The sequence below is a fragment of the Herbaspirillum sp. alder98 genome, from assembly GCF_020179755.1.
Lineage (GTDB): Bacteria > Pseudomonadota > Gammaproteobacteria > Burkholderiales > Burkholderiaceae_D > Herbaspirillum.
Genome location: NZ_JAIUCY010000001.1, coordinates 800,701 through 858,371, shown reverse-complemented (window position 1 = coordinate 858,371; position 57,671 = coordinate 800,701). Strand labels below are relative to the sequence as shown.

Sequence of the window (57,671 nt, the reverse complement as noted above, 5' to 3'; positions counted from 1 at the left end):
ACTAGGTTGTCCATTTCATTTTGATGCAAGAAGAACAACGTCAAGCCGCATCGAAATCACCCCGTTGGGCGCTGTGCTGGCGGATCGCGCGAGGCAGCTACTTCAAGCTCAACCGGGCTTCGCACCATGTGCTGGGCTTCACCCTCAAATTCCTGCTGGTCGCGTACTTCGTCTTCTGCGCCCTGTTTCTGGGGCTGCGCTACGCGGTGCTGCCCGAGATCAGTCACTACAAGCCGCAGATCGAACGCATGGCCTCCAGGGCCGTCGGTCGCGCCGTCACCATCGAGCAGGTCCAGGCATCCTGGAGCGGCCTGCGGCCGCAACTGGCGCTGGCCAACATCACGGTGCATGACGCCCAGGGCCAGCCGGCCCTGACCCTGCCGCGGGTCAATGCCACGCTGTCATGGAGCAGCGTACTGGTCGCCGGGCTGCGGCTGGAGAACCTGTCCATCGAGCAGGCCGACCTGGCGATCCGGCGCGATAGCGCCGGCCGGCTGGACGTGGGCGGCATTCCGGTGCCGGCGGGTGGCGACGGCAGCACCCTCGACTGGCTGCTGTCGCAACGCGAGATCGTCATCCGCGCCAGCCGTGTGCGCTGGCACGACGAGCTGCGCAATGCGCCCGAACTGACGCTGGACGACGTCAACCTGGTCTTGCACAACAGCTGGCTGCGTCATCGCCTGTCCCTGCGCGCCGTGCCGCCGGGCAACATCGCCGCACCGCTGGACGTGCGCGCCGACTTCACCCACCCCGCCTTTTCCCGCCGCATTTCCGACGTCAGTCGCTGGAAAGGCACCCTGTATGCCGACCTGCGCCAGACCGACCTGTCGGTGTGGCGCGCGTATGTTGACTATCCGTTCGAGATCCTGCGCGGCACCGGCTCGGTGCGCGCCTGGCTGGCATTGGACCAGGCCAAGGTGGCCAATTTCACCGCCGACCTGGGCTTGAGCGATTTCAGCGCGCGCCTGTCGCGCCAGCTCGAGCCGCTTACCCTCAAGCGCGTCAACGGCCGGATTTCGGCCAGCGAAATCCTGGGCGCCTCGCCGGTGGAGGGCGTGCCGACCTTCGGCGCCAACGGCCACAAGGTCAGCCTGACCGACTTTTCGATCGAGATGCCGGATGGTTTCGTGTTGCCCGCCACTTCGCTGGACGAAAGCTATGAAGCGGCCACCCCGCTCAAGCCCGAGCGCACCAGCGTCAAGGCCAGCCACCTGAACCTGGAAGCGTTGTCGCAACTGGCCGCACGCCTGCCGCTGGCGCCGTCGCAACGCAAGTTGCTGGATGACCTGGCGCCGCGTGGCGACTTGCACGACTTCACCGTGCAATGGCAGGGGACCTATCCCGAGCTGAGCTCGTACCGGATCCAGGGACGCTTTTCGCAACTGGGCCTGAAGGCGCAGTCGAGCCATGTCAGCAGCAGCGTGGCGCGCGAGCGCAAGTTGACGGCGCAGCAGAGCGCACCGGCGCAATGGGCTGCCTTGCCGGGCTTCGACAACCTCTCGGGCAGCATCGATGCCACCGAGAAGGGCGGCACCCTGCGGCTGGACGCGAGGGACTTCGGCGTGCAACTGCCAGCGCAGATGTTTGCCGAGTCGCGCATGCCATTCGATCGCCTGACCATGGATGCGCACTGGCAGTACCAGAAAGACCAGACCCTGCTGTTCGAAGTGGATGACCTCGATTTCGCCCAGCCGGGCGTGGCCGGACGCTTGCGCGGCAAGCACATCAAGCCGCTGCAGGGCACGGCGCCGGGGACGGTCGACGTGACCGGCGAATTCTCGACGTTCGATATCAAGACCCTGCGTCGCTATCTGCCGCAACACATGAACGAGGGCGCCCGTCACTGGCTCACCGAAGGCCTGGTCGATGGCACCGCCCGCAATGTGCAGTTGCGCATCAAGGGTGATCTGGCGGACTTGCCTTTCCAGCCGCTGAAGGAAGGCGACAAGCCGCGCGGTGAACTGACCGTCAACGGCGACTTCGACGGGCTCAAGGTCAACTACACCCCGGGGCATCTTGACCGTGACGGCAGCAGCCCCGAGTGGCCGCTGCTTGAAGAGGGGCGCGGCAAGTTCAGCCTCGACCGCGCGCGCCTTGAAATCAAGGCCGACTCGGCGCGCAGCCTGGGCGCCCGGCTGGGACCGGTGACCGCGCGGGTGGCCGAGCTGGTGTCGCACGATGCCGCGCTCGAGATCGACGGCGTGGCCAATGCGCCGATGCCGGTTTTCCTGCAATACGTCAACCATAGCCCGGTAGCCCGCTGGACCGGCGACGTCATGCAACAGAGCAGCGCCAGCGGTGATGGCCGGCTTGAGCTGCGTTTCCGGATGCCGCTCAACCATGCGATCGATACCACGGTGCAGGGCGCGTTTCACTTTGCCGGCAACGATGTCGATCTGTTGCCGACCTTGCCGGTGTTCTACCGCACCGGCGGCAAGGTCGAGTTCAACGAGCATGGTTTCACGCTCAATGGCGTGCGCGGCCAGTTCCTGGGCGACAACGTGGCGCTGAGCGGCGGCACCCAGCGCGACGGCAGCAGCCTGGTGCGGTTGGACGGCGCGATCAATATCGAGATGCTGCGTCGCCAGTACAGCGAACCATCGATGCAGCGCCTGCTGGCACGCATGGAGGGCGGAGCGCGTTATAGCGCCACGGTGCAGGTGCGCGGGCATCGTCCGGAACTGGTGGTCGAATCGAACCTGGCCGGCCTGGCGGTCAACCTGCCTGCGCCCTTGAACAAGGCCGCGGGCGACAATCTGCCCATGCGCTTCGACCTGCAGCCGGTGGCGTCGAGCGACCCGCTGGTGGAGCGCGAAGAAATACGCGTGGCACTCGGTTCGGCCATTGCCTCGCGCTACCTGCGTGAACGGGTGGTGGCGCGGGCCGGCGACTGGCGCGTCACCAGCGGCGGTATCGGCTACGGCCAGCCGGTGCCGACGCCGGCAGCCGGGCTCAAGCTGGCGCTGGCCACCGAACGCCTTGATCTCGATGCCTGGCGCGACTTCAAGAGCGAGATCGAGGGCCAGGATGCCGGCGCGGGCGGCAACGGCAATCGCCTGGCCAGCAGCGATATCACCCAGTACCTGCAGCCCGACGCGGTATCGGCGCGGGTGGGCGCACTGACGCTGATGGGCAAGCAGCTGGATGGCCTGATCCTCAATGCGACACATCAGAAGAATGCGTGGCAGATCAATCTCGAATCGCAGCAGGCCAGCGGCACCATTACCTGGGAAGAGCCGGGCGGCAGGCGGGGGCCGGGCAAGGTCAGCGCGCAACTGTCGTCGCTGGTGATTCCGAAGGGACACGAACCGGCTGCAGCGTCTACCGCCACCGCGACCGGCGGTGCCACGGCCGATAACAATGCCCAGATGCCGGCGCTCGACATCCGCGCCGAGCGTTTCGAGCTGGCCGGCAAGAAACTGGGACGACTCGAACTGGCGGCCAACAACATGGTTACGGCGGTCGGCCGCGAATGGCGCATCGAGCGCCTGCTGTTGTCCAGCGCCGATGCCGAACTGCGCGCAGCCGGCAACTGGATGGCATTCGGCCGCAACAACACGACCAATGTCACCTATGCACTCGATATCCATGATGCCGGCAAGCTGCTGGAGCGATTCGGGTATTCGGGCACGATCCGTGGCGGCCAGGGCAAGCTGGATGGCGACCTCAGCTGGAAGGGCCTGCCCTATGCGCTGGATATCCCCAGCCTGTCCGGCCAGGTGCACCTGGATGTGCACGCCGGCCAGTTCCTGAAGGTCGATCCGGGGGCGGCCAAGCTGCTGGGCGTGCTGAATCTGCAGGCGCTGCCGCGCCGCCTGACGCTGGATTTCCGCGATGTGTTCTCCGAGGGCTTTGCCTTCGACAATGTGTTGGGCACGGCCGCCATCAAGGGCGGCATCGCCACCACCGATAATCTCAAGATGACCGGCGTGACCGCCTCGGTACTGATGAACGGCTCGGCCGACATCAATCGCGAGACGCAAGACCTGCACGTGGTGGTGATCCCCGAGATCAACCTGGGCACCGCTTCGGTGGTGGCCATGGCCGTCAATCCGGTGATTGGTGTCAGCACCTTGCTGGCGCAGCTGTTCCTGCGCAGCCCGGTGATGAAGTCGCTCACTTTCGAATACAAGGTCAGTGGCGCCTGGAGCGATCCGGTGGTGGTCAAGCAGGGGCAGGTGGCGCCGGTGGACGGTGAGCGCGCCCGCGAGCTGCTCGACGGCAAGCGATCAGGCCCGGCCGCGCCAGCCAAGACCGTACCGGCCGCGCCGCGCCGCGAGATCGGTCCGATTCCCAATGCCGGGGCCTGAACTGCGCTTGCGGTCGCTTTGCGCGATACTGGCTGCCACTCCGTTTTTACGAGACACGACATGACCCAGCCCTTCAAGATAGCCGCGATCCAGATGGTCTCGACCCCGGAGGTCGAGCAGAACCTAGAGAGCGCCGCACGGCTGGTGGGCCAGGCGGCAGCGCAGGGCGCCCAATTGGTCTTGTTGCCCGAATACTGGCCCATCCTGGGGCGGCACGAACGCGACAAGCTGGGCCACGCCGAAACCGATGCGCCTGGTCCGATCCAGTCATGCATGGCGCAGCTGGCGCGCCAGCACGGCGTGTGGCTGATCGGCGGCACCCTGCCGATGGTCGCCAGCAGTGCCGACAAGGTGCTCAACACCTCGCTGGTCTTTGACCCCCAGGGCCAGCGCGTGGCGCGCTACGACAAGATCCACCTGTTCAATTTTTCGCGCGGCGAAGACAACTTCGACGAGGCCCGCACCATCGAGCATGGCAGCCAGGTCGCCACCTTCGAGGCGCCGTTCGGCCGGGTCGGGTTGTCGGTCTGTTATGACCTGCGCTTTCCCGAGCTGTACCGCGCCATGGGCGATTGCGCCCTGATCGTGATGCCGGCCGCCTTCACTTACACCACCGGCCAGGCGCACTGGGAATTGCTGCTGCGCGCCCGTGCCATCGAAAACCAGTGCTACGTGCTGGCCTCGGCCCAGGGCGGCTTGCATGTCAATGGACGGCGCACCTGGGGCCACAGCATGCTGGTCGATCCGTGGGGCGAGGTGGTGGCGGTATTGCCCGAAGGCGAGGGACTTGTGATCGGCGACATTGACCCCCATCGTCTACAATACGTCCGGGAGAGTTTGCCGGCATTGCGCCACCGCAAGCTTTGAGGGCGATTTGCCCAATGCCAACGTTTTTATCGGCGCCGGTTCCGGCCGACGCCATTGCCAGAAGACACCATGAAATTATTTGAACCGAATATGGGCGCGTTGCAAGTCGCGCGCGACGTGCTGCTGACGCCTTTCGGGTTGGACGAGTCGGCCCTGCTCAAGGCGCTGGGCAGCATGTTCAGCCATAAGGTCGACTATGCCGACCTGTACTTCCAATTTACCAAGAGCGAAGGCTGGAGCCTGGAAGAAGGCATCGTCAAGACTGGCAGCTTCTCGATCGATCAAGGGGTGGGCGTGCGTGCGGTGTCGGGCGACAAGACCGCATTTTCCTATTCCGACGAAATCTCCGAGCGTGCCCTGATGGAAGCGGCCGCCGCCACGCGCAGCATTGCGCGCCAGGGCGCTGGCCGGGTCAAGGTGGCCGGCTCGATGATCCCGGCAGGCAGCCGCGCGCTGTATCTGCCGCACGATCCGCTCAATTCGCTCGATGCCACCGCCAAGGTCAAGCTGCTGGAGCGCGTCGAGCGCATCGCCCGCGCCAAGGATCCGCGCGTGGTGCAGGTCATGGCCAGCCTTTCCGGCGAGTACGACGTGGTGCTGGTGGCGCGTGCCGATGGCGTGCTGGCCGCCGACATCCGCCCGCTGGTGCGGGTATCGGTCACCGTCATCGCCGAACAGAATGGCCGTCGCGAGATCGGCAGCAGCGGTGGCGGCGGTCGTTACAACTATGCCTATTTCACCGATGACCTGCTGGAGCAATACGCCTCCGAAGCAGTGTCCGTGGCGCTGGTCAACCTCGATTCGCGCCCGGCCCCGGCCGGCCCGATGACGGTCGTGCTCGGCCCCGGCTGGCCCGGCGTGCTGTTGCATGAAGCGATCGGCCACGGCCTGGAAGGCGATTTCAACCGCAAGGGATCGAGCACCTTCTCGGGCCGCATCGGCGAGCGCGTCGCGGCCAAGGGCGTGACCGTGGTGGACGACGGCACCATCGCCGACCGCCGTGGTTCGCTCAACGTCGACGACGAGGGCAACGCCACACAATGCACGACCCTGATCGAGGACGGCATCCTCAAGGGCTACATGCAGGACACCATGAATGCGCGCCTGATGAAGATGCCGGTGACCGGCAATGCGCGTCGCGAGTCGTTTGCGCACCTGCCGATGCCGCGCATGACCAACACCTACATGCTGGCCGGCGATCGTCACCCGGAAGAGATCCTGGCGTCGGTCAAGAACGGTCTGTATGCGGTCAACTTCGGCGGCGGCCAGGTCGATATCACCAACGGCAAGTTCGTGTTCTCGGCCAGCGAGGCCTACATGATCGAAGACGGCAAGATCACTTACCCGGTCAAGGGCGCCACCTTGATCGGCAACGGTCCCGACGTGCTCAACCGGGTGTCGATGATCGGCAATGACATGCGTCTCGATTCCGGCGTGGGCGTGTGTGGCAAGGAAGGCCAGAGCGTGCCGGTGGGGGTGGGCCAGCCTACCTTGCGTATCGATGGCGTCACCGTAGGTGGCACCGGCTGATCGATTGCCGCAGATGCACGTTGAGCAGAAACCGTCGGTTGTCCCGGCGGTTTTTGCTTTTCAGGGGCACTATTTGTAGCTGCGCCACAATTGATTTCACCGGTATGCACCAACAATGGATGCATGTGCCATGGTTTTTTATTGTGTTTATGACGTTTAGATTATCGTATTAAGAGTAATTTATTCATTTTCAATTTGGTTAATGAATAATTTGTGTGAAAACGTCCCATTTAAGCAATTCGGCTTGTCGCTTGCCAAATGTGGAGATTTGTAGCACTATCACCGAATACCGTTTTAACCATAACGATAGCCATGTCTTTGTTCCGCGCTTATTTCTTTTACTTTTACTTTAGCTATTCCAGCCCCACGGCGGTGAAAAGCGGTAAGCGTTCGTAAAAAGACAAAACCGAATTTCTAAAAAAACCGCCCGTGATGGCGGTTTTTTTTTGGTCGATTCCAAGAGAGCAAACTGGAGAAAAAATGCCGCGCACTGACGATCTTCGTATCCGAGAAATGAAAGAACTGCTTCCTCCTTCGCATTTGATCCGCGAGTTTGCCTGCTCCGAAAAAGTGGAAAACACCACTGCCGAGGCACGCACCGCATTGCATCGCATACTGCACGGCCAGGATGACCGCCTGATGGTGGTGATCGGGCCCTGCTCGATCCACGACACCAAGGCCGCCATGGAATATGCGCGTCGCCTGGTGGTCGAGCGTGAACGCCACAAGGGCGAGCTCGAGATCGTCATGCGCGTCTATTTCGAAAAGCCCCGCACCACGGTGGGCTGGAAGGGCCTGATCAACGATCCGTACATGGATAACAGTTTCCGCATCAACGATGGCCTGCGCGCGGCCCGCGAATTGCTGCTCAACATCAACGAGCTGGGTCTGCCGGCCGGCACCGAGTTCCTCGACGTGATCAGCCCGCAGTACATCGCCGACCTGATCAGCTGGGGCGCGATCGGCGCCCGTACCACCGAGTCGCAGGTGCACCGCGAACTGGCGTCGGGACTGTCGTGCCCGGTCGGTTTCAAGAACGGCACCGATGGCAACGTCAAGATCGCGGTTGACGCCATCAAGGCCGCATCGCAGCCGCACCATTTCCTGTCGGTGACCAAGGGCGGCCATTCGGCCATCGTCTCCACCGCCGGCAACGAGGATTGCCACATCATCCTGCGCGGCGGCAAGGTGCCCAACTATGACGCCGCCAGCGTCGATGCCGCCTGCCAGGATATCGCCAAGAGCGGCCTGGCAGCGCGCCTGATGATCGATGCCTCGCACGCCAACAGCTCGAAGAAGCCGGAGAACCAGATTCCGGTGTGCGCCGACATTGGCGTCCAGGTCGCCGCCGGCGATACCCGCATCGTCGGTGTCATGGTCGAATCGCACCTGGTGGCGGGGCGCCAGGATCTGGTGCCGGGCAAGGAACTGGTCTATGGCCAATCGGTGACGGACGGTTGCATCAACTGGGAAGAAAGCCTGCAAGTGCTCAAGGGCCTGGCTGACTCGGTCAAGCAGCGCCGTCTGGTCGGTGAACGCAACGCGGCCTGATTGCGCGATGCATGAAAAAAGCGCCGGCAGATCTGAAATCTGCCGGCGCTTTTTTTTAACGGGCGACCAGATCAGTCGCGGAAGTTGTTGAATTCCAGCGGCAGGTCCTTGATCTCCTTGCGCAGCAGCGCCATGGCCGCCTGCAGGTCGTCGCGCTTGGCGCCGGTGATGCGCACGGCATCGCCCTGGATGCTGGCCTGCACCTTCATCTTGCTGTCCTTGACGACGCGCACGATCTTCTTGGCATCATCGCTCTCGATGCCGTTCTTGACCTTGATCACCTGCTTGACCTTGTCGCCGCCGATCTTCTCGATCTTGCCTTCATCGAGGAAGCGCACGTCGACGTTGCGCTTGGTCATCTTGTTGGTCAGTACATCGCGCACCTGGCTGAGCTGGAAGTCGGAATCGGCGAAGGCGGTCAACTCACGCTCTTTCTGCTCGACGCGGGCATCGGTGCCCTTGAAGTCGAAGCGGGTGGTGATTTCCTTGTTGGCCTGTTCGACGGCATTCTTGACCTCGACCAGGTTGGCTTCGCAGACGGTATCGAAAGAGGGCATGGCTTTATCCTTATATTGTTGCGGCTGGCCGGAAGGGCCTGCGTACCAGCGAGATTTTAACGGACTGTGTCGCGTCCCGCCATCGTCGACTGGCGCTTGGCGCCAGCGGCTATAATCGCGGGCTTATGTTTCCGATCCCTCTGCAGCGCGACTTTTCGTTGCGCACCCTCAATACGTTCGGCATCGATGCCCGCGCGCAGGTCTACGTCGCCGTCGATGGCGTCGATACCCTGCGTGCCGTGCGCGCCAATCCTGAACTGGCGGGCCTGCCGCGCCTGGTGCTGGGCGGCGGCAGCAATCTCCTGTTTGTGCGCGATCATCCGGGCCTGGTGCTGCACATGCGCAGTCGCGGCATCGAAGTGGTCGGCCAGGACGACGACTTCACCTATGTGCGCGCCGCCGCCGGCGAGAGCTGGCACGGGCTGGTGCAATGGACGCTGGCGCAGGGCCTGGGCGGGCTGGAAAACCTGTCGCTCATTCCCGGCAGCGTGGGCGCCGCGCCGATCCAGAACATCGGCGCCTACGGTATCGAGATCAAGGACCGATTCCATTCGCTGAGCGCATTCGATTTCGTCAGCGGCGAATCGATTCAGCTCGATGGCGCCGCCTGCCGCTTCGGCTACCGCGACAGCGTCTTCAAGCACGCGCTGCGTGACCGTGCAGTGGTGCTCGACGTGACCTTTGCGTTGCCCCGGCGCTGGCAGGCCAACGCCGCCTACGCCGACGTGGCGCAGGCGCTGGCCGGCATCGCAGAACCGGGCCCGGCCGATATCGCCGCGGCCGTCATCGCCATTCGACAGCGCAAGCTGCCCGACCCGGCGCAGATCGGCAATGCCGGCAGTTTCTTCAAGAACCCTATTGTCGAGGCCGCATTGCGCGATGGCCTGGCGGCACAGCACGCAACGCTGGTCAGTTATCGCCAGCCCGACGGCAGCTACAAGCTGGCAGCCGGCTGGCTGATCGATCAATGCGGCTGGAAGGGCAGGTCGCTGGGCGCGGCCGGCGTGTACGAGAAGCAGGCGCTGGTGCTGGTCAATCGCGGCGGCGCCAGCGGCGCCGAGATCGCCGCGCTGGCCGAGGCGATCCGGCAGGATGTGCATGGCAGGTTCGGCGTCTGGCTGGAGCCGGAACCGGTGTTTGTTTAATCTGATAAAACAGACGAGCATGAAAAACGCCGGCATCTGCCGGCGTTTTTCATTGCATGACCGCGCCAGCGGTCAGCCGTAGTGGCATACGTAATCCACCGTTTCGGTGACTTCGATATCGAAGCTCGAATTGGCGGGAACGCTGAACTGGGTGCCGGCGCCATAGGTGTTCCATGCTTCTTCGCCCTTGAGCCGCACGCGGCAGCTGCCGCCGACGATTTCCATGATCTCGGGCGAGGCGGTACCGAAGTTGAGCGACGACGGCAGGATCACGCCCAGCGTCTTCTTGGTGCCATCGGCCAGCAGCACGGTGTGCGAGACACACTTGCCATCGAAATAGACATTGCCCTTCTTGAGGACGGTGACGTTGTCGAACTGAGTGCTCATCGAATTTCCTGATCGGTTGGGTTGACGGCGATTACTTGGTGTCCTTGTCCAGCAGCGGCAGCGAAACCGCAGTGCTGGTGTCCAACAGGCCGGTGCTCTGGTAGATCGAGAGCTTCTGGCGGGTGTCGGCGATGTCCAGGTTGCGCATGGTCAACTGGCCGATACGGTCCACCGGCGAGAACGCGCCTTCGCCCTTTTCCATGGTCAGGCGCTCGGGGTGGTAGGTCAGGTTGGCCGACTCGGTGTTGAGGATCGAGTAGTCATTGCCGCGACGCAGTTCGATGGTCACTTCGCCGGTGATGGCGCGCGCCACCCAGCGCTGCGCGCTTTCGCGCAGCATGATCGCCTGCGAGTCGAACCAGCGGCCCTGGTACAGCAGGCGACCCAGCTTGCGGCCGTTGTCGCGGTACTGCTCGATGGTGTCTTCGTTGTGGATGCCGGTGAGCAGGCGCTCGTAGGCGATGAACAACAGCGCCAGGCCCGGGGCTTCGTAGATGCCGCGGCTCTTGGCTTCGATGATGCGGTTCTCGATCTGGTCGCTCATGCCCAGCCCATGACGGCCGCCGATGCGGTTGGCTTCCAGGATCAGGTCGGTCAGGTTCTCGAAGGTCTGGCCGTTCAGCGCCACCGGACGGCCTTCTTCGAAGCGCACCGTCACTTCTTCGCGCTTGACCTCGACTTCGTCGCGCCAGAACGCCACGCCCATGATGGGTTGCACGATCTTGATGCCGCTGTTGAGGAACTCCAGGTCCTTCGCTTCGTGGGTCGCGCCCAGCATGTTCGAGTCGGTCGAATAAGCTTTCTCGACCGACATCTTGTAGTCGAAGCCCGACTTGATCATGAACTCGGACATTTCCTTGCGGCCGCCCAGTTCATCGATGAAGGTGTTGTCCAGCCACGGCTTGTAGATCTTCAGGTTGGGGTTCACCAGCAGACCGTAGCGATAGAAGCGCTCGATGTCGTTGCCCTTGAAGGTGCTGCCGTCGCCCCAGATGTCGACATTGTCTTCGCGCATCGCTGCCACCAGCATGGTGCCGGTCACGGCACGGCCCAGCGGGGTGGTGTTGAAGTAGGTCACGCCGGCGGTCGAGATGTGGAAGGCGCCGCTTTGCAGCGCTGCGATGCCTTCGGTGGCCAGTTGCTCGCGGCAGTCGATCAGGCGCGCCAGTTCGGCGCCGTATTGCAATGCCTTCTTCGGGATTTCGTCGTAGTCGGGTTCGTCCGGCTGGCCCAGGTTGGCGGTGTAGGCGTAAGGAATGGCGCCTTTCTGGCGCATCCAGGTCAATGCGGCGCTGGTATCAAGGCCGCCCGAAAAGGCGATGCCTACTTTTTGTTTGACCGGAACGGATTGCAGGATGTTGGACATGATCTAGACGATTGCGATGGTGTTGATGACAGTGATTGCAGTGCGCGGCTCAGTCGAACTTGCCGTGCACCAGGTATTCGAGCAGCGCCTTTTGCACATGCAGGCGGTTTTCGGCCTCTTCCCAGACCACCGATTGCGGACCGTCGATGACTTCGGCGGCCACTTCTTCGCCCCGGTGCGCCGGCAGGCAGTGCATGAAGAGCGCGTCCTTCTTGGCGCGCGCCATCTTGGGGCCGTCGACGATCCAGCCGTCGAAGGCCTTCAGGCGCGCCGCGTTCTCGTCCTCGAAGCCCATGCTGGTCCACACGTCGGTGGTGACCAGATCGGCGTCCTGGCAGGCATCGGACGGATTGGCAAAGAAGGTGTAATGGCTGTTGCCCGGGGTGACTTGCGCCGGATCGATGTCATACCCCTTGGGGGTCGAGACATTGACATGGAAGCCGAACACCTCGGCCGCCTGCAGCCACGAGTACAGCATGTTGTTGGCGTCGCCGACCCAGGCCACGATCTTGCCCTGGATGCTGCCGCGCTGTTCGATGAAGGTGAACACGTCGGCCAGCACCTGGCAGGGGTGTTGCTCGTTGGTCAGGCCATTGATCACCGGCACCCGCGAATGGGCGGCGAAGCGTTCGATGATGTCCTGGCCATAGGTGCGGATCATGATCACGTCGCACATGCGCGACATGACCTGGGCCGCATCTTCCACCGGCTCGCCACGACCCAGCTGGCTGTCGCGGGTATTGAGGTAGATGGCGGCGCCACCCATCTGGTGCATGCCGGCTTCGAAGGACAGCCGGGTGCGGGTGGAATTCTTTTCGAACACCATCACCAGCGTACGGTCTGCCAGCGTGTGGTGCGGTTCGTAATTCTTGAATTTACGTTTGATCACACGAGAACGCTCAATCACGTAGTCGTATTCATCAAGCGTAAAGTCGGAAAATTTTAAGTAGTGTTTGATGGCCATAAATGAAAACGGCGGCCAAGCTGGCGCCTGCCGCCGATCGTTATAACTGCTTGGATTATAAGGGATTCAGGGCAAAAAGATACCCTGCAGGGTTGCTCGCCGGAAAGCTTGGGTCCGGAGCTTCGTTCGTGCCTCGGGATTGGTGGGTCTCATGATGACAATAAATTAACTTTCTAAAGGCTTTCGAGTGCGATCTGGTGACTCTTCAATCATTGCCCGGATGATTCGCGATTAATCGCGGGAACCCGCAGTCGGCGCCGGTCGACATGCAAATCGCGGCTTGCGGCGCACCTAGAATTGCCGCTCCTTTCTTCAACAAGACGCAGCTCCTGCGCATTTTTCCATGTCTCCATATCGTGCTTCACCGCGCCGTCACAAGCTGATGGCGCTGGCCGTTTCTTCGCTGTTCACGGCCCCAGTGCTGGCCGAGGACAGCCAGGCAGAAGCCGATTCCCGGCTGCCGCGCATCGAGGTGTCCGGCCAGCGCAGCCATTACGATCCGCGTCCGGCCAGCGTCGGCACCGCCACCCGCACCGAGGCGCGCGAGCGCGATGTGCCGCAAGTCGTCGACAGCGTATCGGTCGAGCAGACGATGTCCTACGGCGGGCGCGACCTGGCCGATGCCCTGGCCGGCGTGCCGGGCGTCTCGAACGTTTCGGATACGCGCTTTGATGCATTCCGGCTGCGCGGGTTCTCCAATGCCGGAGACCTGCTGCTGGATGGCATGCGCGATGACGCGCAGTACGTGCGCGGGCTGGGCAATATCGAGCGTATCGAGGTGCTCAAGGGACCGGCGGCGGTGCTGTACGGTCGCGGCGGCGGCGGCGGGGTGATCAACCGCATCAGCAAGCAACCGGGGCGCGAAGCCTTCGCCAGCGTATCGACCAGCTGGGGCAGCTTCGGTCGCCTCGGCGTGGCGGCCGACATCAACCGTCCGCTGGGTGAACAATGGAGCATGCGTATCAATGTCGGACGCGAGCGGGCCGACAGCTTTCGCCGTGAGGTCGACAGTACGCGCCAATATGTCGCGCCGTCGCTGAAGTGGGAAGACGGTCGCAGCAGCTGGTTGCTGCAGGCCGAATACCAGCAATCCGAACGGGTGCCCGATCGCGGCATGCCGGCGCAAGTCAGCCGCAGCAGCGCCAGCGGTGCGCCGCTGGCCTATCGCCTGCCGCCGGCTTCAGCCGATACTTTCTATGGCGCCGCAGGGCGCGATTTCGTGCGCGACACCAATCTCAACCTGCGCTCCAGCTTCTCGCATCGGCTGGATGCATCCTGGCAGGTGCGGCAGTCGATGAGCCTGCTGGATCTCGACAGCCGCTTCGACAACACCTTCGTCACCCAGCCCTATGTGTCGACGCCGCGCGATTTCAATCGCGTCCAGCGCGCCCGCTTCGTGCAGCACATGCAGCAGCGCAACCTGCAGACCAACCTCGAATTGCAGGGCCAGATCAAAGGCGCCGCCCTCAGTCACGAGCTGCTGATTGGCGTCGAATACAGCTGGCAGAGACGTGAGCCCCGACTGTGGGCGGGGGCGGCGGCGCCGGTGGCGCTACATGGCCCCGACACGCGTCCCGGCAGCGGCGCGGCCAATCGGCCTTTCGCCAGCAACAGCCATCGCGCCACCGGCCAGGCGCTGTATGTGCAGGACCAATTGAGCCTGGGCCAGCAGTGGAAATTGCTGGCCGGCCTGCGCTGGGACCGTTTCGAGATCGATTCCACCAACCAGCTACGCCACCTGCGTTCGCAACGCTCGTCATCGGTCCTGAGCCCGCGCATCGGCGTGGTGTGGGAAGCGCTACCCGGGCACAGCCTGTATGCGTCCACCAGCAAGAATTTTGCGCCGGTCGGCGGCGACACCATCGGCATCACGCCCGATGCCAGGGGCAATGCCAACGACCTGGGACCGCAATATTCGAAGCAGCTCGAGACCGGGCTCAAGAGCGACTGGCTGGACGGCAGGTTGAGTTCGACGCTGTCATGGTTCCAGCTTGACCTGTACAACCGCGCGGTGGCCGACCCGGTGGTGCCGACCATGTTTTACCTGACCGGGCTGGAGCGCAATCGCGGCGTCGAATTGAGCGTGAAGGGCGAGCTGGCGCGCCACTGGTTCATCCGCAGCGGCGTTACGCGCCAGAATGCGCGCATCGTCGAGGCCGAGCAGCGCTTCACCGGTAAGCGATCGACCGGCGTGTCCGGCACCGGCGGCAGCCTGTTCATCGGCTTTGCGCCGCCGCAGGGGATGTTTGCCGAGAGTGGGGTGGTGCATGAGGGCGCGCGTTATGCCGACCGCGACAATCTGCTGGAGCTGCCTGGCTATGTGCGCTGGGACGGCAAGATCGGCTATCGCCTGCGCCAGGCCGAGATCACGCTGGCCGCGATCAATCTCACCAATCGTGGCTACGCGGCCAGCGCCACCGGCCTGGCGCAGATCATGCCGGGTGCGCCACGCAGCTTTACGCTGACGATGGCGTACCGGTTCTAGGCTTCAATAAAGGGTTTGTGACGACTCATGCACCAGTTGCGCATACAACTGGTGACGCATGGGCGCGATCTCGCCCGTCTTGACCGCTGCCAGCACCGCACAATCGGGCTCGGTGAGGTGATGGCAGTTATAGAATCGACAGTGGCCCAGGTGCGGCCTGAAGTCACGGAAGGCACGCTCCAGCATGCCTTCGCTCAACTGGTACAGGCCGAATTCCTGGAAGCCGGGCGAATCGATGATGCTGGCGCCTTCGTCCATCTGGTACAGGCGGGTGAAGGTGGTGGTGTGCTTGCCGGTGTCGAGGGCGGCCGAGATCTCGCGCACGGCGATGTCGGCGTCGGGGATGATCAGGTTGATGATCGACGACTTGCCCATGCCCGATTGCCCGATCAGGATGGTGCTCTGTCCGGTCAGCAGTGGCATGAACAGCGCCCGCGTGTCTTCCGGGCGGGCGGTGGCCGAGACTTCGTGCACCGGATAGCCCAGGCGCGCATACACCTGCAGTCGTTCGCGGGTGCGCGGCAGGGCTTCGGTGATGTCGGTCTTGTTGAGAATCAGGTGGGCGTCCACGCCGGCCGATTCGGCCGCCACCAGCGAGCGCGACACCAGGTCGTCGGCAAAGGTGGGCTCGGTCGCTACCACGATGAACAATTGCGTCACGTTGGCCGCCAGCAGCTTGGACTTGTACTGGTCCGAGCGATACAGCAAGGTGCGGCGTTCATCGATCGACTCGACCACGCCCTGGTTGGGCGAGGTGCGGGCAAAGCGGATGCGGTCGCCCACCGAGACGTCGGTCTTCTTGCCACGGGTGACGCATTGCAGTTTCTGGTCACCGGCTTGCACCAGGTAATGCCGTCCATGGGCGGCAATCACTACGCCAGATTCGAGTTCGGCCGCCTGGCGCGCGCCATGGGCTTGGGGTCGTCTGGATGCCATCAGTGCGCGCGCTGGGCGAAGAGGGCGTCGACCTTGGCGGCGCAGATGAAGTCGTTCACCGACAGGCCGCCTCGGCCTTCATTGACGCTGTGGGTGTCGAACTTCACGCCGCAGCGGTTGTAGCTCACGCTCAGTTCGGGATGATGGTCTTCGGCGTGGATCACCCAGGCGATGGCGTTGACGAAGGCCAGGGTCTGGTAATAATCCTTGAAGTCGAAACGGCGCGCCAGCTTGCCATTGTCGAGTTGCCATTCGGGCAGCGCGGCCAGGTGCGACTGGATGTCGGCCTCGCTCAAGGCGGTGGTCTGGTGGCTGCAATGTGCGCCAGCGAGTTCGGTGATGGAGATGCTCATGGTGTTGTTCATTGCGCCGCAGTGCGCGGCGCCAGGTTCAGGTGAGAGATCCGCAGCGAGGCCGGGGGGTGCGAATCGTAGAAGGCCGAATGCAACGGATCGGGCGTCAGGGTGGAGGCATTGTCTTCGTACAGCTTGACCAGCGCCGACACCAGGTCTTGCGCGTTGGTGTGCTGGGCGGCGAAGGCGTCGGCCTCGAATTCGTGCTTGCGCGAGCTGAGCGAGGACAGCGGCGACAGCAGGAAGGTGAAGATCGGCAGCACCAGCATGAACAGGATCAGCGCCATCGCATCATTGCTGCCGAACAGCAGCGGATTCACGCCCAGGCCGGTATAGAACCACACTTGCCCCTTGAGGTAGCCCAGCAACGCCAGGAAGCCCAGCGAGATGGCGAACATCACCACGATGCGCTTGGTGATGTGCTTGAGCTTGAAGTGACCCAGTTCGTGCGCCAGCACCGCTTCGATCTCGTGCGGCGCCAGGCGCGCCAGCAGCGTGTCGAAGAAGACGATGCGCTTGCCCGCGCCGAAGCCCGAGAAGTACGCATTGCCATGCGCGCTGCGCTTGGAACCATCCATCACGAACAGGCCCTTCGAGGCAAAACCGACGCGCTGCATCAGCGACTCGATGCGGTGGCGCAGGCCCTCATCGTCGAGTGCGGTGAATTTGTTGAAGAGCGGCGCGATCACGCTCGGGTACAGCACCAGCATCAGCAACTGGAAGCCGCTCAGCACCAGCCAGGTGTAGAACCACCACAGCGAGCCGGCCTGTTCCATCAGGGTCAGCACCACCCACAGCAGCGGCAGGCCCAGCGCCATGCCCAGCGCGGTCTGCTTGAGCAGATCGGCAAAGAACAGGCCGCGCGTCATCTTGTTGAAGCCGAAGCGGGTCTCGAGCTTGAACTGGCGGTAATAGTCGAAGGGCAGGTCGACCAGCCCCGAGATGAAACCGAACACCGCCACCAGTCCCACCTGGTACCACATGTCAGGACCGCCGGTCCATGCCAGCAGCAGGCTCGACAGCCATTGCAGGCCGCCCAGCAGGGTAAAGGCGATCAATACGGCGGCGTTGACCAGCAAGGTCACCAGGCCGAACTTGGTGCGGGCGACGGTATAGTCGGCCGCCTTCTGGTGGGCCGCCAGCGGAATCTTTTCGGCAAATTCGGCGGGAACGGCAGCGCGGTGGCCCAGCACATGGCGGATGTGGCGCGACGCCAGCCAGAAACGCACCACCAGGCTCAACCCTAGAAACGCGACGAACAAAACCGAAAACGTAAGTGAAGACATGCTTTCCCTGTGCGAAAATGGCGGAAGTTCGATGCCCTTGCGGAACCCTGACTTGCGCGCCACGAACAACCGAATAACCTGGAACAACCTGAAAGTGGGGACATCCGCCGCTTTCATCAATAAGGAAGAATTATGTCACAAGCCGACAACGCAACCGGCGCGCCAGTCAACGCCGTGCCGGCCCGTCCCAACGAGTTGAACCTGGTCTGGGTCGATATGGAAATGACCGGCCTCGACCCGGACAAGGACCGTATCATCGAAGTGGCCGTGGTGGTCACCGATTCCCAGCTCAACGTGATCGGCCAGGGGCCGGTGATCGTGGTGCACCAGTCCGACGAGTTGCTGGACGGCATGGACGCCTGGAACAAGGGCACCCACGGTCGTTCCGGCCTGATCGACAAGGTCAAGGCGTCGACCGTGACCGAAGCCGAGGCCGAGGCGGTGCTGATCGAGTTCCTGCGCAAGTACGTGCCATCGGGCAAGTCGCCCATGTGCGGCAATTCGATCTGCCAGGACCGTCGCTTCATGGTGCGCGGCATGCCCAAGCTGGAAGAATTCTTCCACTACCGCAACCTCGACGTGTCGACCCTGAAAGAACTGTGCAAGCGCTGGAAGCCGGAACTGGCCAGCGGTTTCAAGAAGCGCCAGATGCACACCGCCCTGGCCGACATCCTGGAATCGATCGAAGAGCTGAAGTACTACCGCGAGCACTTCATCAAGGAATAAGCCCTGCCTTGCCGGACTAAAAACGCGCCTGCGGGCGCGTTTTGCATTGGCGGGCACCCCGTTTGGCTAACCCAGCCGCGCCTGGCTGGGCGGATGGCCGATGATGCGCTTGAAGGCGCGGCTGAACGAGGCTTCCGAGTCGTAACCGAGGCGGTTGGCCACCACCGCTACGCGCAGGCCTTCGCGGGCGATCCATTGGCGTGCCTGGAACATCTTGACCCGCGCCACATAACGGGCTGGCGTCTCGCCCACCGCGCCGGTGAATTTTTCGATGAAGCGCGAGCGCGACGCCCCCATCACTTCGGCCAGTTCGGCCACGCTCCAGTCGCGCTCGGGTTGCCGGTGCACCGCCGCCAGCACGCGCCCGATCTGGGGGCAACGCACGGCGGCGATCCAGCCGCTGGCGTCGCTGCAGGCGCATTCGACCCAGGCCCGGATGATGGTCGCGGCGAGCACGTCGGCCAGTCGCGCCATGATGCCGCAGGCGCCGATGCGGTCCATCGTCACTTCGCGTTCCATGGCCTCGATCAGGGCCGGCACGGCCGGGTCGCGTTGCGCCAGGTCGCAGGCGCGCATGACTTCCGGCATCATCATCAACAGCGGGTGCAACGGGTCCAGGTTGAAGCGCATGCTGCCGCAGAACATCACATGCGACGGCGCCACCGCGCCCTCGACCATGATCGCGTTGTCGTCATCCTTGACCAGGAACAGGTTGTCGGACAGCCGCCGGCGTGCCATGGCATCGATCTCGACCGCGGGGACCTCGGGCGAACTGGCCAGTTCATGGTAGGTGCCGCGCGGCATCAGCAGCGCGTCACCGGCGTTCAACTGTTCCCAATCGGTGTCTTCGGTGCGCATCCAGCAAGCGCCCTGGGCGATGAAATGAAAACGGGCCTCATGGCTGGGCCCGAATGCCAGCGCCCAGGGCTCATGCATCTCGCAGCGGCCATATTCGACGCCATCCAGGCGCAGGCCCAGCAGGATCTCGGTCAGCGTGTCGGGGGTATCCACGCCCGGGCGGACTTGCGTGCTGGCATCGATGGGCATGGGGTGCTCCTCAAGGTTGGGACGAAAAGTCATGAATTAAGATTTTACCGGCATTGAAAGTCCGATCGCGCAATCATACACTGCCGGCTTGATTCCGTTTTAAGGGTTTTCCATGCATAGCGCATCCTCTGTTGAAAGCCGCGGCTTTCCTTCTCCCGACAGTGCCAACTGGATTGGCATTGCCAGCCTGGCCCTGGGGGTGTTCGGCCTGGTGACGGCCGAATTCCTGCCGGCCAGCCTGTTGACCGCGATGGCCACCGACCTCGGCATTTCCGATGGCGCCGCCGGCCAGGCGGTGACGGCGACCGCCATCGTCGGCGCCATTGCCGCGCCGACCATCCCGGTGGTGACCCGCAATTTCGACCGCAAGCGGGTCATCATTGCGTTGACCTTGCTGCTGGTGCTGTCGAACGTGCTGGCGGTGACCGCCGCCAATCTGCCGGTGTTGCTGGTGTCGCGCGTGATGCTGGGCGTGGCGCTGGGTGGTTTCTGGTCGATGGCGGCGGCGCTGGCCATGCGCCTGGTGCCCGAAAAACTGTTTGCGCGCGCCATGTCGGCGATCCTGACCGGGGTCTCTGTTGCGACCGTGTGCGCCGCGCCGATTGGCGCCTACATGGGTAACCTGTGGGGCTGGCGCAGCGCCTTTGTCGCCGCCGGCGTGCTGAGCGTGATCACGCTGGCGGTGCAGGTGGTGGCGATCCCCAAGCTGCCGCCACGCGATCACCCGAACCTGAAGGTGCTGTTCGAACTGCTGGGTCGGGGCGATGTGCGGGTGGCCTTGCTGGCGGTGTTGCTGGTGATCTCGGGTCACTTCGCCGGCTTTACCTATATCCGTCCCCTGATGGAAAACGTCACCCACCTGTCGGTCAATACCATCTCGGCGATCCTGCTGGGGTATGGCGTGGGTGGTTTCCTGGGCAACTTCGTCGGCGGCTTCATTGCCGAGCGCAGCGAGCGTTATGCCGTCGTCTGCGGTGGCGCGCTGATTGCCGTGCTGGCGGTCACGCTGTGGGTGGCGGGTAGCTCGGCGGTGGTGGCAGCGGTGGCGATCACCTTGTGGGGCTTCGCCTTCGGCGCCTTCCCGGTCGGTTTCCAGACCTGGATCGTGCGCGCCGCGCCGGATCATGCAGAAGGCGCGGGTGGCTTGTTGGTGGCGGCGTTCCAGGTCGCGATCGCCAGCGGCGCCATCGGCGGCGGCGTCATGGTGGACCATGTCGGCGCGCTGGGCGGACCGATCTTCGCCGCCATCGCCCTGACGCTGGGCACACTGCTGACCTTGCGTTACGGACCGCGCGCAGTGCGGGCATGACGAACTATTTAACCGCCGTCCTGACGAAAGTCAGGACGGCGACGCTTGATTACTCCTCGCCATCAGCCCCGCAGCATTTCTTGTACTTCTTGCCACTACCGCAAGGGCAGGGGTCGTTGCGGCCGGTCTTGGGGGCGTCGCGCTGCACCTGCTCTACCGCCGACTTGCGCTTGGGCGCCCAGTAGCGCTGCAGGTGCGGGATCGCCGATTCGATCTCGATGGCCAGCTTGTGCGTCTTGATCGGGTCATCGATGAGCTTGGTCTCTTCTTCTTCGAGTTCGTCCGAGCCCAGCAGGTAGATCGGGCGCATCAGGTCGGCCAGGTCGGAATGGAAGATCTCGTCCCACAGCGCCGCGCGCAGTTGGATGCCTTCCCAGAAGCCCCAGGCCCAGGCCTCGGCGTCCAGCAACGGCTTGCCTTCGTGTTCGCGTTCACAGAACAGTGGTTCGTATTCCTTCGGGGCGACCTCGAAGGTGATGGCGATTTCGTTCATGCTGCGCGCGATCAGGCTGGTGATGCGCTCGGCTTCCTTGCCCGACTTGAACTTGGGCGTGTCTTCCAGGCGGCTGCCCCACACGCGCGGCAGCCATTCGGCCATCAACACCTCTTGCGGGCCGATGACCAGCGCGGTCAGGTAGCCGTTCAAGGTGTCCATGGTCATGACGTCGTCGGCACAACGGTCGGACAACAGGAAATCGTCGAGTTCTTCGAATTCCTGCTCGGAAAGGGGCTGGTCGAGTTGCATGGCGGTGTTCTTTGTGAAAGCGGTCAATTGGAGCCGGAGTTTACTCCATTCGGCCGCTCGACTCCCGTGTTTCGCCTGCACTGGCAGGACGCTACGCCAGTACAATAGCGTCCATGAATCAAACTGCATCTTCCGGCGCCGACGCCGGGCTTACTTCCTTTGCAACGCTGTCGCCTGACCTGGTGCTGGATGCGCTCGACAGTGTCGAGCTGCGCGGCGACGGCCGCCTGCTGGCGCTCAACAGCTATGAAAACCGGGTCTACCAGGTTGGCATGGAAGAGGGCCCACCGGTGGTGGTCAAGTTCTACCGCCCGTTGCGCTGGAGCGAAGAGCAGATTCTCGAAGAACACTTGTTCGCCCAACAACTGGCCGATGCCGAGATCCCGGTGGTGCCGGCGCTGGCGCTGGCCGATGGCAAGACGCTGCAGCACCATGCCGGTTTTCGCTTTGCGGTATTTCGCCGTCACGGCGGGCGCGCGCCCGAACTGGACGACCCCGATACGCTGGAATGGATGGGTCGCTTCATCGGGCGCATCCATGCCATCGGCGCCCAGCAGCCGTTCGTGCAGCGTCCGGCGCTCGATATCGCCAGCTTCGGCGACGAGCCGCGCGACTGGCTGCTGTCGCACGATTTCATTCCCAAGGAACTCGAAGCTTCCTGGAGCAGCACCGTGCAGCATGCGCTGGATGGCGTGCGGCGCTGTTTCGACCGCGCCGGCGAAGTGCAGCAGTTGCGCCTGCATGGCGATTGTCATGTCGGCAATGTACTGTGGACCGACGCCGGCCCGCACTTCGTCGACTTCGACGACAGCCGCAGCGGCCCCGCCGTGCAGGACCTGTGGATGCTGTTGTCGGGCGAGCGCGGCGACATGGTGCGGCAGTTGTCTGACCTGTTGGCCGGCTACGAGAGCTTCTGCGACTTCGAGCCGCGCCAGTTGTATCTGATCGAGGCGCTGCGCACGCTGCGCCTGATCCATTATTCGGCCTGGCTGGCCCGGCGCTGGGACGACCCGGCGTTTCCGGTCGCCTTCCCCTGGTTCAATACCCAGCGGTACTGGCAGGATCGCATCCTCGAGCTGCGCGAACAGATCGCGCTCATGGATGAACCGCCGCTGTGGCCCATCTAAGACAAGTAACAAGGAACAACATGACGACACGCTGCGGCTGGGTCAACCTCAACAATCCCCTGTATGTGGAGTACCACGATCACGAATGGGGCGTGCCTTGCCATGACGAGACGCGCCTGTTCGAAATGCTCAACCTCGAAGGCGCGCAGGCCGGCCTGTCGTGGGAGACGGTACTCAACAAACGCGAAAACTATCGCGCCGCTTTCGATCAATGGGACCCCGAGAAGATCGCCGAATACGACGATCGCAAGGTAGCCCGGTTGCTGGCCGATCCGGGCATCATCCGCAACCGCCTCAAGGTCGCCGCCACCATCGGCAACGCCCGCGCCTATCTGAAGCTGCGCGACGAAGTGGGCGGGCTCGATCCCTACCTGTGGGGCTTCGTCGAGGGCGAGCCGATTCGCAACCAGTGGCAGGCGCTGATCGATTGCCCGGCCAAGACGCCGCTGTCGGACATGATCTCCAAAGACCTGGCCCGGCGCGGTTTCAAGTTCGTCGGTTCCACCATCATCTACGCCTATATGCAGGGCATCGGCATGATCGACGACCATGTGCTCGACTGCCACCGGCATGGTCGGCAGCACGACGATGCCGACACCTTGACAGACGCTTAATGGACGGTGGCACAGCATGATTTTCATCAAATGGTTTGGCTGGTCGGTGTTGTGGATATTGCCGCTGCTGTTGCGCGTGGCCGTGTCGCTGCTGACCCGCAGATCCATCCTCGGCGGACGCGGCGCGATCCGCGTCTGGCTCGGCACCCTGATGCTGCTGGTGGGCAGTTGCGCCATCGAATCGCTGCTGCGGGCCCAGTTCGACACCGGCGACGATGGCCAGCGCGGCGATATTCTTGGGTTTGCGTTGATGGAAGGCCTCACCGGCAAGATCAACAAGGGCGTCGCCGTGATCCTGCTGCTGCTGATGGCCGGCCTTGGCCTGAAGTGGTTGCTGGGGGCCATGTTCGGCGCCCAGCGCGGTGGCAGCCTCGACGATGCGCCCGAACTTGAACCGACCTCGATGCTGCCCCGTCGCGGCAGCATCGAAAGCGAACGCAATCGCATGGCCATGCAGCGCAATGCCGCCAGCACCGAACGGCGCATGCCGCGCCCGGCCGCCACGCCACCTGCCGGCACCCATCGCCAGCGTCCCGTCGCGCGCGTGAACGATGCGCCGCCACGCGAAGACTGGCAGGTCAGGTTGTCGTCGCTGCAGCGTGGCAACCCGCGCAGCGCCGCACCCGCCGAGGGGCCGGCGCGGGTCAGCAAGTGGCCCGCCATCAAGCCCTCGGCCGAAGCGGTCAAGGCGCGCCCCGAGTCCGAATGGGCCGCCTTCGAATCGTTACGGCCGACCGACGCCATGCTGGCGCGCGCCACGGCCAGTGATGCCATCAGCGCCGCCAGTGCCGCCGCCAATGCCAGCCTGTCGCGGGCGGCGTCGCCGTCGGCGCCGCAGCAGCATATCCCGCCCTCGATCGCACGCGGCATGCGCATCAGCAGCGTCGGCCGCAGTCCACGCGAGACGCCACCGGTGGTCGCCGGCGGTCACGCCGAAGCGGTGCCGACGCGCCTGATGCGCTCGCTGCAGGAGGCGATGCGCCCGGCCACGCCCGAACCGGTAGCCGCACCGCAGATCGCGTTGCCCCAGGTGCCGGAACCGCCGGTTGAGCTGCCGCTCGATACGCCCGCGGAGGTGCCGGTTGAAGCGCCCGTCATTGCATCGTCGCCGGTCGTCGCGCCCCCAGCGCCGCCGGAGCCGGTAGCGCGCTCGCCCTGGGATGACATCCCGGCGCAGGAAGAACACGAACCCTACGCCCCGTTCGAACCCGACGGCGCGTTGAGCCAGACGCTGGAACCGCTGACGCCGTTCGAGCTGTTCTCGCCCGCGCCGCCGTCGACGCCGGCCGTGCCGCCCGCAGCATTCAGCGTCCAGGCCCCGGCGCCTGCTGTGCTGGCCCGGATGATGATCGACGATGTCGATGATGGTCCTCGGGTCGATATCCCGCTGCCGGCGCTGGAGTTGCTCGATGTGCGCCAGGACGCAGCCATCGAGGTCGATGCCGAGCAACTGGCCGAGACCGGCCGCCTGATCGAACAGCGGCTCAAGGAATTCAAGGTGCCGGTGACGGTGCTGGGGGCCGAGGCGGGTCCGGTGATTACCCGTTTCGAGGTCGAGCCGGCGCAAGGCGTGCGCGGCGCCCAGGTGGTCAACCTGGTCAAGGACCTTTCGCGCGCCCTGGGGCTGACCTCGATCCGGGTGGTCGAGACCATTCCCGGCAAGACCTGCATGGGGCTGGAACTGCCCAATGCCAAGCGGCAGATGATCAAGCTGTCCGAGATCGTGCGTTCCGAGCCTTACCGCAAGTCGTCCTCGCTGCTGACGCTGGCCATGGGCAAGGACATCACCGGCATCCCGGTGGTCACCGACCTGGCGCGTGCGCCGCACATGCTGGTGGCCGGCACCACCGGCTCGGGCAAGTCGGTGGCGATCAATGCCATGATCCTGTCGCTGCTCTACAAGGCGACGCCGGACGAAGTGCGCCTGATCATGATCGACCCCAAGATGCTGGAACTGTCGATCTACGAAGGCATTCCGCATCTGCTGGCGCCGGTGGTGACCGACATGCGCGAAGCCGCGCATGCGCTGAACTGGGCAGTCGAGGAAATGGAACGCCGCTACAAGAAGATGTCGCGCCTGGGCGTGCGCAACCTGGCCGGCTACAACCAGAAGATCGACGATGCCGCTGCCCGTGGCGAGAAGATCGCGAACCCGTTCAGCCTGACGCCGGACGCCCCCGAGCCGCTCGACAAGCTGCCCACCATCGTCATCGTCATCGACGAACTGGCCGACCTGATGATGGTGGTCGGCAAGAAGGTCGAAGAGCTGATCGCCCGCCTGGCGCAGAAGGCGCGGGCCGCCGGCGTGCATCTGATCCTGGCCACCCAGCGGCCGTCGGTGGATGTGATCACCGGCCTGATCAAGGCCAACATCCCGACCCGCGTGGCGTTCCAGGTGTCGTCCAAGATCGACTCGCGCACGGTGCTCGACCAGATGGGCGCCGAGTCACTGCTGGGCCATGGCGACATGCTGTTCCTGCCGCCGGGTTCGGGTTATCCCCAGCGCGTGCATGGCGCGTTCGTCTCTGACGAAGAGGTGCACCGGGTGGTCGAATACCTCAAGTCGTTCGGTCCGCCGCAGTACATCGAAGAAATCCTGGCGCCGCCGATTCCAGACGATGCCAGCCAGGGCGACATGTTCGGCGGCGACACGCCCGACCCCGAAGCCGATCCGCTGTACGACGAGGCCGTGGCCTTCGTGCTGAAGTCGCGCCGGGCTTCGATCTCATCGGTGCAGCGGCAGTTGCGCATCGGCTACAACCGTGCCGCACGGCTGGTGGAGCAGATGGAGACGGCCGGCGTGCTGTCGGCCATGTCGCGCAACGGCAGCCGGGATATCCTGGTGCCGCCGTCGGGAGAAGAGTAAAACCGTTGTGACAGGCACCTGCTTGCGTGCCAAGAAAAAACGGCGAACCGTTTAACCGGTTCGCCGTTTTCATTCCATCATCCCACCCGATCACACATCCAGCTGCGATACGAACTTGGTGTTGACGTAGGCTTCGATCGCCTCGGTGCCGCCCTCCGAACCGTAGCCCGAATCCTTGATGCCGCCGAACGGCACTTCCGGAATGGCCAGGCCCATGTGGTTGATGGTCAGCATGCCGCTCTCGACCCGCGAGGCCAGCGCATGCTTGACCTGCGACGACTTGACGAAGGCATAGGCCGCCAGGCCGAACGGCAGGCGATTGGCTTCGGCGATGACTTCGTCGAGCGTGTCGAAGGAGTTGATCAGCGCCAGCGGGCCGAACGGTTCTTCGTTCATCGCGCGGGCCGACAGCGGCAGGTTGGTCAGCACCGTTGGCTGGAAGAAGTAACCCTTGTTGCCGATGCGCTTGCCGCCGGTGCGCAGTTGCGCACCCTGGGCCACGGCGTCGTCGATCAGCGCCTCGAGTGCCGGGATGCGGCGCTCGTTGGCCACCGGACCCATGGTGATGCCGGCTTCCTGGCCATTGCCGACCTTCAGTTGCTCGGCGTAGGTCACGAACTTGTCGACGAAGGCATTGAACACGTTCTTTTGCACCAGGAAGCGGGTCGGCGCCACGCAGACCTGACCGGCATTGCGGAACTTGGCGCCTGCCAGGTTCTTGACGGCGGCATCGATGTCGGCATCGTCGAACACGATGGCCGGAGCGTGGCCGCCCAGTTCCATGGTCGCGCGCTTCATGTGCTGGCCGGCCAGCGCTGCCAGTTGCTTGCCGATCGGGGTCGAGCCGGTGAAGGAAATCTTCTTGATCACCGGATGCGGGATCAGATATTCCGAAATCTCGGCAGGCACGCCATAGACCAGGTTGATCACGCCAGCAGGCACGCCGGCATCGGCGTAGGCGCGGATCAGTTCGGCCGGCGACGCCGGGGTTTCTTCAGGGGCCTTGACGATGATCGAACAGCCGGCTGCCAGGGCGGCCGACAGCTTGCGCACCACCTGGTTGATCGGAAAATTCCAGGGCGTGAAGGCGGCCACCGGACCGACCGGCTCCTTGATCACCATCTGATACGCGCCCGGCACGCGGGACGGCACCAGACGGCCGTAGGTGCGGCGGGCTTCTTCGGCGAACCAGTCGATGGTGTCGGCCGAACCCAGGGTTTCCATCTTGGCCTCGGCCAGTGGCTTGCCCTGCTCGATGCTCATCAGCAGCGCGATTTCGTCGGCGCGCTCGCGCAGCAGGTTGGCGGCGCGACGCATGATCTTCGAACGCTCGAAGGCCGACGTGTTGCGCCAGATCTCGAAGCCCTTCTGGGCGGCGTCCAGCGCACGGTCCAGGTCTTCGCGGCCGGCATGGGCGATCTTGCCGACCACTTCTTCGGTCGCAGGGTTGATGACGTCGATGGTGCGGCCCGAAACGCTGGCGGTCCATTCGCCGTTGATGAAAAGCTGTACGTCCTTATACATGTGCGATCCTTGTTGAAGTGGGGTTGGGGAAGCTGCCGGCCAGTGTGCACGGCGGCAGCGAACTGGGGAGTTGAGGGTGTGGCGTCTCGCGATTCGTTGATCTGGTGATCTGATTGTTGTGAAGCTGGCAACGCACGATGTGATGGCGAGCCGCCCAGCGGACGATATTTATACCATGCATCGCAACATCGCGTGGCGCGGCGCGCAGGCTGACATGGCCATTGCCGCCTGCGCTGTCAGTGCCTGTCCCTGAATGCATGGCGGCAATCGCATGCGGCGCCGCAACCGGAACAATCGCTGCGGCGATGGGTCACAAAGTGAGCTTCCACTGGCGGAGGCATTGCGTGAGACCTACCATGAGCAGCCAACCCTATGATTTCTTGCATGGCCGGCGCGAAGCAGTCGCCGACCCCAAGCATTCCGATGTCGGGCCGCATGCTGAGCCCCATCCTGAACATGACAACCCGACCGTAGGCGGTCTGGTTGCGGGATCGGTCTTGAGTGCCGGTCTGGGCATCTGGCTGGCGCGGCGCCGGCGCAAACCGGCCGCATCGGTCACGACGGCGCCAGCCAAGGCGAAGGTCGCCGACAGCGCCAAGCCTTTGCACTACAGCGCAGTCAATCGTGACGGCAAGCCGCATGGAATCGAACGCGCCATCCGCGTGGCGACGCTATTGCTGCCATTGGTGGCGGCCTATCGCAAAAACAGCACGCCCAGGACGACCAAGGTGGTCGACGATAGCGCCGCCAGGCTGGTGCATCCGTCGGGCGCACGGATCAGCAACATCAAGGCTGATCTCGAACCGTCGCCCACCGAATACCTGGACCCGGCCGCCGAAGTCAAGATGATCAAGGGCGGCACGCGCCTGCAGCAGGGCTGGCAGATGACGGTGGCCGCCGTCAATGCCTGGCTCGATGACTTTGCTCCCAGCATGGGGGCGGCGATTGCCTACTACACCATCTTTTCGATTGCGCCGATGCTGGTCATCGCCATCGCCGTGGCCGGCATGGTGTTTGGTCATGACGCCGCCCAGGGCGAGATCGTGAACCAGATTCGCGACATCGTCGGTACCGAAGGCGCCATCGCCATCCAGGGCCTGGTCAAGTCGGCCAGTGAACCGCGCGAAGGCCTGATTGCCGCCGCCATCAGCGTGGTCACGCTGGCCGTCGGCGCCACCGCGGTCTTTTCGGAATTGCAGAGTGCGCTGGACCGCATCTGGCGCATTCCGGCAGTGGCCCGCAAGACCGGCGTGTGGCAATTGCTGCGTACCCGCCTGCTATCGTTCGGCTTGATCCTGGGGCTGGGCTTCATGCTGATCATTTCGCTGGTGGTCAGCGCCGGCCTGGCCGCGATCGGACGCTGGTGGGGCGGCTGGTTCGAGGGCTGGCAACTGGTGCTGCAGGCGCTCAACTTCGCGCTGTCGTTCGTGGTGTTCTCGACGCTGTTCTCGGTGATCTACAAATTCATGCCGCGCGTGACGCTGTCGTGGCGCGATGTCTGGATCGGCGCAGTGGCCACCACCATCCTCTTCATCATCGGCAAGTACCTGATCGGCTTGTACCTCGGCAGCACCGGCATGACCTCCGGCTTCGGTGCGGCCGGATCGTTTGCACTGCTGCTGGTATGGATCTACTACTCGGCGCAGATATTCCTGCTGGGCGCCGAATTCACCTGGATCTACGCCAACAACTTCGGCTCGCGCGCGGTGCGCCAGAAACTGGTCAGTGCGCTGCACGATCACCAGGGCAACCTGGCGCAAACGCAGGATGGGCTGCAGAAGGTGCACGGCAGCGGCCATTGATTCATCTACTTTGAAAGGAAGGCATCATGAAGCTCAAGGCAATTCAGATGTTGGGACTGACGCTGGGCGTACTGGCGGCCTGGAAGGTGCGCAAGACATTGCGTGCGGGCGGCACACCGGGCGCGACGCTGGGCGATATCGGCGGCCTGGTCGGAAAGGGATGGTCGCCGAAGCTGCATTCGGCCACCGGCGTGACGCAATACGAAAGTCCCGAGGCCGATCCGCCGAAGAACCGGATGCCTTCGGTCGGCGACCTGCCGCCGTGATCGAACTTGTCCGGAAAAAAAGAGAAGGGCGCTACGGCGCCTTTTTTATTTGGCCCAGCTTTATTACGCCCAGGCGCGCAAGGTGTCGCCAAATCCGCCCGGCGCCTTGCTGGCCGTGCGCGCGCTGGTAGTCACGCGGGGCTGCGCGCTCCAGGCAATCTGCACCCCTGAGGCCATCAGTGCCTCGACCATCGCCACATCCTCATGGCAGGCCAGCGGACTGAAACCACCGACCTGTTCATAAGCCTTGGCCGAGATGCCGAAATTGGCGCCGTGGATGTGGCGGTGGCCATCGCGGTCCTGATAGGTTTGCGCAAAGTGCGCAGCTACCTTAGGCGTGTGCGCCCCCCAGTCGTGCACGGCCACGGTGCCGCAGACGGCGTCGGCGCCCAGCATCAGCTGCGCCGCCAGCCAGTCGGGCCATACCGTGCTGTCCGCATCGGTAAAGGCCAGCCAGCGCGCGCCTTCACCCAGCAACATGCGTGCGCCCTGGGCACGCGCCATGCCGACGTTGCGTGCCTGCAGGTGGGTCACGGCAGCGCCGTGTCGCAGCGCTACCCGGCTCGAGGCATCGGTGCAGGCATCCAGCGCCACCACGATCCTGACCGCTTCATCCCCCAACTGCGGGTGGGTGGCGGCCACGCGTGCGGCGCACAGGCAGGCTGCCAGGTATTGTTCTTCGTTGTGCGCGGGGATCACGATGCCGATCATGGTCGGGCTCCGGCGGCGGTCAATGCTTTTCCCACAGGTCGAGCAGGAAATCGTCGTCTTCGTAGCAGGCCGTGCGGCGCAGTCGGCCATTGCGGTCCAGCAGGCCATGCATCGAGCGCGTCGGCTGCAGGCGATCATCGAATTCCTTCTTCCAGTGACAGGCCAGCAGATGGCCGCCCGTCGTCAGGCTGGCCACGGCCAGCGCCGATATCTCAATCAGTTGCATGGCGTCGAAGTAATAACAAAGCTCGGATAACACCACCAGCTCGAACTCGAGCGAAGTCGACGACAGCGCCGGCCATTGCTCGGGCAGGCTCTCGCGACGCACGCTCACCTGCGGCAGATGGACAGTGCGCTCACGTGCGATGTCGACCGCTTGCTGGCAGAAGTCCGAGGCCAGCAAGCGCTCGCAACGCGGTGCCAATGCCAGCGTCAGTTCACCGTTGCCGCAGCCGGGTTCATAGGCGGCCTTGAATGTGGGGCGCGGCAGGATACCCATCAGGATCGCGCGCTTGCGCTGTTCGTACCAGCTGTCGCCGTAGTTCCAGGGGTCATTGCTGGCGGCATACAACTGGTCGAAATGGCTGGCAGGGCCGGCCACGCCGGCGACCTGCAGCGACAGGGGCGGATCCTCGCGACTCATACGAAGAACACCTCATAAGGTCGTGCAAAGTGCGCCAGCACGGGGGACGGCAAGACCGCTGCGCGTTCGCCGTCATGCTCGATCTGGCTTTGGTAGCAGCGCAGCGCGCGTCGCTTCTTCCACTCGGTGGCGGGGTCGAAGGCCAGCTTGCGGGCCCGGCCCCAGGGGATCGAACGCCCTTGCGGATCGGCCCAGTGCCAACCCCAGATTGGTACTTCGATCAGCTTGCAGCCGAGCTCGTGCTCCAGGTCGAGGGCAACGTTGCCGACGGCTTCATGATCGGGGTGGCCATCCATGCGCCATGGGGCGAATACGATATCGGTCGCTCGCAGGTGCAGGCTCAACCAATCCTTGAGTTGTTCGCGATGCTGCTGGACCCGGCCATCGGCGATGCCCACACGCAGCACCTCGACATGTTCGGCGCCGAGGCAGCGCATGGCGTCTTCGCTTTCACTGGCGCGCAGGCGGGGCAATTGGGCCGCCAGCGCCGACGATGGCGGGTGACTGCCTTCGCCATCGCTGACGGCGACCACGGTGATGTTGCGCATCATCATGGCCAGGCGAGCAATCAGTCCGCCGCAGCCGAGGGTCTCGTCGTCGGGATGGGGCGCCAGTATCACCGCCCGCGATCGCGGCGGGACCAGGTGGCACAGTTCCAGTTCGGGCAGCGCCTGGAGCTGGGGGCAGGCTTGCCATTCATGTTCGGCAGTGCCGCCGACGATATCGATGAAGCGTGCATCAGCGGGTTGAGTCAGAGTTGCCATGGGGTGTGCTCCGTGTCGAGGCAGGTTGCGCCCAGTTGGGCCAGGTCGCGTCCGGCGTGACTCTGCCGCAGAAAGACCGGCAGGTCGGCCAGCAGGCGTGCAGTGCGGCGATCGGCGCAATACGGGCGGGGACCCAGTGCGGCGCCGATATCGTTGATGCTCTGTTGCGCGGCGGCTTCGACCGTGAGGCGCGCGCGCAATGTCAGGCGCATGGCATCGGTGGCGGGATTGCGATCGATCCAGCGGGCGGCGGCGCGCAGGCATTGCGCCGCGGCGTGCAACGCGCACTCGGTGCTGCCCAGGCGTGCCAATGCGTGTTCGTCATGGCGCTGGGCAAGTTGCTCACGCAGCGTGTCGGCCAGCGCTGTGGCGGCGCCGAACCAGCAAGCCGCAATGCCGGCGCCGCCTTGCCAGAAGCCGGGCCGCTGCAGATAGAAGTCGGGGGAGCCGATGGGGCGCGCCACGGCGTTTTTCAGTTGCAGCCGCGCCGTGCGGGTGGCGGCCATGCCGACCGCCATCCAGTCGTCGTCGATGACCTGCACGCCTTCCTGGTCCAGGTCCAGTGCGGCCAGACAAGAACGGCCCTGGGCATCGCGATAGCTGATCAAGCCATGGCTGACCACATGCGCGCCGGAGCACCAGTGTTTTTCGCCATCCAGCAGCAGGCGATCGTGGCCGGTCTCGTCTCTTGCGAGCGGGCGCACCTTGAGCACGGCCTGCGGCGATTCGGCACACCATACGCCCCACAGCGCCAGATGCGGCAGGTCGTCCTCGCCAGCTTGCGCCAGGATTGCCAGGGCATCGGTATGGGATTCGAACAGCTTCGCCAGCGACAGGTCCAGCCCGGCCACCGCCGCCAGTGCGCGCCAGCGTTGCAGCGTGTCGCCTTCACCGGGCAGCGGCAAAGCGTCCAGGCCATTGTCGACCAGTTGGCATAGCAGATCGCCGACCACTGCGGGCAATTCGGTCTGGTTGCACTGCGCCAGCGGGGCGGCCACCAGTTGCGTGATGGCGGCCGGCAGGCTCAGGTTGAGGTGATTGACGTGGCTGTTCATGTGGTTTCCGGCGAGTCGGTTGTTGTTGGTTCGGTCCCGATGTCGCTCTGGGAGCGGATCGCCGGACATGATCAGTATGCGACTTCGTCCCATAAATTGATGTCGGTGGGGCCCGGCGTCTGGCGTAGGACTTTTGCGCACTGCAAGATGCATCGAGCTCATCAAGAAAGCAGTGGTCCATGGTGGGAAAACGCCGACAGGCCAGCGCGGCTGAGGCTGATCGCGGGTCGCGCCAGCGCCGCCTATGATCTGGCAGGCCACCGTGCATTTCATTGCCGCGTTTTTTCCCATATCCAATAGAGGCAGCCATGCAATCTTCCGATCGCCACCTTGATGCTCCCGTTATCTACGATCCCGCCTTCGAAACCATGGAGCCCGACGAGCCACAGACCGAAGCCGGCCTGATCGACGCCCTGACCAAGATATCCGAGACGGTCTTTCGTCATTCCGAGCACGCCCAGCGGGCGGTGCATGCCAAGAGCCATGGCTTGCTGCGCGGCGAAATCGAAGTGCTGCCAGGCTTGCCCACGGCGCTGGCGCAAGGCGTCTTCGCCCAGCCCGCGCGCTATCCCGTGTTGATGCGGCTGTCGACTTCTCCCGGCGATGTGCTGGACGACAAAGTGTCGACACCACGCGGCATGGCCATCAAGATCATCGGCGTCGAAGGCGAACGCCTGGCCGGCAGCGAAGGCGATGTCACGCAGGATTTCGTGCTGATCGACGGCCCCGCCTTCTCGGTCTCGGGCGCGAAGAAATTCCTGGGCAACCTGAAGTTGCTGGCGGCCACCACCGACAAGGCGCCGGAACTGAAGAAAGTGTTGTCGGCAGTGCTGCGCGGCGCCGAGAGCATGCTCGAGTCGGCCGGCATCGAAAGCAGCAAGCTGGTGGCGCTGGGCGGCCACCCGACCACCAATCCCTTAGGCGAGACCTACTACAGCCAGGTGCCGATTCTGTTCGGTCGCTACATGGCCAAGATTTCGGTGGCGCCGGTGTCGCCCGAGTTGCAGGCCCTCACCGGCAGCCCGGTCGACCTCAAGGAAAAACCCGATGGTTTGCGCGATGCCGTCACCGACTTCTTCGCCGCCGCCGAGGCCCAGTGGGAAGTGCGGGTACAACTCTGCACCGACCTCGAGAAAATGCCGATCGAAGATGCGGCGGTGGTGTGGTCCGAAGAGTTGAGTCCCTACTTGCCGGTGGCGCGTATCACCGTGCCGCGCCAGGTGGCGTGGAGCGGGCCGCGCTCCTATGCCGTCGATGATGGCATGTCGTTCAGCCCCTGGCACGGCATCGCCCAGCATCGTCCGCTGGGTTCCGTGATGCGGGTCCGGCGCGCTGCCTATGCAGTGTCGGTGCGCCTGCGGGCGGCGCATAACGGTCGCAGCATCACCGAGCCTGCCAGTCTGGAGAACCTGCCCGACTGAGCGCCGCGCAATGCACACAACAAGAAGGAACACGCCAAATGAAAACCAAGGACATCCCGGAAGAAGCGACGTTTCACAGTTACAGCAATGCGGCCGGCGGCTGGGGTTCGGTCAGGGCGCTGGCGTCGAGCCTGATGAACGAACACGTGGTGGGCACCGGCGCGCGGGTGCTGATGAAGCAGAACAAGCCCGAGGGTTTTGCCTGCGTCAGTTGTTCGTGGGCCAAGCCGGCCGATCCGCATCTGTTCGAATTCTGCGAGAACGGCGCCCGCGCCACGGCGTGGGAAATCACCGAGCGCCGGGCCACGCCTGAGTTTTTCGCCGAACACGCCGTGTCGGACATGCTGTCATGGAATGATCTGGAGCTCGAAGCCACCGGGCGGCTTACCCATCCGATGCGCTACGATGCGGCCAGCGACCGCTACCTGCCGGTGTCATGGCAGGACGCGTTCGACGATATCGGTGCGCAATTACGGACCATGGCACCCAAGCAGGTGGTGTTCTATGCATCCGGGCGGGCCTCGCTCGAGACCTCCTACATGTACCAGTTGATGGCGCGCATGTTCGGCACCAACAATCTGCCGGACAGTTCCAACATGTGCCACGAATCGACCTCGGTGGCCTTGCCCAAGAGTATCGGGGTGCCGGTGGGAACGGTCGGGCTGGATGACTTCGAGAAGACCGAGTGCATCCTCTTCTTCGGCCACAACACCGGCACCAATGCGCCGCGCATGCTGCATCCTCTGGAAGAGGCGCGCAAACGCGGCGTGCCGGTCATCACCTTCAATCCGCTGCGCGAGCGCGGCCTGGTCAGGTTCGTCAACCCGCAGTCGCCGCTGGAGATGCTGACGCCCCTGCACACGGCGATCAGTTCGCAATACGTGCAGATCAGGATCGGCGGCGACACGGCGGCGGTCATGGGCATGGCCAAGCACCTGCTGGCCATGGACGATGCGGCGCAGGCAGCGCGCCGCCCGCGCATACTGGACATCGATTTCATCAAGCAGCATACGGCCGGTTTCCCGCAATTCGAGGAGCGCGTGCGCAACACCGGGTGGGACGATATCGAATTGCACAGCGGCGTCACCCGCGCCGAACTCGAAGCGGCGGCGACCACCTATGCCGGCGCCGATGCCGCGATGCTGATGTATGGCATGGGCATCACCCAGCATCGCGAAGCGGTGCGCACCATCGGCATGCTGGCCAACCTGCTGCTGATGCGCGGCAATATCGGCAAGCCGGGCGCCGGCATCTGCCCGATCCGGGGGCACTCCAATGTGCAGGGCCAACGCACCGTGGGTATTACCGAAAAGCCGGAACTGGTGCCCAACGACAAGCTGCGCGAGCTCTTTCATTTTGCGCCGCCGATGGACAAGGGCCTCAATACCGTGGAGGTGTGCGAGCAGGTCCAGCAGGGCAATATCTCGGCATTCTTCATGTTGGGTGGCAACTTCGTGCGCGCCATGCCGGACCACGATCAGATCGAGCCGGCCTGGCGCGAGATACCGCTGACGGTGCAGGTCGTCACCAAGCTCAACCGCAGCGTGATCGTGCACGGAAAATGTTCTTACCTGTTGCCGTGCCTGGGGCGCATCGAGATCGATCAGCAAACCAGTGGCGCACAGGCGGTGTCGGTCGAAGACAGCACGGGGTGCATGCACGGTTCACGCGGCATGGTCAGCCCGGCCTCCGAACACCTGCTGTCGGAGGCCGCCATCGTGGCCGAAGTGGCCAAGCGCATCCTGCCGCCCAACCCGCATCTCGACTGGGATGCATGGGTGGGCGACTATGCGCTGGTGCGCGATGCGATCGAAGCGACCTGGCCCGATATCTTTCGCGACTTCAACCGCCGCATGTGGAAGCCGGGTGGTTTTTCCCGGCCGCTGGCGGCGCGCGAGCGCAAGTGGAAGACTCCCAATGAACTGGCCAATTTTATCCTGCCGGAAGGGCTTGATCCCGACCCCGACATGCCGGCCGATGCGCCTGGCGTTTTACGCCTGATGACGGTGCGCAGCGATAGCCAGTTCAACACCACCGTGTATTCACTCGACGACCGTTTTCGCGGCGTGTTCGGCACCCGTCGGGTGCTGTTGATGAATCGCGCCGACATGGACAGGCTGGGCCTGGCACCCGGCACCATGGCGGCGGCCGAGACGGTATCCAGCGACGGCGTGCAGCGGCGTGTGGCGCGTTTGCGGGTGGAGCCCTTCGATATTCCGGTGGGCTGCGTGATGGGGTACTTCCCCGAGCTCAATCCACTGGTGCCGCTGTTTCATCATGCGAAGGAAAGCAAGGTGCCGGCGGCCAAGTCGATCCCGGTGCGCATCGTCGCTGAAACGGCGCTCGCGTGAAGCGGCCTTGTCCGAACTGGCCGACGCCATCGGTGGTCGATTCCCACTCGTGATCGGGTGCCGCGCCGACTGCCGCTGGCGGCTTGATTTTCCTAGACTGGATTGGTCGGGATGACGCTGTTGGCGCATTCCAGCACACCCACCATTTCGAGGAGGAGAGAACATGAAACACGGCACAATGAAGAAGTCCGCGGCGGTACTGGCTGCGGCCCTGCTGAGTCTGTCGGCAGCGGCACAGACCGGCAGCGCGGGCGGAAGCGCCAATGGTACCGGCACCGGCGGCTACAACACCGGCACCACGGGAACCACAGGCACCACTGGCGGCGCAACCACTGGCGGCGCATATGGTGCCGGCACGACCGGTACCGGAACCACCGGTGCCACCGGAACGACCAGCGGCAGCACATCGGTCCCGACCGGTTCGAGTAGCACTGGCGGCACGACCACCGGCGCGGGTTCTACCGGAATGTCGGGGTCGGGTAGTGCGGGTTCGATGGGCGGCACAGGCGGCGCCTCGGGTGGTGCTTCCGGCGGTGCGGCAGGTTCGGGCGGATTTGGCGCTGGCGCCGGCGGCGCCAGCGGTGGCGCAGCAGGAGGAGCCGGTGGCGGTGCAGGCGGTGGCGCTGGAGGCGGCGGTGGTGGTGGGGGAGGCCGCTAAGTCGGCGTCAATGCTTCAATGAACGTGCTGCGGGATATCCAGTTCGGCCAGGATCATTTCGACCTGCAGGCACTGTAGCTTGAGATCCTTGATGGCCTTGCGGTACTGGCGCACTGTCTTCAGCGTCGGTACCGCATTCTCGTTGCGCACCGCACGTACCGCTTCCATCATCAAGCCCGACAGCAGCACCGAGGCTGCGTCGTGGGTCCGCTTGAGTTCGGTGATGCTGGTGAGCAAGCTCAGCTTCTTGTCCATGATGGTTCTCCTGATCGTTAGCCTTCTAGGACAAAAGTGGCCAGGGCATCGTTCCTGTTGATCATATCTTGTCGGCGGGGTTGTCGTGCTTGCAGATCGGCAACTGCGACTGTCGGGTGCCTGGCCGCCCCATGAAAAAGCCCCGCCAGGAGCGGCGCCGCAAGGCGCCGGAAAACCGGCGCCTCGGATCAGGCGGCGCATGGCCGCGTGATCAGTATTTCCACATGATCTTCTGCAGTTCCTTGCTGTCATTGGTGCGGGTCAGCGCCAGCTCGGCCAGGATGCGCGCCTTCTGGGCATTCTGGTCGTCCGTCACCACCCAGTCGAACTTGTCATCGGGCTGCTCGCCATTGCGAATGACCACGCCGCTGCCGGTGCGGCTGGCGCGGATGACCTGTATGCCCTTGCTGCGCACTTCCTGCAGCACCGGCACGATCTGTTCTGCGACGCTGCCGTTGCCGGTGCCGTCATGGATGATGGCCCGGGCGCCAGCGTTGACGAAGGCGTCATAGGCGGCGCGGCTGACGTTGCCGTAGTTATAGGCAATGTCCACGCGCGGCAGGCTGTCGATCTTGTCGATGTCGAACTCGGTCTGCGTGGTGTGAGGGCGGGCTGGCAGGCGGTAGAAGGTCAGCTTGTTCTCGACCACGTAGCCCAGCGGGCCATACGGCGAGCGGAAGGTCTCGACCTTGAAGGTGTTGCTCTTGGTGACGTCGCGACCCGAATGGATCTCGTCGTTCATGACCACCAGCGTGCCCTTGCCGGCCGCTTCCTTGCTACCCGCCACCAGCACCGCGTCATACAGGTTCAGTGCGCCGTCGGCGCCCAGCGCGGTGCCGGGGCGCATCGAGCCGACCACCACCACCGGCTTGGCGCTCTTGAGCACCAGGTTGAGGAAGTAGGCGGTCTCTTCGATGGTGTCGGTGCCGTGGGTGATCACGATGCCGTCGACATCATCCTGCTTGAGCAGTTGCGAGACGCGCTTGCCCAGCGTCAGCAGGCGCTGGTCGTTGAAGCTTTCGCTGCCGATCTGGAAAATCTGCTCGCCGCGCACATTGGCGATCTTGCTGATTTCAGGCACTGCCGCAATGATCTTGTCCACCGGGACCACCGCCGATTGATAGGCGGCCGTGTTGACACTGGAGGCGCCGGCGCCGGCAATGGTGCCGCCGGTGCCGATGACGACGACGTTGGGTTTCTTCTCCTGGGCGTGGGCGCTGGCCGCAAAGGCCGCCGACAGGACCACTACCATGCCCAGTTGTTTCAGTGCGTGTTGCATCTTGAGAGTCTCCAGTGACACGAGGGGCGGGCATCATCGACCCGCGCTCGTCGTTATTGTTTATTGATTGATTTGACGGCCATCGAATACGGTTCGCATCTTATGAGAGACATGAACGCGACGATAATACGAAACGTGCAAGACCCTGTCTCATGCTTTTACGACATGGGCGAATGCGCCAAATGCATGAGCTTGGTGCAGCTCAGGGGCGGTGTCGCACGAAGCGTTGCTCCAGGACCTGTTTGCCCCATTGCGCGCCGGGCTGTTCTTCTGCCAGCGTAAAACCACGGGTTTCATACAGATGGCGGGCGGCATTCAGGCCCGAGAAGGTCCACAGGTGGGTCTGGCTGAAGCCGCGTTCGTCGACAAATGCCATGGCCGCATCCAGCAGCCGCTTGCCGGCGCCGCTGCCGCGGGCGCTGTCGTCGAGGATGAACCAGCGCAGATGGGCAGTATCGTTGCCCAGGTCTTCGCCGTCGATGGCGATGGAGCCGATGATGTCACCGTCTTTCCTGGCGGTCCAGATGGCATTGCTGGGGCTTTCCAGCCGGTTGCAGAACTCGGCCAGGCCGCTTGCCACGACCGATTCGAAGCGCTGGCCGAAACCAGATTCACGCGCGTAGTAGTCGGCGTGCATGGCCGTGATGCGGGCGATCAGGCCGGTCCGGTAGCCACGCACCACATCGACCCGGGCGGTCGACTCAGGCCCGCCTGCAGCGCCCAGCGCGTGGGTATAGAGGCGCATGCCTTCAAGTACCGTGCGATCCTGGCCCGGCGCCAGGCGCGCCAGGGCATCGACCACCTGCCGCCGCGCAAAGGCGTGGATGGCTGCGACCCGGGCACGGCCGGCCGGCGTCAGCGACAGGCGCTTGACGCGGGCGTCGTCGTCGCCGGCGGCCTGGAGGACGTCGCCGCTGTCGACCAGCTTGCGCAGCATCCGGCTGACGCTGGATTTCTCGAGACGAAGCAGGGCGCCCAGTTCGCGCGCGGTGATCTCGCCGGGTTCGATTTCGATCAGCGCATGCACCGCCGAAGGCGACAGCTCGGTACCGGCGAAGTCACCGCCCATGAAGCCCAGTTCGCGCACCATCAGGCGCGATACGCCTCGTAATTGTTCCACCACGGTTGCATTGGACGCCATGATCGGATTCTCCTTGTCGTTATATAGTTGTAATGTACAACCATAAAGTTGTGTTTGGCAACTTTATTTGCGGCGAACGAAGGCGGGTGTCAGGGGATGGCAGGGGTGGGGCGCAGCGCGCCGACCGTCAGAAGAATTCGACGGTGTCGTTGGTGGTGATGCCGGACGTCAATACGCCCGAATCGACCAGTTCTTCGTAGAAGCAGATGCGATTGCGTCCGCTCTTCTTGGCGTGATAGAGCGCCTGGTCGGCGTGGCCGAGGATGACCACCGGCGTTTCGCGCGAAATGCCGACGAAGCCCAGGCTGACCGTGACCTTGCCGACCTGCGGGAAATCGTATTCCTGCACGTTCTGGCGGAAGCGGTCGAAGATCTTGCGGGCGTCGGTCAGGGTGGTGGCGCGCAGCAGGATCACGAATTCCTCGCCGCCGAAACGGAAGATCCGGTCATGGCTGCGGAACGATGCGCGCAGGATGTTGGCCATCAGGATCAGCACTTCGTCGCCATACAGATGGCCGTAGCGGTCGTTGACCTGCTTGAAGTGATCGATGTCGACCACCGCCAGCCAGTGGCCCTTGGGTTCGTCGACGATGTCGCCCTCGTGGCGGCGGTCGTCCTTGTCCAGCGCATGCGACTCGACCGGCGCGATGGCGAACGCGTAGCGGGTGAATTGTTCGTCGAAGGTCTTGCGGTTGAACAGGCCCGTGAGCGCGTCGCGCTCGCTGTAGTCGAGCAGGCTCTGGTAGTTGCAATAGACGTGGAAGATGCCGTGGATCACATCCATCATCTGCTGCTCGAAGGGACGGTCGCTACGGATCTCGACGCACGAATTCATCTTGCCGTGCAACCAGACCGGCAGCCACAGCACATGCGCGCCATCGTCGGCGGTCTCGAGGTATTCGTTGAGGTGATTGCGGATGCACGCCATCATGGCCGGAAAACTGGCCAGCGGCTCCTTCAGGTCTTCACTGGTGTGGTCGTCGATGGTATGCACCGAGCCATCGCGAATGACCATCTTCTCCTGCACATAGTGCTCGTCGCGCATGGTGAAGATTTCCAGCATGCGGATGGCCTGCACATTGGTCAGCTGATACAGCGCGGAGATGACAGAAACTGCCAGGCGGGAGTGTTCCCGGTGGGCGGTGATCTCTACCAGATGCTTGAGCAGCGGTTTTTTCATCTCGTCGTCGATGTCCTGCATGAGCCCATTGTTCTATGTATGGTCGGTACTCGGAGTCGGCTTCACCATTCACGCAATGTATCAGCACCATGCAAGAATCACGCCATCAAGCAAGCCAGGAAGCGAGATGATTTTACACGTTCGTACGCACTAGGATGAAGCAGTTTCTTTACTTTGAAACCGAAAATCCGGTTTCCATTTCCATGCAGAAATTTTGTCGCGACGCGTGCATCGGTTACGTTGCAATTGTTAGTTTTACGTCTCTTTCTTAATGCATTTCAAGCATAAGAAGTTCTATCCGGCTTGCCGTGACTAACAAAAACGCCGCCCACTGCTACCGGGCGGCGTTCGTCGAATCGGCGCGATACGCTGCGTCTAGGATCAGGCAAAGATGATCAGCAGGGCAACCGCGATGATGAGGCCGAACTTGGTGATGCGATAGGCGGTCTTGTTCCACTTCTTGAAGCGGCGGCGATATTGTCCGGCCAGCCAGACGAAGCGAAACAGCTTGTTGACACGGCCGGTCTGGTCGCCCGTCTCGTTGGGCGATGCCGCAGCGGTCATCATGGTGCGCCCGAGCCACTGGTTGATGGCTTCGGCCCAGCGGTAACGCAGTGGGCGTTCGACATCGCAGAACAGGATGATACGGTTCGTCTCGGCGCCATTCTGGGCCCAGTGGATGAAGGTTTCGTCGAACACCACGCTCTTGCCGTCGCGCCAGCTATAACGCTGGCCATCGACTTCGATGAAGCAGCGGTCATCGTTGGGCGTGACCAGGCCCAGGTGATAGCGCAGTGATCCGGCATACGGATCACGGTGGGGATTGAGCGTGCCGCCCGGCGCCAGTTCGGCGAACATGGCGGCCTTGACGCTGGGAATGCGGCGCAGGATCTCGACCGTCTTCGGGCAGAATTTCTCGGCCGACGGATGGCTGGCGTTGTACCACTTCAGGTAGAAGCGTTTCCAGCCGGCCTTGAAGAACGAGTTGAAACCGGCATCGTCATTTTTCTCGGCCGCCTTGATCTTGGCCAGGTTCTGCAGCGCCACGGCTTCGTCGCGGATGATTTCCCAGTTGGCGTCGATGATCGCCAGGTCGTCGAATTGCTTCACCGACGGATAGGGCACTGCCGGCACGCGGGAAAACGCGTACATGAACAGGTTGATCGGCGACATGATCGACGAGTGATCGAAGAACTGGCGCAGGAACGGCAGCCGCACGCGCCCGCGGAAGTGGATGAAAAGGATGGAAAACAGGTAGATGAATACGATCGCCCACTTCATTGCATGGTCCTCTTGATAGTGCAGGCCGCTGGCCGGTAATGGCCGGACGGCATCGGCAGTTTCTGCCATATGGTGTCAGATAGGGGAAGATCAACCGCAGAACGCCGCTGTAGGGCGAAAGATGCGCGCTGATGAGCTGTGCCCGCTCCCCGTAAAGCCCGCGCCAGGCGCTGGGCAAGCCAAGGATTCTACACCAAGGCCCTGCAAGCAAATGTCAGGACGGCGGGCGGTGTAGGGCTTTGCGCGGCCGCTGTGCGCGAAATCAAGCGGCAATGAAAAAACGGACCGGGCGTTGATCCCGGTCCGTTTTCATTCAGTCGATGTTCGCTCAGGCGGTCTGGGCGATCACTTGCGGGCCGTGGTTCCAGCGCGGCAGGCCGGTGAAGGCGAAGTCGATCTCGGGCACCCGGCCGGCGACGATCTCGGCAATCGCGCGGCCAGAGCCGCAACCCATGGTCCAGCCCAGGGTGCCGTGGCCGGTATTGAGGAACAGGTTGCTGACGCGGGTCTTGCCGACATACGGCACGTTGGATGGCGTGAGCGGGCGCAGCCCGGTCCAGTAGACCGGATTGTCGTAGTCGCAGCCGTCGGGGAACAGTTCGCGGGTGCGGCGGGTAATGGCTTCGCAGCGGGTAGTGTTGAGTTCGCGACCATAGCCGTTCAATTCGCAGGTGCCGGCCACCCGCAGGCGGTCTCCCAGGCGCGACACCACCAGCTTGTAGCCGTCATCGGTGAGCGATACGGTGGGGGCGGCGTCGGGATTGGTGATCTGGTAGGTGGCCGAGTAGCCCTTGCCCGGATAGAGCAGCAGGTCGATGCCCAGTGGCTTGACCAGTTGTTGCGAAAAGCTGCCCATGGCGACCACGAAGGTGTCGGCCGTCAACACTTCATGACGGCCATCGGGATTGATCACTTCGACCCCGGTCACGCGCGCTGCCGCACCGGTGCCGGTGGTGATCAGGCGGGTGACGGAGGTGGAATAGCGAAACTCGACGCCGGCTTCTTCGCTCTTCCTGGCCAGGCCCGTGGTGAGCTTGTAGACGTCGCCCGATTCGTCGGTGGCGGTGAAGTCGCCGCCGACGATCTTGTCGCGGATCGATGCCAGGGCCGGCTCGATGCGGATCACTTCGTCGGCGCCGATCGATTCGCGCGGGCAACCGAGGTCGCGCATCAGCTTGGCGGCCGGCAGCGACTCTTCGAATTCCTTTTCTTCGGTATAGAAGTGCAGGATGCCACGCGTGAGGTGGTCATAGTCGATGCCGGTCTCGGCGCGCACCGCCTGCAGGGTCTGGCGGCTGTATTCGCACAGGGCCACGATGTTGCGGATGTTCTGATCGGTGCGGGCGGGCGTACATTCGCGCAGGAAGCTCACGGCCCATTTCCATTGCAGCCACTCGGGGCGGAAACGGTACAGCAGCGGAGCGTCTTCCTTGCCCAGCCACTTGAGCACCTTCATGGGAGCGGCCGGGTTGGCCCAGGGTTCGGCATGCGAGACCGAGATCTGGCAACCGTTGGCAAAGCTGGTTTCCTGCGCGGCGCCGGGTTGGCGTTCGATGACCGTGACGTCGTATCCCTGCTTTCTGAGGAACCAGGCGGAAGCGGTCCCGATAATGCCTGCGCCCAATACGATCACTTTCATCTTATTCTCCCGGTTGATGCGTGGACTGGATCACGGCGGCGCCGCGTTGCCAGAATAGCTTGCATTGTAAGAATTTCCCGATTGTCGATGTCGCCAATACCGGGTGATGAATTTTGAATAGTTTAAGCGTTAGGCCTATTTTTATTTATAAATAAAAGAAATTGCTTTGCTTCTTTAGTTTTTGGAAGAAGTGAATCGCGCCATTTCTTCCGCCACCGCGCGGGTAACGGTTTCGGCCAGGGACTGGTGCAGGCTTTCCTTGATGCGCTGCGTCAGGATATCGACCAGGTTGTCCATCGCCACCGCCAGTTGGTCCTGCAGGTGTTGTTGCACCACGGTATCGGCTTGCGCCAGCAGGTTCTGCAGCACGTTTTCGCGGATTTCCTGTTCCCAGTTGCGGTATTGCTCGGCTACCGGGCTGAACGGTTCGGGCGCGAAGCCTTGCGCCGGTTGCTGGTAGTGGGTGGCGTCCGGCGCCTGCCAGAAAGCGCCCGGCTGCGGGGCCGAACCGTAGTCGGGCGCGAAGGCGTCGGGCTGGGCCACATAGGTCGGCGGATTGGGGATCGACTGCTGGGGCAGCACCTGGGGCGCTACCGGGATGATTTCGGTCAGCAGGGGAATGTTGTTGTCGTCGTGGTTCATGGCGTTCTCAGCTGGCCACGAAGTGATTGAGCGGATAGCCGCGCTCCTTGTAGAAGCGGTAGCGCTCACGCCCGGCGTTGCGATCGGCTTCCTGGTCGGCCACGATCTCCAGCATCCGTTCGAAGCGGGCGAAGTTGGCGGGCGTCTGGCCGGACAGGTTGATCAGCACCTGGTGGTGCGGCAATTCGACGTCATCGCTGGCGGTGAGGATGATCGGCGTCTGCGCGGCGAGGGCGTCGCCGGCGCTGACGTGGGGCAAGAAGTCCTGTTCGGAAAAGGCCCACAGGGCCTGGTCCAGTTGCTGCAGCTCTTGCGCATCGGTCGCGCGCAGGACGATCTTGCTGCCGGCGCCATGGGCCTTGCGCACCAGGCGGCAGACATAAGCGATCTTTTGCGGGACGTTGCTGTGAAAGTCGATACGGGTCATGGCGGAAGTATAAAGCCACTGCCGCCGCTGTGGGGGGCCGGCACGATAGCTTACTTATAACCCAGCCCTGTGGATACACCGGCAACGTCGCCGGGGTCCGGCTTTCGCCGGCACCACGGAACATATAACTTGTCCCCGTCGTCCTGACGAAAGTCAGGACCCAGCGTCGTTAAGGCTCTTATCGTTAAGGTTTTTATCATCAACGCCATCCCGGATCGCCGAAAGACGATCAGGCCGCCATCCCGCTATGACGCAACAGCGCATCGATGCTCGGTTCACGACCGCGGAAGGCCTTGAACGACTCGATGGCCGGGCGCGAGCCGCCGACGGCCAGGATTTCCTGCTGGAAGCGACGGCCGGTTTCGAGCGACACCACATTGCCACTTTCCTTGGCAGCCTCTTCGAACGCGCCATAGGCATCGGCCGACAGTACCTCGGCCCATTTGTAGCTGTAGTAGCCGGCCGCATAGCCGCCCGCAAAGATGTGCGAGAACGAATGCTGGAAGCGGTTGAATGCGGGCGGCCGGATCACGGCGATACGGTCGCGCACGGCATCGAGCAACTGCTGCACGGTCTGGGCGCCGCCCACTTCGTATTCGTGGTGGATCAGCATGTCGAACAGCGAGAACTCGACCTGGCGCAGCGTCTGCAAGCCGGACTGGAAGTTCTTGGCGGCAATCATCTTGTCGTACAGCGCGCGCGGCAGCTGGGCACCGGTGTCGGCGTGCGAACTCAACTGTTGCAGCACGTCCCATTCCCAGCAGAAGTTTTCCATGAACTGCGAAGGCAGCTCAACGGCATCCCATTCGACGCCCGAAATGCCCGACACGCCCACTTCGTCGACCTGGGTCAGCATATGGTGCAGGCCGTGTCCGAATTCGTGGAATAGCGTGATCACTTCGTCATGCGTAAACAGCGCCGGGCGGGCCACGCCATCGACCACCGCCGGTTCGGTGAAGTTGCACACCAGATAGGCGATCGGGGTTTGCACGCCGTTGGCCGTGAGGCGGCGGGCGCGGGCGTCGTCCATCCAGGCGCCGCCGCGCTTGCCGCTGCGCGCATACAGGTCGAGATAGAACTGGCCGACCAGCTGGCCGTCGCGTTCGATCCGATAGAACTTGACGTCCTGGTGCCACACCGGCGCCGTGTCTGGCTTGATGCTCACACCGAACAATTGCTGCGCCACCTGGAACAGGCCGCCGACCACCCGTGGTTCCGGGAAGTATTGCTTCAGCTCCTGCTCGGAGAACGCATAACGCTGTTCGCGCAGCTTCTCGGATGCATAGGTGCTGTCCCAGGCCTGCAGCGTGTCCAGTCCCAGCTTTTCGCGGGCGAAGCTCTTCAGCTCGTCATAATCCTTTTCGCCGAACGGACGGGCGCGCTGGCCCAGGTCTTCCAGGAAGGCGATCACTTCGGCAGGCGACTGCGCCATCTTCGGCACCAGCGAGACTTCGGCGAAGTTGGCATAGCCCAGCAGCTGCGCCTCTTCCTTGCGCAGGCGCAGGATGTCGTCGATGTTGGCGCTGTTATCCCAGTCGGCTTTGGCGCCGAGTTCGGAGGCCTTGGTGGCGTTGGCGCGGTAGATCTTCTCGCGCAGCGCCCGGTTGTCCGCGTATTGCAGCACCGGGAAGTACGACGGGAAGTGCAGCGTGAACTTGAAGCCCGGCTTGCCGTCTTTCTCGGCGGCGGCGCGCGCGGCTTGCTTGACGTCATTCGGCAGGCCACCCAGTTCGGATTCGTCGTCGACGAACAGGGCGAAATCGTTGGTCGCATCCAGCACGTTTTCAGAGAAGCGGGTGGTCAGCGCGGCGTGCTTTTCCTGGATCTCGGCGAAGCGCTCTTTCTGGTCCTCTGGCAGTTCGGCGCCAGACAGGCGGAAGTCACGCACCGCGTTATCGACCACGCGGCGGCGTGCCGCCGACAGTTGCGCAAAGCCCGGGCTGGCCTGCAGCGCCTTGTATTTGTCGAACAGGGCCAGGTTCTGGCCGATGTCGGTCCAGAACTCCACCAGGCGCGGCTGGTTTTCGTTATAGGTGGCGCGCAGGGCCGGCGTGTCCATCACCGAATTCAGGTGCCCGACCACGCTCCAGGCGCGCCCCAGCTTTTCGGTGGCCGACTCCAGCGGCTCGACGAAATTGTCCCAGGTGACCTCGGCCATCGGCGCTTCCAGCTCGGTCACCAGGCGCGCGGCATCGGCCAGCAGCTTGTCGACTGCGGGGCTGACGTGCTCGGGCTTGATGGCGTCGAATTGGGCATAGCCCGAAAAATCGAGCAGGGGATTGGCGGCGATGTCGTTGGGTGTGGTCATGGGCTCTCGATTCGTTGGGCACGCCCCGCACCATGCGGGGCGTCATTCATTACTTCAGGACCGTTCGGCAGCTTCGATCGTGTTGACCAGCAACATGGTGATGGTCATCGGACCGACGCCGCCCGGCACCGGGGTGATCCAGCCGGCGACTTCCCTGGCGTTGGCAAAATCGACGTCACCGCACAGCTTGCCGTTGTCGTCGCGGTTCATGCCGACGTCGATTACCACCGCGCCCGGCTTGACCATGTCGGCGGTCACGATATTGCGACGGCCGGTGGCCACCACCAGGATGTCGGCGCCACGGGTATGGTGGCCCAGGTCGCGCGTCTTTGAGTTACAGATAGTGACGGTCGCGCCGGCTTGCAAGAGCAACATTGCCTGCGGCTTGCCAACGATGTTGGACGCGCCGACCACTACGGCGTTGGCGCCGCGCACCGGATAATCGATCGATTCGAGCATCTTCATGACGCCATACGGCGTGCAGGGCCGAAACAGCGGCTGGCCGGTCATCAGCAGGCCGGCGTTGCTGATATGGAAACCATCGACGTCCTTTTCGGGCGCGATCGCTTCGATCACCTTGTGCGCATCGATATGCGCCGGCAGCGGCAATTGCACCAGGATGCCGTTGATCTTGGGATCGTTGTTGAGGGCATCGATGCGGGCCAGCAGATCGGCTTCGGTCAGGGTCGCTTCGTATTTCTCGAGCACCGAGTACAGGCCGTTGTCTTCACAGGCCTTGACCTTGTTGCGCACATAGACTTGCGAAGCCGGGCTGTCGCCCACCAGGATCACCGCCAGGCCGGGCTGCTTGCCCTGTGCGGTCAGGGCGGCGGCACGCTTGGCGACTTCGGCGCGCAGTTGTTGGGAGAGCAGGTTTCCATCGATCAGTTGAGCTGGCATGGCAGATATAGAGGCAAAGAGGCTGAAAAGGGGCGGGCAGCAGCGTAACCCGGTGCAGGCCGCGTGCGGCGCAACCCGGAATTATAAAGCGTGCCGCGCCTGCGCAGGCCGTGGCAGTCGAGGCTAATGTTTCTTGGTGGAAAATAAATGCTGCCCGGTTCGGTCGGTACCGCCATTTTTTGGGGCCAACGACGGAAATTGGCGTTTTCGGTTATGCTCCCGCAACTAAATCGCGAGCCCCCTCCCAGGTGCTCGTGCTGAACCGCCATTTTCAAGGACCACCGCATGACCGATCTGCTGACCCGCCGCCTGCAACTGCTTGCCAGTCCGCAACATCTGGGCTTGCTCGGTGGTGGCTTGCGTGGCGTGGAACGCGAGACCCTGCGGGTGGACCGGTCCGGCCAGCTGGCCCATACGCCGCACCCGGTAGCGCTCGGCTCGGCGCTCACCAATGAATTGATCACCACCGATTATTCGGAGTCGCTGGTCGAATTCATCACCCCGGCCGAGCCCGACATCGCCATCGCCCTGCAGCGGCTCGACGAGATCCACCGCTTTGCCTATCCCCGTCTGGGCGGCGAAGTGCTGTGGAATGCCTCGATGCCTTGCGAGTTGCCGCCGGAAGACGAGATTCCGCTGGCCTGGTACGGCTCGTCCCACATCGGCATGCTCAAGCATGTATATAGACGCGGCCTGGCGCTGCGTTATGGCCGCACCATGCAATGCATCGCCGGCATCCATTACAACTTCTCGCTCGACGAGGGTTTGTGGGATGTGCTGCGGGCCGGCGACGAGAGCGACGAGCGGGTCGACGTGTCGGTCTCGCGACGTGATTACCAGTCGGAGCGTTATATCGCGCTGATCCGTAATTTCCGTCGCTACAGCTGGCTGTTGATGTACCTGTTCGGCGCCTCGCCGGCGGTGGCTACCAATTTCCTGCGCGGCCGCCCGCACCAGCTCGAGTCGCTGTCGGCCGATACCCTGTATCTGCCCTACGGCACCAGCCTGCGCATGAGCGACCTGGGTTACCAGAACAATGCCCAGGCCAACATCACGCCGCACTACAACAACCTGCCGGCCTATATCCGCAGCCTGTCGCATGCGGTCAGCGAACCTTATCCGCCGTACGAGGCCATCGGCACCAAGCGCGACGGCGAATGGGTGCAGATCAATACCAACATCCTGCAGATCGAGAACGAGTTCTACTCGGCGATTCGTCCCAAGCGCGTGATCTACAGCGGCGAGCGGCCGGTGCAGGCGCTGTCGGCGCGTGGCGTGCAGTACGTCGAGGTGCGCTGCATGGACATCGACCCCTTCGATCCGCTGGGCATCAACCTGCAGACGGCGCGCTTCCTGGATGTGTTCCTGCATTTCCTGGCGCTGGAGCAAAGCTGCCTCACCTCGGACGCCGAAGGCGCCGAGAACCGCGCCAACTTCATGGCGACCGTCAAGCAAGGGCGCCGCCCCGGCCTGCAATTGCACTTCAAGGGTGAAGCCATCGGCCTGAGCCAGTGGGGCGAGCAATTGCTGGACCGCATGCAGCCGGTGGCCGATTTGCTCGACAGCCATGCCGGCGGCAACGACCATCGCGACGCCCTGGCGGCGCAACGCATCAAGCTGGCCGATCCCGACACGACGCCGTCGGCGCGCGTATTGCGCGAAATCCGCGCCGCTGGCAATTCGTTTGTCGCCTTCGCGCTGCAAAACAGCGCGCAGCAAGCCGAGCAACTGCTGGCGCGACCACTCGATGCCACCCGCACCGCCGAGCTCGAAGCCATCGTTCGGGCCTCGCTGGAAGCCCAGGGGGATATCGAACGGACCCAGATCGGCGACTTCGATACCTTCGTCGCCGCCTATCGCGCCAGTACGCTGGGCAATATAAGCGTCTAGGCAATTTCCCTTTTGTTGTTTAAATGTCATCTCCGTAGAGGCGACCGCTTGCGGTCGCCTCTACGTTTTGGCGCGCCGCAAAGAGCATACTTTGCGTGACAATCCCTCGGAAGGTCAGAAAATCACCGCCCGCAATGGCCCTGTTCATGCCGCTTTGCAGCAAATTTTCATATTATGAAATGACTTATCGTAATTTGAAAATCAAAAATTCCCTGTTAGAATTCGTCGTCCTCAAGGCTGGAAAACCGTACATTAGCCGCTGGTACGGTCCTGATGTCACAGCCGACGGCAATAGATAACGAATGCACTGAACGACCCCGACCGACCCGCTGAGTCCATCAGACCGGCAGGAGCCTTCAACAAACAGGAGACATGACATGTCAGCCCAAATCGACCAAGTCCTGGCGCAGGCCGCCAACGATCCCGACGTGATGGAAACCCAGGAGTGGCTTGACGCCCTCGAAGCCGTGATCGAAAAGGAAGGCCCGGACCGCGCCCACTACCTGATGGAACGCATGGTCGACCTGGCTCGCCGTCGCGGCGCCCATATTCCCTTCTCGAGCAACACGGCCTACGTCAACACGATCCCGGCCGACCAGGGCGAACACTGCCCCGGCAACCTCGAGTATGAAGAGCGCCTGCGTTCGTGGATGCGCTGGAACGCCATGGCCATGGTGGTCAAGGCCAACCGCGTCGATGGCGACCTGGGCGGTCACCTGTCCTCGTTTGCCTCGCTGGCCAACATGCTGGGCATCGGTTTCAACCATTTCTGGCACGCCCCGAGCGAAGACCACGGCGGCGACCTGCTGTACATCCAGGGCCACTCCTCGCCGGGCATCTACGCGCGCGCTTTCCTGGAAGGTCGCCTGACCGAAGACCAACTGATCCATTTCCGTCGCGAAGCCGACGGCAAGGGTCTGTCGTCGTATCCGCACCCCAAGCTGATGCCTGAGTTCTGGCAGTTCCCGACCGTCTCGATGGGCCTGGGCCCGTTGATGGCGATCTATCAGGCGCGCTTCCTGAAGTACCTGCACGCACGCGGCATCGCTAAGACCGACAACCGCAAGGTCTGGGCCTTCTGTGGCGATGGCGAGATGGACGAGCCGGAATCGATGGGCGCCATCGGCATGGCCGGTCGCGAACGCCTGAACAACCTGGTGATCGTGGTCAACTGCAACCTGCAGCGCCTGGATGGCCCGGTGCGCGGCAACGGCAAGATCATCCAGGAACTCGAATCCGACTTCCGTGGCGCTGGCTGGAACGTGGTCAAGGTCATCTGGGGCAGCGGCTGGGACGAGCTGCTGGCCAAGGACAAGGACGGCATCCTGCAAAAGGTGATGATGGAAACCGTCGACGGTGAATATCAGAACTACAAGGCCAAGGATGGCGCCTTCGTGCGCAAGCATTTCTTCGGCAAGCACCCCAAGCTGCTGGAACTGGTCAGCAAGATGTCGGATGACGACATCTGGCGCCTGACCCGCGGTGGTCACGACCCGCACAAGATCTACGCCGCCTTCAAGGTCGCGCAGGACAGCCGCGATCAACCGACCGTGATCCTGGCCAAGTCGATCAAGGGCTATGGTTTCGGCAAGGCCGGCGAGGCGCGCAATACCGCGCACAACACCAAGAAGCTGGACGACGAAGCGATCCGCGCCATGCGCGACCGTTTCCAGCTGCCGATCTCGGACGCCGAGCTGCCTAACATCCCGTTCTTCAAGCCGTCCGAAGACACGCCTGAAATGCAGTACCTGCACGAGCGCCGCAAGGCCCTGGGCGGTTACCTGCCGCAGCGTCGCCCACAAGCCGACGAAAAGCTGCCGGTGCCTGAGCTGTCGGCCTTCCAGGCGATGCTCGAGCCGACCGCCGAAGGTCGTGAAATCTCGACCACGGCTGCGTACTCGCGCGTGCTGACCGCACTGCTGCGCGACCCCAACCTGGGCCAGCGCGTGGTGCCGATCATGGTCGACGAATCGCGTACCTTCGGTATGGAAGGCCTGTTCCGCCAGATCGGTATCTTCAGCCAGGTGGGGCAGCTGTACGAACCGGTCGACAAGGACCAGGTGATGTACTACCGCGAAGACAAGGCCGGCCAGATCCTGCAAGAGGGGATCAACGAAGCCGGTGGTATGAGCTCGTGGATCGCTGCGGCGACCTCGTACTCGACCAACAACCGCGTGATGATCCCGTTCTACACCTACTACTCGATGTTCGGCCTGCAGCGTATCGGCGACCTGGCATGGGCAGCGGGCGATATGCGCGCGCGCGGCTTCCTGATCGGCGGCACCGCCGGTCGTACCACCCTGAACGGCGAAGGCCTGCAGCACGAAGACGGCCACAGCCACGTGTTTGCCTCGGCGATCCCGAACTGCGTGCCTTACGACCCGACCTTCGCCCACGAAGTGGCAGTGATCATCCATGACGGCCTGCGCCGCATGGTGGCCAACCAGGAAGACGTGTTCTACTACATCACCGTGATGAACGAGAACTACGGCCATCCGGGCATCAAGCCGGGCCAGGAAGAGGGCATCCTCAAGGGCCTGTACCTGCTCAACGAAAGCGAAAAGAAGAACAAGCTGCGCGTGCAACTGCTGGGTTCCGGCACCATCCTGCGCGAAGTCATCGCCGCCGCCGATCTGCTGCGCGACGACTGGAAGGTCGATGCCGATGTCTGGTCGGCGCCGTCCTTCACGCTGCTGGCGCGCGATGGCCAGGATGTCGAACGCTGGAACATGCTGCATCCGGCCGAGACCGCCAAGAAGAGCTACTTCGAGCAATCGCTGGAAGGCAGCGAAGGCCCGATCGTGGTGTCCACCGACTACATGCGCACCTATGCCGAACAGGTTCGCGCGTTCGTGCCGAAGGGCCGTTCGTACAAGGTGCTGGGCACCGACGGCTACGGTCGCTCCGACACCCGCGCCAAGCTGCGCGAGTTCTTCGAAGTGAACCGTTACTTCGTGACCGTGGCCGCATTGAAGTCGCTGGCCGACGAAGGCAAGATCAAGGGTTCCGTGGTGGCCGAGGCGATCGCCAAATATGGCATCGATCCGAACAAGCCGAACCCGGTGACCGTATAAGTCTCTGAATCACAGGATCATCCCCGCCTCAGCCGAACTGACCGCGGGGATGTGTCTTGTGCGAGACCTTCCGAAAGCAGGAGGCCGGCGCCAGTCATGCCATACTCTGGCTGCGGCAGCAGGACCTTCACAACGCGACACAGCAGTCCCCGGCCAGTGGCGGGGACACAGAACAATGGAGCGCAACAGATGAGTCAAGTCGAAGTAAAAGTCCCGGACATCGGCGATTTCAAGGAAGTCGAAGTCATCGAGGTGATGGTCAAGGTGGGCGACACCGTCAAGGTCGATCAATCGCTGGTGACTGTCGAATCCGACAAGGCCAGCATGGAAATCCCGTCGAGCCAGGCCGGCGTCGTCAAGGAAATCAAGGTCAAGGTCGGTGACAAGATCGCCGAAGGTTCGCTGCTGGTGATCGTCGAGGCCGAAGGCGCCAGCGCGCCGGCCGCGGCGCCCGCCCAGGCTGCTGCTGCAGCCCCGGCTGCGGCACAGGCATCGGCGCCAGCACCGGCACCTGCGGCTGCCGCTGCCGCCGCACCTGCGGCCGGCGGCGTGATCGAGATCGAAGTGCCGGACATCGGCGACTTCAAGGAAGTCGAAGTCATCGAGGTGATGGTCAAGGTCGGCGACACGGTCAAGGCCGAGCAATCGCTGCTGACCGTCGAATCCGACAAGGCCAGCATGGAGATTCCATCGAGCCACGCCGGCGTCATCAAGGAATTGCGCATCAAGCTGGGCGACAAGGTCGCCAAGGGCAGCATCATCGCCACGCTCGAAACCACCGGCGGCGCGCCGGCGGCGGCCCCGGCTGCTGCTGCCGCGCCTGCGGCCCAGGCACCTGCGGCCGCAGCGCCTGCCGCAGCTTCGGCCCCGGCGGCTGCCGCAGCTGCGCCGGCCATCGCCAGCGCCTCTGCCGTCAGCACCGGCGGCAAGGCGCACGCCTCGCCATCGGTACGCAAGTTCGCGCGCGAACTGGGTGTCGACCTGGGTCGTGTGCCGGCCACTGGCCCCAAGGGCCGTATCCTGCAGATCGATGTCCAGAACTTCGTCAAGGGCGTCATGGCCGGCAGCACGCAAGTGGCCAGCGCACCGGGCAAGAACGGTAGCGGCGCCGGCATGGACCTGCTGCCATGGCCGTCGCTCGACTTCAGCAAGTTCGGCAACACCGAGTTGCTGCCGCTGTCGCGCATCAAGAAGATCAGCGGCCCCAACCTGCATCGCAACTGGGTGATGATCCCGCACGTGACGCAGTTCGACGAAGCCGATGTCACCGAGCTCGAAGAATTCCGCAAGACCTCCAACGACGCCTATGCCAAGGCCAAGTCGCCGGTCAAGCTGACCATGCTGGCGTTCGTGATCAAGGCCAGCGTCTCGGCCCTGAAGAAATTCCCGGCCTTCAATTCGTCGCTGGACGCCAAGGGCGAGAACCTGATCCTGAAGCAGTACTACAACATCGGCTTCGCCGCCGATACGCCGAACGGCCTGGTGGTGCCGGTGATCAAGAACGCCGACCAGAAGACCATCGGCCAGATCGCCACGGAAATGGGCGACCTGTCGGCGCAGGCGCGTGACGGCAAGCTCAAGCCGGCCGACATGCAAGGCGCGACCTTCACCATCTCGTCGCTGGGCGGCATTGGCGGCACGGCCTTCACGCCCATCATCAACGCACCTGAAGTGGCGATCCTGGGCCTGTCCAAGTCGACCATCAAGCCGGTATGGGATGGCAAGCAATTCGTGCCGCGCCTGATCCTGCCGACTTCGTTGTCCTACGACCATCGCGTGGTCGATGGCGCAATGGGCGCCCGCTTCTCGGCCTACCTGGCCGAAGTGCTGGGCGACCTGCGCAAGTCCCTGCTGTAAGCGGGACCAGGCGTGCCGGCCCCGGCTGGCACGCGCATGGACAACAGAACATAACGGAGTCAAGACAATGAGTCTCTCGGAAGTCAAGGTCCCCGATATCGGCGACTTCAAGGAAGTGGAAGTAATTGAGCTGCTGGTCAAGGTGGGCGACACGATCAAGGTCGACCAATCGCTGATCACGGTCGAATCCGACAAGGCCAGCATGGAAATCCCGTCGGTCGCCGCCGGCGTGGTCAAGGAACTGAAGGTCAAGGTGGGCGACAAGGTCGCCGAAGGCTCGATCCTGCTGCTGGTGGAAGCCAGTGGCGAGGCCGCCGCGCCTGCTCCCGCCGCCGCCCCAACACCTGCTGCCGCTGCGGCGCCAGCGGCACCGGCAGCGTCCGCCGCAGCCCCTGCTGCAGCACCGGCGGCTGCCAGCTTTGGCGGTAATGCCGATGTCGAATGCGACGTCATGGTGCTAGGCGGTGGTCCCGGTGGTTACTCCGCCGCATTCCGTGCCGCCGACCTGGGATTGAACACCGTCATCGTCGAGCGCGACGCCACCCTGGGCGGGGTCTGCCTCAACGTCGGTTGCATTCCCTCCAAGGCGTTGTTGCACGTCACTTCGGTGATCGATGAAACGGCCAACATGGCTTCGCATGGCGTGACCTTCGGCAAGCCCGAGATCGACATCGACAAGCTGCGCGGCTATAAGGACAAGGTCATCGGCACCATGACCGGTGGCCTGGCCGGCATGGCCAAGGCTCGCAAGGTGGCGGTGGTGCGTGGTGACGGCCAGTTTGCCGGCCCCAACCACATCGAAGTGACGGCCGAGGATGGCAGCAAGAAGGTGGTCAAGTTCAAGCAGGCCATCATCGCTGCCGGTTCGTCGGTGGTGAACCTGCCTTTCGTGCCGCAAGACCCGCGCATCGTCGATTCGACCGGCGCGCTGGAATTGCGCCAGGTGCCCAAGCGCATGCTGGTCATCGGCGGCGGCATCATCGGCCTCGAAATGGCCACTGTCTATTCGACGCTGGGTGCGCGCATCGATGTGGTCGAGATGCTGGACGGCCTGATGCAGGGCGCCGACCGCGACATGGTCAAGGTCTGGCAGAAGTTCAACGAGAAGCGCTTCGACAACGTCATGGTCAAGACCAAGACGGTAGCGGTCGAAGCCCTGCCTGAAGGCATCAAGGTCACCTTCGAAGCCGCTGAAGCCGGCGCCAAGGCGCCCGAGCCGCAACTGTACGACCTGGTGCTGGTGGCCGTCGGTCGCAGCCCCAACGGCAAGAAGCTGTCGGCCGACAAGGCCGGCGTGATCGTCGGCGAGCGCGGTTTCATCCCGGTCGATAGCCAGATGCGCACCAACGTGCCCAACATCTTCGCCATCGGCGACCTGGTGGGCCAGCCGATGCTGGCGCACAAGGCGGTGCATGAAGGCCATGTGGCGGCTGAAGCCGCTGCCGGCCAGAAGAGCCATTTCGACGCCAGCGTGATTCCATCGGTGGCCTACACCGATCCGGAAGTGGCGTGGGTGGGTGTGACCGAAGACGAAGCGAAGGCGCGTGGCATCAAGTTCGAGAAGGGCCACTTCCCGTGGGCTGCCTCGGGTCGCGCGGTGGCCAACGGTCGTGCCGAAGGCTTCACCAAGTTGCTGTTCGACGCCGAGACCCACCGCATCATCGGTGGCGGCATCGTCGGCACGCACGCCGGCGACATGATCGGTGAAGTGGCCCTGGCCATCGAGATGGGCGCCGACGCCGTCGACATCGGCAAGACCATCCACCCGCATCCGACGCTGGGCGAATCGCTGGGCATGGCGGCGGAAGTGGCCGAAGGCTCTTGTACCGACCTGCCGCCGGTACGCAAGAAGTAAGCATCAAGTCCGGGTCATCGGGAATGCCGCCCAGTCTTTGACTGGGCGGCATTTTTTTTGCCCGGATTCCAACCTGCCAGTTGATCGATAACCTCTGGAATTGCAGGGGACACGCGGGATCCAGGCGCTAAGCGTTGGAAAGTCACAGCTTATGCAAGCCCTGCCATCAGGCGCTACACCAGCTTGCCCGGATTCATGATCAGGTTCGGATCGAAGGCTTGCTTGATGCGCATCATCAGTTCCATCTCCAGCGGCTGCTTGTAGTGTTTCAGTTCATCGCGCCGCAATTGGCCGACGCCATGTTCGGCGCTGATGCTGCCGTTCATCTTCGTCACCAGGTCATGCACCAGCCGGTTCAGCACCAGGGTCGCGTGCTTGACTTCGTCATAGGTCGACGACAGCGCAATCATCACATTGAAGTGCAGGTTGCCATCGCCCAGGTGGCCGAAGTTGATGATCTCGCAGCCGACGATGCCGGCGCCTGCAATGGCCTGGCTGGCCGCTTGCGTGAAGGGGGCCAGCGACGAGATCGGCAGTGCGATGTCGTGCTTGATCACCTTGCCGGCGCGCACCTGCG

The 57,671-nt window shown here is 63.4% G+C and carries 45 protein-coding genes and 1 pseudogene (1 of these 46 running past the window's edge); 21 read left to right on the top strand and 25 right to left on the bottom strand.

The window, feature by feature from the left end; translation table 11 throughout:
- Positions 1-23: 23 nt before the first annotated feature.
- From LBW87_RS03995 to aroG, 4 genes are all read left to right on the top strand, one after another.
- Complete coding sequence (locus LBW87_RS03995; protein WP_225200128.1) at positions 24-4,310, top strand: YhdP family protein; 4,287 nt, start codon at positions 24-26, stop codon at positions 4,308-4,310.
- Positions 4,311-4,370: 60 nt separating this feature from the next.
- Complete coding sequence (locus LBW87_RS03990) at positions 4,371-5,177, top strand: carbon-nitrogen hydrolase family protein (protein ID WP_225200127.1); 807 nt, start codon at positions 4,371-4,373, stop codon at positions 5,175-5,177.
- Positions 5,178-5,246: 69 nt separating this feature from the next.
- Entirely contained in the window at positions 5,247-6,707 is a 1,461-nt protein-coding gene (gene tldD / locus LBW87_RS03985) for a metalloprotease TldD (RefSeq protein WP_225200126.1), read from the top strand.
- Positions 6,708-7,187: 480 nt separating this feature from the next.
- Positions 7,188-8,258, top strand: a complete 1,071-nt coding sequence (gene aroG / locus LBW87_RS03980; RefSeq protein WP_225200125.1) for a 3-deoxy-7-phosphoheptulonate synthase AroG — start codon at positions 7,188-7,190, stop codon at positions 8,256-8,258.
- 71 nt (positions 8,259-8,329) lie between these two features.
- On the opposite strand, the gene LBW87_RS03975 is transcribed toward aroG, so the two are convergent.
- Positions 8,330-8,815, bottom strand: a complete 486-nt coding sequence (locus tag LBW87_RS03975; RefSeq protein WP_008115096.1) for a YajQ family cyclic di-GMP-binding protein — start codon at positions 8,813-8,815, stop codon at positions 8,330-8,332.
- A 125-nt stretch (positions 8,816-8,940) separates the two neighbouring features.
- Here LBW87_RS03975 and murB point away from each other — a divergent pair, with 125 nt between their 5' ends.
- Complete coding sequence (gene murB / locus LBW87_RS03970) at positions 8,941-9,960, top strand: UDP-N-acetylmuramate dehydrogenase (protein ID WP_225200124.1); 1,020 nt, start codon at positions 8,941-8,943, stop codon at positions 9,958-9,960.
- 72 nt (positions 9,961-10,032) lie between these two features.
- Here murB and LBW87_RS03965 read toward each other — a convergent pair whose 3' ends face one another.
- Genes LBW87_RS03965 through argF form a run of 3 tightly spaced genes read right to left on the bottom strand, consistent with a single transcriptional unit; the run spans position 10,033 to position 12,677 of the window.
- Entirely contained in the window at positions 10,033-10,347 is a 315-nt protein-coding gene (locus LBW87_RS03965; protein WP_225200123.1) for a pyrimidine/purine nucleoside phosphorylase, read from the bottom strand.
- A 31-nt stretch (positions 10,348-10,378) separates the two neighbouring features.
- On the bottom strand, positions 10,379-11,713 hold the full coding sequence (gene argG / locus LBW87_RS03960) for an argininosuccinate synthase (RefSeq protein WP_225200122.1): 1,335 nt from the start codon (positions 11,711-11,713) through the stop codon (positions 10,379-10,381).
- A gap of 49 nt (positions 11,714-11,762) precedes the next feature.
- The gene (gene argF, locus LBW87_RS03955) at positions 11,763-12,677 is read right to left on the bottom strand and encodes an ornithine carbamoyltransferase (protein ID WP_225200121.1); all 915 of its coding nucleotides are present in this window, start codon (positions 12,675-12,677) and stop codon (positions 11,763-11,765) included.
- Between the two features lie 343 nt (positions 12,678-13,020).
- Between argF and LBW87_RS03950 the strand changes: the two genes are divergently transcribed.
- Positions 13,021-15,162 carry a TonB-dependent receptor gene (locus tag LBW87_RS03950; RefSeq protein ID WP_225200120.1) on the top strand — a complete coding sequence of 714 codons (2,142 nt, stop codon included), beginning with the start codon at positions 13,021-13,023 and terminating at the stop codon, positions 15,160-15,162.
- 3 nt (positions 15,163-15,165) lie between these two features.
- Here LBW87_RS03950 and rsgA read toward each other — a convergent pair whose 3' ends face one another.
- From rsgA to LBW87_RS03935, 3 genes are read right to left on the bottom strand one after another with little or no spacing between them, the layout of a single operon-like run.
- Positions 15,166-16,098, bottom strand: a complete 933-nt coding sequence (gene rsgA / locus LBW87_RS03945; protein ID WP_225200119.1) for a ribosome small subunit-dependent GTPase A — start codon at positions 16,096-16,098, stop codon at positions 15,166-15,168.
- Positions 16,098-16,451 carry a 4a-hydroxytetrahydrobiopterin dehydratase gene (locus tag LBW87_RS03940; protein WP_225200118.1) on the bottom strand — a complete coding sequence of 118 codons (354 nt, stop codon included), beginning with the start codon at positions 16,449-16,451 and terminating at the stop codon, positions 16,098-16,100. Before LBW87_RS03940 ends, rsgA begins: the two co-directional genes overlap by 1 nt.
- A gap of 8 nt (positions 16,452-16,459) precedes the next feature.
- The gene (locus tag LBW87_RS03935) at positions 16,460-17,737 is read right to left on the bottom strand and encodes a M48 family metallopeptidase (RefSeq protein WP_225200117.1); all 1,278 of its coding nucleotides are present in this window, start codon (positions 17,735-17,737) and stop codon (positions 16,460-16,462) included.
- A gap of 132 nt (positions 17,738-17,869) precedes the next feature.
- Between LBW87_RS03935 and orn the strand changes: the two genes are divergently transcribed.
- Entirely contained in the window at positions 17,870-18,463 is a 594-nt protein-coding gene (gene orn, locus LBW87_RS03930) for an oligoribonuclease (RefSeq protein ID WP_225200116.1), read from the top strand.
- A gap of 66 nt (positions 18,464-18,529) precedes the next feature.
- On the opposite strand, the gene LBW87_RS03925 is transcribed toward orn, so the two are convergent.
- On the bottom strand, positions 18,530-19,510 hold the full coding sequence (locus tag LBW87_RS03925) for an AraC family transcriptional regulator (protein WP_225200115.1): 981 nt from the start codon (positions 19,508-19,510) through the stop codon (positions 18,530-18,532).
- Between the two features lie 112 nt (positions 19,511-19,622).
- Between LBW87_RS03925 and LBW87_RS03920 the strand changes: the two genes are divergently transcribed.
- Positions 19,623-20,819 carry an MFS transporter gene (locus LBW87_RS03920; RefSeq protein ID WP_225200114.1) on the top strand — a complete coding sequence of 399 codons (1,197 nt, stop codon included), beginning with the start codon at positions 19,623-19,625 and terminating at the stop codon, positions 20,817-20,819.
- Positions 20,820-20,868: 49 nt separating this feature from the next.
- On the opposite strand, the gene LBW87_RS03915 is transcribed toward LBW87_RS03920, so the two are convergent.
- Positions 20,869-21,564 carry a UPF0149 family protein gene (locus LBW87_RS03915; protein ID WP_225200113.1) on the bottom strand — a complete coding sequence of 232 codons (696 nt, stop codon included), beginning with the start codon at positions 21,562-21,564 and terminating at the stop codon, positions 20,869-20,871.
- Positions 21,565-21,677: 113 nt separating this feature from the next.
- Between LBW87_RS03915 and LBW87_RS03910 the strand changes: the two genes are divergently transcribed.
- The 4 genes and pseudogenes from LBW87_RS03910 (at position 21,678) to LBW87_RS23965 (ending at position 26,171) form a co-directional block, all read left to right on the top strand.
- Positions 21,678-22,691, top strand: a complete 1,014-nt coding sequence (locus tag LBW87_RS03910; RefSeq protein ID WP_225200112.1) for a serine/threonine protein kinase — start codon at positions 21,678-21,680, stop codon at positions 22,689-22,691.
- 20 nt (positions 22,692-22,711) lie between these two features.
- Positions 22,712-23,305: a DNA-3-methyladenine glycosylase I gene (locus LBW87_RS03905; RefSeq protein WP_225200111.1), complete on the top strand. Its 594-nt coding sequence runs from the start codon at positions 22,712-22,714 to the stop codon at positions 23,303-23,305.
- Between the two features lie 13 nt (positions 23,306-23,318).
- Positions 23,319-23,633: pseudogene (locus tag LBW87_RS24050) on the top strand (DNA translocase FtsK 4TM domain-containing protein); the annotation flags it as partial.
- The gene (locus tag LBW87_RS23965) at positions 23,613-26,171 is read left to right on the top strand and encodes a DNA translocase FtsK (RefSeq protein ID WP_413927616.1); all 2,559 of its coding nucleotides are present in this window, start codon (positions 23,613-23,615) and stop codon (positions 26,169-26,171) included. The pseudogene LBW87_RS24050 and the gene LBW87_RS23965, both read left to right, overlap by 21 nt.
- A 90-nt stretch (positions 26,172-26,261) precedes the next feature.
- On the opposite strand, the gene LBW87_RS03895 is transcribed toward LBW87_RS23965, so the two are convergent.
- Entirely contained in the window at positions 26,262-27,695 is a 1,434-nt protein-coding gene (locus tag LBW87_RS03895; RefSeq protein WP_225200109.1) for an NAD-dependent succinate-semialdehyde dehydrogenase, read from the bottom strand.
- Positions 27,696-28,051: 356 nt separating this feature from the next.
- On the opposite strand from LBW87_RS03895, the gene LBW87_RS03890 reads away from it, so the two are divergent.
- A complete protein-coding gene (locus LBW87_RS03890; RefSeq protein ID WP_225200108.1) occupies positions 28,052-29,497 on the top strand; it encodes a YihY/virulence factor BrkB family protein in 1,446 nt (481 codons plus the stop codon).
- Between the two features lie 26 nt (positions 29,498-29,523).
- The gene (locus tag LBW87_RS03885) at positions 29,524-29,763 is read left to right on the top strand and encodes a hypothetical protein (protein WP_225200107.1); all 240 of its coding nucleotides are present in this window, start codon (positions 29,524-29,526) and stop codon (positions 29,761-29,763) included.
- Between the two features lie 63 nt (positions 29,764-29,826).
- On the opposite strand, the gene LBW87_RS03880 is transcribed toward LBW87_RS03885, so the two are convergent.
- From LBW87_RS03880 to LBW87_RS03865, 4 genes are read right to left on the bottom strand one after another with little or no spacing between them, the layout of a single operon-like run.
- A complete protein-coding gene (locus tag LBW87_RS03880; protein ID WP_225200106.1) occupies positions 29,827-30,474 on the bottom strand; it encodes a glycosyltransferase in 648 nt (215 codons plus the stop codon).
- A gap of 19 nt (positions 30,475-30,493) precedes the next feature.
- Entirely contained in the window at positions 30,494-31,117 is a 624-nt protein-coding gene (locus tag LBW87_RS03875; protein ID WP_225200105.1) for an SAM-dependent methyltransferase, read from the bottom strand.
- Complete coding sequence (locus LBW87_RS03870; protein WP_225200104.1) at positions 31,114-31,881, bottom strand: PIG-L deacetylase family protein; 768 nt, start codon at positions 31,879-31,881, stop codon at positions 31,114-31,116. Before LBW87_RS03870 ends, LBW87_RS03875 begins: the two co-directional genes overlap by 4 nt.
- On the bottom strand, positions 31,869-32,936 hold the full coding sequence (locus tag LBW87_RS03865; RefSeq protein ID WP_225200103.1) for an acyl-CoA dehydrogenase: 1,068 nt from the start codon (positions 32,934-32,936) through the stop codon (positions 31,869-31,871). Before LBW87_RS03865 ends, LBW87_RS03870 begins: the two co-directional genes overlap by 13 nt.
- A 308-nt stretch (positions 32,937-33,244) precedes the next feature.
- Here LBW87_RS03865 and LBW87_RS03860 point away from each other — a divergent pair, with 308 nt between their 5' ends.
- From LBW87_RS03860 to LBW87_RS03850, 3 genes are all read left to right on the top strand, one after another.
- Positions 33,245-34,357: a catalase family protein gene (locus LBW87_RS03860; RefSeq protein ID WP_225200102.1), complete on the top strand. Its 1,113-nt coding sequence runs from the start codon at positions 33,245-33,247 to the stop codon at positions 34,355-34,357.
- 38 nt (positions 34,358-34,395) lie between these two features.
- Positions 34,396-36,708, top strand: coding sequence for an FdhF/YdeP family oxidoreductase (locus LBW87_RS03855; protein WP_225200101.1), 2,313 nt, complete (start codon positions 34,396-34,398; stop codon positions 36,706-36,708).
- Positions 36,709-36,871: 163 nt separating this feature from the next.
- Positions 36,872-37,366 (top strand): hypothetical protein, encoded by a 495-nt coding sequence (locus tag LBW87_RS03850; RefSeq protein WP_225200100.1) that lies wholly within the window; start codon positions 36,872-36,874, stop codon positions 37,364-37,366.
- Positions 37,367-37,381: 15 nt separating this feature from the next.
- On the opposite strand, the gene LBW87_RS03845 is transcribed toward LBW87_RS03850, so the two are convergent.
- The 10 genes from LBW87_RS03845 to folD form a co-directional block, all read right to left on the bottom strand.
- On the bottom strand, positions 37,382-37,621 hold the full coding sequence (locus LBW87_RS03845; protein WP_225200099.1) for a hypothetical protein: 240 nt from the start codon (positions 37,619-37,621) through the stop codon (positions 37,382-37,384).
- Between the two features lie 211 nt (positions 37,622-37,832).
- Positions 37,833-38,900, bottom strand: coding sequence for an asparaginase (locus LBW87_RS03840; protein ID WP_225200098.1), 1,068 nt, complete (start codon positions 38,898-38,900; stop codon positions 37,833-37,835).
- A 202-nt stretch (positions 38,901-39,102) separates the two neighbouring features.
- Positions 39,103-40,041 carry a helix-turn-helix domain-containing GNAT family N-acetyltransferase gene (locus LBW87_RS03835; RefSeq protein ID WP_225200097.1) on the bottom strand — a complete coding sequence of 313 codons (939 nt, stop codon included), beginning with the start codon at positions 40,039-40,041 and terminating at the stop codon, positions 39,103-39,105.
- 127 nt (positions 40,042-40,168) lie between these two features.
- Positions 40,169-41,242, bottom strand: coding sequence for a GGDEF domain-containing protein (locus LBW87_RS03830; RefSeq protein WP_225200096.1), 1,074 nt, complete (start codon positions 41,240-41,242; stop codon positions 40,169-40,171).
- 360 nt (positions 41,243-41,602) lie between these two features.
- Positions 41,603-42,502: a lipid A hydroxylase LpxO gene (lpxO, locus tag LBW87_RS03825; RefSeq protein WP_225200095.1), complete on the bottom strand. Its 900-nt coding sequence runs from the start codon at positions 42,500-42,502 to the stop codon at positions 41,603-41,605.
- 328 nt (positions 42,503-42,830) lie between these two features.
- Positions 42,831-44,141, bottom strand: coding sequence for a D-amino acid dehydrogenase (locus LBW87_RS03820; protein WP_225200094.1), 1,311 nt, complete (start codon positions 44,139-44,141; stop codon positions 42,831-42,833).
- A 174-nt stretch (positions 44,142-44,315) separates the two neighbouring features.
- Positions 44,316-44,783: a hypothetical protein gene (locus LBW87_RS03815; protein WP_225200093.1), complete on the bottom strand. Its 468-nt coding sequence runs from the start codon at positions 44,781-44,783 to the stop codon at positions 44,316-44,318.
- Between the two features lie 7 nt (positions 44,784-44,790).
- Positions 44,791-45,210, bottom strand: coding sequence for a DNA polymerase III subunit chi (locus LBW87_RS03810; RefSeq protein WP_225200092.1), 420 nt, complete (start codon positions 45,208-45,210; stop codon positions 44,791-44,793).
- Between the two features lie 229 nt (positions 45,211-45,439).
- On the bottom strand, positions 45,440-47,518 hold the full coding sequence (locus LBW87_RS03805; RefSeq protein ID WP_225200091.1) for a M3 family metallopeptidase: 2,079 nt from the start codon (positions 47,516-47,518) through the stop codon (positions 45,440-45,442).
- A gap of 54 nt (positions 47,519-47,572) precedes the next feature.
- Positions 47,573-48,418 (bottom strand): bifunctional methylenetetrahydrofolate dehydrogenase/methenyltetrahydrofolate cyclohydrolase FolD, encoded by an 846-nt coding sequence (gene folD, locus LBW87_RS03800; protein WP_225200090.1) that lies wholly within the window; start codon positions 48,416-48,418, stop codon positions 47,573-47,575.
- Positions 48,419-48,703: 285 nt separating this feature from the next.
- Here folD and gshA point away from each other — a divergent pair, with 285 nt between their 5' ends.
- From gshA to lpdA, 4 genes are all read left to right on the top strand, one after another.
- On the top strand, positions 48,704-50,308 hold the full coding sequence (gene gshA / locus LBW87_RS03795) for a glutamate--cysteine ligase (RefSeq protein WP_225200089.1): 1,605 nt from the start codon (positions 48,704-48,706) through the stop codon (positions 50,306-50,308).
- A 377-nt stretch (positions 50,309-50,685) separates the two neighbouring features.
- Positions 50,686-53,382 (top strand): pyruvate dehydrogenase (acetyl-transferring), homodimeric type, encoded by a 2,697-nt coding sequence (aceE, locus tag LBW87_RS03790; protein WP_225200088.1) that lies wholly within the window; start codon positions 50,686-50,688, stop codon positions 53,380-53,382.
- Positions 53,383-53,571: 189 nt separating this feature from the next.
- Positions 53,572-55,239 (top strand): dihydrolipoyllysine-residue acetyltransferase, encoded by a 1,668-nt coding sequence (gene aceF / locus LBW87_RS03785; protein ID WP_225200087.1) that lies wholly within the window; start codon positions 53,572-53,574, stop codon positions 55,237-55,239.
- Positions 55,240-55,306: 67 nt separating this feature from the next.
- Positions 55,307-57,094, top strand: a complete 1,788-nt coding sequence (gene lpdA / locus LBW87_RS03780; protein WP_225200086.1) for a dihydrolipoyl dehydrogenase — start codon at positions 55,307-55,309, stop codon at positions 57,092-57,094.
- A gap of 173 nt (positions 57,095-57,267) precedes the next feature.
- On the opposite strand, the gene LBW87_RS03775 is transcribed toward lpdA, so the two are convergent.
- Positions 57,268-57,671, bottom strand: the final stretch of a protein-coding gene (locus LBW87_RS03775; protein ID WP_225200085.1) for an FAD-binding oxidoreductase. It continues 1,015 nt past the right edge of the window; 404 of the gene's 1,419 nt are visible here — the last part of the coding sequence; its start codon lies off the right edge, out of view; its stop codon occupies positions 57,268-57,270.

Excerpts from the sequence above, each read along its gene's own strand:
- LBW87_RS03840 (WP_225200098.1), bottom strand. The coding sequence starts at position 38,900 with ATGCAACACGCACTGAAACAACTGGGCATGGTAGTGGTCCTGTCGGCG.
- LBW87_RS03925 (WP_225200115.1), bottom strand. The coding sequence starts at position 19,510 with ATGCCCATCGATGCCAGCACGCAAGTCCGCCCGGGCGTGGATACCCCC.
- tldD (WP_225200126.1), top strand. The coding sequence starts at position 5,247 with ATGAAATTATTTGAACCGAATATGGGCGCGTTGCAAGTCGCGCGCGAC.
- LBW87_RS03810 (WP_225200092.1), bottom strand. The coding sequence starts at position 45,210 with ATGACCCGTATCGACTTTCACAGCAACGTCCCGCAAAAGATCGCTTAT.
- LBW87_RS03880 (WP_225200106.1), bottom strand. The coding sequence starts at position 30,474 with ATGATCGGCATCGTGATCCCCGCGCACAACGAAGAACAATACCTGGCA.
- LBW87_RS03915 (WP_225200113.1), bottom strand. The coding sequence starts at position 21,564 with ATGCAACTCGACCAGCCCCTTTCCGAGCAGGAATTCGAAGAACTCGAC.
- LBW87_RS03950 (WP_225200120.1), top strand. The coding sequence starts at position 13,021 with ATGTCTCCATATCGTGCTTCACCGCGCCGTCACAAGCTGATGGCGCTG.
- LBW87_RS03965 (WP_225200123.1), bottom strand. The coding sequence starts at position 10,347 with ATGAGCACTCAGTTCGACAACGTCACCGTCCTCAAGAAGGGCAATGTC.
- LBW87_RS03905 (WP_225200111.1), top strand. The coding sequence starts at position 22,712 with ATGACGACACGCTGCGGCTGGGTCAACCTCAACAATCCCCTGTATGTG.
- LBW87_RS03865 (WP_225200103.1), bottom strand. The coding sequence starts at position 32,936 with ATGAACAGCCACGTCAATCACCTCAACCTGAGCCTGCCGGCCGCCATC.
- argG (WP_225200122.1), bottom strand. The coding sequence starts at position 11,713 with ATGTCCAACATCCTGCAATCCGTTCCGGTCAAACAAAAAGTAGGCATC.
- LBW87_RS23965 (WP_413927616.1), top strand. The coding sequence starts at position 23,613 with ATGGCCGGCCTTGGCCTGAAGTGGTTGCTGGGGGCCATGTTCGGCGCC.
- LBW87_RS03890 (WP_225200108.1), top strand. The coding sequence starts at position 28,052 with ATGAGCAGCCAACCCTATGATTTCTTGCATGGCCGGCGCGAAGCAGTC.
- LBW87_RS03935 (WP_225200117.1), bottom strand. The coding sequence starts at position 17,737 with ATGTCTTCACTTACGTTTTCGGTTTTGTTCGTCGCGTTTCTAGGGTTG.
- aceF (WP_225200087.1), top strand. The coding sequence starts at position 53,572 with ATGAGTCAAGTCGAAGTAAAAGTCCCGGACATCGGCGATTTCAAGGAA.
- LBW87_RS03805 (WP_225200091.1), bottom strand. The coding sequence starts at position 47,518 with ATGACCACACCCAACGACATCGCCGCCAATCCCCTGCTCGATTTTTCG.
- lpdA (WP_225200086.1), top strand. The coding sequence starts at position 55,307 with ATGAGTCTCTCGGAAGTCAAGGTCCCCGATATCGGCGACTTCAAGGAA.
- LBW87_RS03815 (WP_225200093.1), bottom strand. The coding sequence starts at position 44,783 with ATGAACCACGACGACAACAACATTCCCCTGCTGACCGAAATCATCCCG.
- LBW87_RS03835 (WP_225200097.1), bottom strand. The coding sequence starts at position 40,041 with ATGGCGTCCAATGCAACCGTGGTGGAACAATTACGAGGCGTATCGCGC.
- LBW87_RS03845 (WP_225200099.1), bottom strand. The coding sequence starts at position 37,621 with ATGGACAAGAAGCTGAGCTTGCTCACCAGCATCACCGAACTCAAGCGG.
- lpxO (WP_225200095.1), bottom strand. The coding sequence starts at position 42,502 with ATGAAGTGGGCGATCGTATTCATCTACCTGTTTTCCATCCTTTTCATC.
- LBW87_RS03920 (WP_225200114.1), top strand. The coding sequence starts at position 19,623 with ATGCATAGCGCATCCTCTGTTGAAAGCCGCGGCTTTCCTTCTCCCGAC.
- LBW87_RS03820 (WP_225200094.1), bottom strand. The coding sequence starts at position 44,141 with ATGAAAGTGATCGTATTGGGCGCAGGCATTATCGGGACCGCTTCCGCC.
- gshA (WP_225200089.1), top strand. The coding sequence starts at position 48,704 with ATGACCGATCTGCTGACCCGCCGCCTGCAACTGCTTGCCAGTCCGCAA.
- LBW87_RS03850 (WP_225200100.1), top strand. The coding sequence starts at position 36,872 with ATGAAACACGGCACAATGAAGAAGTCCGCGGCGGTACTGGCTGCGGCC.
- orn (WP_225200116.1), top strand. The coding sequence starts at position 17,870 with ATGTCACAAGCCGACAACGCAACCGGCGCGCCAGTCAACGCCGTGCCG.
- LBW87_RS03975 (WP_008115096.1), bottom strand. The coding sequence starts at position 8,815 with ATGCCCTCTTTCGATACCGTCTGCGAAGCCAACCTGGTCGAGGTCAAG.
- LBW87_RS03855 (WP_225200101.1), top strand. The coding sequence starts at position 34,396 with ATGAAAACCAAGGACATCCCGGAAGAAGCGACGTTTCACAGTTACAGC.
- rsgA (WP_225200119.1), bottom strand. The coding sequence starts at position 16,098 with ATGGCATCCAGACGACCCCAAGCCCATGGCGCGCGCCAGGCGGCCGAA.
- folD (WP_225200090.1), bottom strand. The coding sequence starts at position 48,418 with ATGCCAGCTCAACTGATCGATGGAAACCTGCTCTCCCAACAACTGCGC.
- aroG (WP_225200125.1), top strand. The coding sequence starts at position 7,188 with ATGCCGCGCACTGACGATCTTCGTATCCGAGAAATGAAAGAACTGCTT.
- LBW87_RS03870 (WP_225200104.1), bottom strand. The coding sequence starts at position 31,881 with ATGGCAACTCTGACTCAACCCGCTGATGCACGCTTCATCGATATCGTC.
- aceE (WP_225200088.1), top strand. The coding sequence starts at position 50,686 with ATGTCAGCCCAAATCGACCAAGTCCTGGCGCAGGCCGCCAACGATCCC.
- LBW87_RS03910 (WP_225200112.1), top strand. The coding sequence starts at position 21,678 with ATGAATCAAACTGCATCTTCCGGCGCCGACGCCGGGCTTACTTCCTTT.
- murB (WP_225200124.1), top strand. The coding sequence starts at position 8,941 with ATGTTTCCGATCCCTCTGCAGCGCGACTTTTCGTTGCGCACCCTCAAT.
- LBW87_RS03875 (WP_225200105.1), bottom strand. The coding sequence starts at position 31,117 with ATGAGTCGCGAGGATCCGCCCCTGTCGCTGCAGGTCGCCGGCGTGGCC.
- LBW87_RS03860 (WP_225200102.1), top strand. The coding sequence starts at position 33,245 with ATGCAATCTTCCGATCGCCACCTTGATGCTCCCGTTATCTACGATCCC.
- LBW87_RS03895 (WP_225200109.1), bottom strand. The coding sequence starts at position 27,695 with ATGTATAAGGACGTACAGCTTTTCATCAACGGCGAATGGACCGCCAGC.
- LBW87_RS03830 (WP_225200096.1), bottom strand. The coding sequence starts at position 41,242 with ATGCAGGACATCGACGACGAGATGAAAAAACCGCTGCTCAAGCATCTG.
- LBW87_RS03885 (WP_225200107.1), top strand. The coding sequence starts at position 29,524 with ATGAAGCTCAAGGCAATTCAGATGTTGGGACTGACGCTGGGCGTACTG.
- argF (WP_225200121.1), bottom strand. The coding sequence starts at position 12,677 with ATGGCCATCAAACACTACTTAAAATTTTCCGACTTTACGCTTGATGAA.
- LBW87_RS03940 (WP_225200118.1), bottom strand. The coding sequence starts at position 16,451 with ATGAGCATCTCCATCACCGAACTCGCTGGCGCACATTGCAGCCACCAG.
- LBW87_RS03995 (WP_225200128.1), top strand. The coding sequence starts at position 24 with ATGCAAGAAGAACAACGTCAAGCCGCATCGAAATCACCCCGTTGGGCG.
- LBW87_RS03990 (WP_225200127.1), top strand. The coding sequence starts at position 4,371 with ATGACCCAGCCCTTCAAGATAGCCGCGATCCAGATGGTCTCGACCCCG.